The organism is Aeromonas sp. FDAARGOS 1410, from assembly GCF_019048745.1.
Lineage (GTDB): Bacteria > Pseudomonadota > Gammaproteobacteria > Enterobacterales > Aeromonadaceae > Aeromonas > Aeromonas jandaei.
Genome location: NZ_CP077401.1, coordinates 2,396,041 through 2,453,711, shown reverse-complemented (window position 1 = coordinate 2,453,711; position 57,671 = coordinate 2,396,041). Strand labels below are relative to the sequence as shown.

At 61.5% G+C, this 57,671-nt stretch carries 47 protein-coding genes and 2 pseudogenes (2 of these 49 only partly in view); 14 read left to right on the top strand and 35 right to left on the bottom strand.

Annotated elements, in window-relative coordinates; translation table 11 throughout:
• Together I6L40_RS11475 and metE are read right to left on the bottom strand one after the other, a co-directional pair.
• A protein-coding gene (locus I6L40_RS11475; RefSeq protein WP_071914301.1) for an ABC transporter substrate-binding protein crosses the window boundary here: on the bottom strand, positions 1-161 show its 5' end (the start). Its footprint begins 589 nt before the window's first position; the window shows 161 of its 750 coding nt (coding positions 1-161); the start codon lies at positions 159-161; the stop codon falls past the left edge of the window.
• Positions 162-337: 176 nt separating this feature from the next.
• Positions 338-2,602 carry a 5-methyltetrahydropteroyltriglutamate--homocysteine S-methyltransferase gene (gene metE / locus I6L40_RS11470; RefSeq protein ID WP_216994278.1) on the bottom strand — a complete coding sequence of 755 codons (2,265 nt, stop codon included), beginning with the start codon at positions 2,600-2,602 and terminating at the stop codon, positions 338-340.
• 305 nt (positions 2,603-2,907) lie between these two features.
• Here metE and I6L40_RS11465 point away from each other — a divergent pair, with 305 nt between their 5' ends.
• Positions 2,908-3,816, top strand: coding sequence for a LysR substrate-binding domain-containing protein (locus I6L40_RS11465; RefSeq protein WP_216994277.1), 909 nt, complete (start codon positions 2,908-2,910; stop codon positions 3,814-3,816).
• 6 nt (positions 3,817-3,822) lie between these two features.
• Here the strand turns inward: I6L40_RS11465 and I6L40_RS11460 are convergent, their stop codons facing one another.
• A complete protein-coding gene (locus I6L40_RS11460) occupies positions 3,823-4,758 on the bottom strand; it encodes a LysR substrate-binding domain-containing protein (RefSeq protein WP_216994276.1) in 936 nt (311 codons plus the stop codon).
• A 192-nt stretch (positions 4,759-4,950) separates the two neighbouring features.
• Here I6L40_RS11460 and I6L40_RS11455 point away from each other — a divergent pair, with 192 nt between their 5' ends.
• Genes I6L40_RS11455 through I6L40_RS11445 form a run of 3 tightly spaced genes read left to right on the top strand, consistent with a single transcriptional unit; the run spans position 4,951 to position 7,870 of the window.
• Positions 4,951-5,688, top strand: coding sequence for an isochorismatase family protein (locus tag I6L40_RS11455; protein WP_041210334.1), 738 nt, complete (start codon positions 4,951-4,953; stop codon positions 5,686-5,688).
• A gap of 59 nt (positions 5,689-5,747) precedes the next feature.
• Positions 5,748-6,647, top strand: coding sequence for a pirin family protein (locus I6L40_RS11450; RefSeq protein WP_216994275.1), 900 nt, complete (start codon positions 5,748-5,750; stop codon positions 6,645-6,647).
• The gene (locus tag I6L40_RS11445) at positions 6,644-7,870 is read left to right on the top strand and encodes a CynX/NimT family MFS transporter (RefSeq protein ID WP_143241840.1); all 1,227 of its coding nucleotides are present in this window, start codon (positions 6,644-6,646) and stop codon (positions 7,868-7,870) included. The genes I6L40_RS11450 and I6L40_RS11445 overlap by 4 nt, the downstream gene beginning before the upstream one ends.
• Before the next feature lie 28 nt (positions 7,871-7,898).
• Here the strand turns inward: I6L40_RS11445 and I6L40_RS11440 are convergent, their stop codons facing one another.
• Positions 7,899-8,783 (bottom strand): LysR family transcriptional regulator, encoded by an 885-nt coding sequence (locus I6L40_RS11440; RefSeq protein ID WP_071914311.1) that lies wholly within the window; start codon positions 8,781-8,783, stop codon positions 7,899-7,901.
• A 101-nt stretch (positions 8,784-8,884) separates the two neighbouring features.
• Between I6L40_RS11440 and I6L40_RS11435 the strand changes: the two genes are divergently transcribed.
• The 3 genes from I6L40_RS11435 (at position 8,885) to I6L40_RS11425 (ending at position 12,327) form a co-directional block, all read left to right on the top strand.
• Positions 8,885-9,523 carry an NAD(P)-dependent oxidoreductase gene (locus I6L40_RS11435; RefSeq protein WP_071914313.1) on the top strand — a complete coding sequence of 213 codons (639 nt, stop codon included), beginning with the start codon at positions 8,885-8,887 and terminating at the stop codon, positions 9,521-9,523.
• Positions 9,524-9,980: 457 nt separating this feature from the next.
• Positions 9,981-11,024: an isopenicillin N synthase family oxygenase gene (locus tag I6L40_RS11430; RefSeq protein ID WP_071914315.1), complete on the top strand. Its 1,044-nt coding sequence runs from the start codon at positions 9,981-9,983 to the stop codon at positions 11,022-11,024.
• Between the two features lie 139 nt (positions 11,025-11,163).
• Positions 11,164-12,327, top strand: coding sequence for a PLP-dependent aspartate aminotransferase family protein (locus tag I6L40_RS11425; RefSeq protein ID WP_071914317.1), 1,164 nt, complete (start codon positions 11,164-11,166; stop codon positions 12,325-12,327).
• Between the two features lie 112 nt (positions 12,328-12,439).
• On the opposite strand, the gene I6L40_RS11420 is transcribed toward I6L40_RS11425, so the two are convergent.
• The 3 genes from I6L40_RS11420 to I6L40_RS11410 form a co-directional block, all read right to left on the bottom strand.
• Positions 12,440-14,104, bottom strand: a complete 1,665-nt coding sequence (locus I6L40_RS11420; RefSeq protein WP_216994274.1) for an AMP-binding protein — start codon at positions 14,102-14,104, stop codon at positions 12,440-12,442.
• Between the two features lie 97 nt (positions 14,105-14,201).
• The gene (locus I6L40_RS11415) at positions 14,202-14,480 is read right to left on the bottom strand and encodes a YfcL family protein (RefSeq protein WP_041210342.1); all 279 of its coding nucleotides are present in this window, start codon (positions 14,478-14,480) and stop codon (positions 14,202-14,204) included.
• Positions 14,481-14,579: 99 nt separating this feature from the next.
• Positions 14,580-15,695 carry an ATP-NAD kinase family protein gene (locus tag I6L40_RS11410; RefSeq protein WP_071914321.1) on the bottom strand — a complete coding sequence of 372 codons (1,116 nt, stop codon included), beginning with the start codon at positions 15,693-15,695 and terminating at the stop codon, positions 14,580-14,582.
• A 108-nt stretch (positions 15,696-15,803) separates the two neighbouring features.
• Here I6L40_RS11410 and I6L40_RS11405 point away from each other — a divergent pair, with 108 nt between their 5' ends.
• A complete protein-coding gene (locus tag I6L40_RS11405; RefSeq protein ID WP_041210344.1) occupies positions 15,804-16,538 on the top strand; it encodes a TerC family protein in 735 nt (244 codons plus the stop codon).
• A gap of 78 nt (positions 16,539-16,616) precedes the next feature.
• Here the strand turns inward: I6L40_RS11405 and I6L40_RS11400 are convergent, their stop codons facing one another.
• The 13 genes and pseudogenes from I6L40_RS11400 to pspA all read right to left on the bottom strand — a co-directional run bounded on the left by I6L40_RS11400 (position 16,617) and on the right by pspA (position 26,599).
• The gene (locus tag I6L40_RS11400; protein WP_071914323.1) at positions 16,617-17,105 is read right to left on the bottom strand and encodes an OmpA family protein; all 489 of its coding nucleotides are present in this window, start codon (positions 17,103-17,105) and stop codon (positions 16,617-16,619) included.
• A 26-nt stretch (positions 17,106-17,131) separates the two neighbouring features.
• Positions 17,132-18,373, bottom strand: coding sequence for a diguanylate cyclase (locus tag I6L40_RS11395; protein WP_071914325.1), 1,242 nt, complete (start codon positions 18,371-18,373; stop codon positions 17,132-17,134).
• Positions 18,370-18,930, bottom strand: coding sequence for a YfiR family protein (locus I6L40_RS11390; protein WP_042032034.1), 561 nt, complete (start codon positions 18,928-18,930; stop codon positions 18,370-18,372). Before I6L40_RS11390 ends, I6L40_RS11395 begins: the two co-directional genes overlap by 4 nt.
• Positions 18,931-19,112: 182 nt before the next feature.
• The gene (gene tyrR, locus I6L40_RS11385) at positions 19,113-20,660 is read right to left on the bottom strand and encodes a transcriptional regulator TyrR (protein ID WP_041210348.1); all 1,548 of its coding nucleotides are present in this window, start codon (positions 20,658-20,660) and stop codon (positions 19,113-19,115) included.
• A 134-nt stretch (positions 20,661-20,794) separates the two neighbouring features.
• A pseudogene (locus tag I6L40_RS11380) lies at positions 20,795-20,884 on the bottom strand (4a-hydroxytetrahydrobiopterin dehydratase); the annotation flags it as partial.
• A 31-nt stretch (positions 20,885-20,915) separates the two neighbouring features.
• Positions 20,916-21,005, bottom strand: a pseudogene (locus I6L40_RS11375) (4a-hydroxytetrahydrobiopterin dehydratase); the annotation flags it as partial.
• A 31-nt stretch (positions 21,006-21,036) separates the two neighbouring features.
• Positions 21,037-21,375, bottom strand: a complete 339-nt coding sequence (locus tag I6L40_RS11370) for a 4a-hydroxytetrahydrobiopterin dehydratase (protein ID WP_071914331.1) — start codon at positions 21,373-21,375, stop codon at positions 21,037-21,039.
• Between the two features lie 53 nt (positions 21,376-21,428).
• On the bottom strand, positions 21,429-22,223 hold the full coding sequence (gene phhA / locus I6L40_RS11365) for a phenylalanine 4-monooxygenase (protein WP_071914333.1): 795 nt from the start codon (positions 22,221-22,223) through the stop codon (positions 21,429-21,431).
• A 394-nt stretch (positions 22,224-22,617) separates the two neighbouring features.
• A complete protein-coding gene (locus I6L40_RS11360; RefSeq protein ID WP_043850257.1) occupies positions 22,618-23,652 on the bottom strand; it encodes a YcjF family protein in 1,035 nt (344 codons plus the stop codon).
• Positions 23,653-23,705: 53 nt separating this feature from the next.
• Positions 23,706-25,112 (bottom strand): YcjX family protein, encoded by a 1,407-nt coding sequence (locus tag I6L40_RS11355; RefSeq protein WP_071914336.1) that lies wholly within the window; start codon positions 25,110-25,112, stop codon positions 23,706-23,708.
• Positions 25,113-25,283: 171 nt separating this feature from the next.
• On the bottom strand, positions 25,284-25,688 hold the full coding sequence (gene pspC, locus I6L40_RS11350) for an envelope stress response membrane protein PspC (RefSeq protein ID WP_041210357.1): 405 nt from the start codon (positions 25,686-25,688) through the stop codon (positions 25,284-25,286).
• Entirely contained in the window at positions 25,685-25,921 is a 237-nt protein-coding gene (gene pspB / locus I6L40_RS11345) for an envelope stress response membrane protein PspB (RefSeq protein ID WP_041210358.1), read from the bottom strand. The genes pspC and pspB overlap by 4 nt, the downstream gene beginning before the upstream one ends.
• A gap of 3 nt (positions 25,922-25,924) precedes the next feature.
• Positions 25,925-26,599, bottom strand: coding sequence for a phage shock protein PspA (gene pspA, locus I6L40_RS11340; RefSeq protein WP_071914337.1), 675 nt, complete (start codon positions 26,597-26,599; stop codon positions 25,925-25,927).
• A gap of 196 nt (positions 26,600-26,795) precedes the next feature.
• On the opposite strand from pspA, the gene pspF reads away from it, so the two are divergent.
• The 6 genes from pspF to I6L40_RS11310 all read left to right on the top strand — a co-directional run bounded on the left by pspF (position 26,796) and on the right by I6L40_RS11310 (position 33,222).
• The gene (gene pspF / locus I6L40_RS11335; RefSeq protein ID WP_043850261.1) at positions 26,796-27,836 is read left to right on the top strand and encodes a phage shock protein operon transcriptional activator; all 1,041 of its coding nucleotides are present in this window, start codon (positions 26,796-26,798) and stop codon (positions 27,834-27,836) included.
• Positions 27,837-27,919: 83 nt separating this feature from the next.
• Positions 27,920-29,515, top strand: coding sequence for an ABC transporter substrate-binding protein SapA (gene sapA, locus I6L40_RS11330; RefSeq protein WP_071914339.1), 1,596 nt, complete (start codon positions 27,920-27,922; stop codon positions 29,513-29,515).
• 2 nt (positions 29,516-29,517) lie between these two features.
• Positions 29,518-30,477 (top strand): ABC transporter permease subunit, encoded by a 960-nt coding sequence (locus tag I6L40_RS11325; RefSeq protein ID WP_216994273.1) that lies wholly within the window; start codon positions 29,518-29,520, stop codon positions 30,475-30,477.
• 35 nt (positions 30,478-30,512) lie between these two features.
• Entirely contained in the window at positions 30,513-31,406 is an 894-nt protein-coding gene (locus I6L40_RS11320; RefSeq protein ID WP_033114661.1) for an ABC transporter permease subunit, read from the top strand.
• Positions 31,406-32,404: an oligopeptide/dipeptide ABC transporter ATP-binding protein gene (locus I6L40_RS11315; RefSeq protein ID WP_041210364.1), complete on the top strand. Its 999-nt coding sequence runs from the start codon at positions 31,406-31,408 to the stop codon at positions 32,402-32,404. The genes I6L40_RS11320 and I6L40_RS11315 overlap by 1 nt, the downstream gene beginning before the upstream one ends.
• The gene (locus I6L40_RS11310) at positions 32,404-33,222 is read left to right on the top strand and encodes an ATP-binding cassette domain-containing protein (protein WP_216995427.1); all 819 of its coding nucleotides are present in this window, start codon (positions 32,404-32,406) and stop codon (positions 33,220-33,222) included. Before I6L40_RS11315 ends, I6L40_RS11310 begins: the two co-directional genes overlap by 1 nt.
• 105 nt (positions 33,223-33,327) lie before the next feature.
• Here the strand turns inward: I6L40_RS11310 and htpG are convergent, their stop codons facing one another.
• The 15 genes from htpG to tssK form a co-directional block, all read right to left on the bottom strand.
• Positions 33,328-35,241 (bottom strand): molecular chaperone HtpG, encoded by a 1,914-nt coding sequence (gene htpG / locus I6L40_RS11305; RefSeq protein WP_156852979.1) that lies wholly within the window; start codon positions 35,239-35,241, stop codon positions 33,328-33,330.
• A gap of 165 nt (positions 35,242-35,406) precedes the next feature.
• Positions 35,407-36,009 carry a recombination mediator RecR gene (gene recR, locus I6L40_RS11300; protein ID WP_005346280.1) on the bottom strand — a complete coding sequence of 201 codons (603 nt, stop codon included), beginning with the start codon at positions 36,007-36,009 and terminating at the stop codon, positions 35,407-35,409.
• A gap of 874 nt (positions 36,010-36,883) precedes the next feature.
• On the bottom strand, positions 36,884-37,765 hold the full coding sequence (locus tag I6L40_RS11295) for a hypothetical protein (RefSeq protein ID WP_254204022.1): 882 nt from the start codon (positions 37,763-37,765) through the stop codon (positions 36,884-36,886).
• Positions 37,766-38,035: 270 nt separating this feature from the next.
• Positions 38,036-41,473, bottom strand: coding sequence for a toxin VasX (locus I6L40_RS11290; protein ID WP_338429233.1), 3,438 nt, complete (start codon positions 41,471-41,473; stop codon positions 38,036-38,038).
• Positions 41,470-42,327, bottom strand: coding sequence for a DUF4123 domain-containing protein (locus tag I6L40_RS11285; RefSeq protein WP_203975944.1), 858 nt, complete (start codon positions 42,325-42,327; stop codon positions 41,470-41,472). Before I6L40_RS11285 ends, I6L40_RS11290 begins: the two co-directional genes overlap by 4 nt.
• Positions 42,327-44,369 (bottom strand): type VI secretion system tip protein VgrG, encoded by a 2,043-nt coding sequence (locus I6L40_RS11280; RefSeq protein ID WP_216994270.1) that lies wholly within the window; start codon positions 44,367-44,369, stop codon positions 42,327-42,329. Before I6L40_RS11280 ends, I6L40_RS11285 begins: the two co-directional genes overlap by 1 nt.
• A 10-nt stretch (positions 44,370-44,379) precedes the next feature.
• Entirely contained in the window at positions 44,380-44,667 is a 288-nt protein-coding gene (locus I6L40_RS11275; RefSeq protein ID WP_033114654.1) for a type VI secretion system PAAR protein, read from the bottom strand.
• Positions 44,668-44,969: 302 nt separating this feature from the next.
• Positions 44,970-46,400 (bottom strand): VasL domain-containing protein, encoded by a 1,431-nt coding sequence (locus I6L40_RS11270; RefSeq protein WP_216994269.1) that lies wholly within the window; start codon positions 46,398-46,400, stop codon positions 44,970-44,972.
• Between the two features lie 46 nt (positions 46,401-46,446).
• Positions 46,447-49,944 (bottom strand): type VI secretion system membrane subunit TssM, encoded by a 3,498-nt coding sequence (tssM, locus tag I6L40_RS11265; protein WP_216995426.1) that lies wholly within the window; start codon positions 49,942-49,944, stop codon positions 46,447-46,449.
• Positions 49,945-49,986: 42 nt separating this feature from the next.
• Positions 49,987-51,429 carry a type VI secretion system protein TssA gene (tssA, locus tag I6L40_RS11260; RefSeq protein WP_216994268.1) on the bottom strand — a complete coding sequence of 481 codons (1,443 nt, stop codon included), beginning with the start codon at positions 51,427-51,429 and terminating at the stop codon, positions 49,987-49,989.
• A 9-nt stretch (positions 51,430-51,438) separates the two neighbouring features.
• Complete coding sequence (gene vasI / locus I6L40_RS11255) at positions 51,439-52,044, bottom strand: type VI secretion system-associated protein VasI (RefSeq protein ID WP_201966808.1); 606 nt, start codon at positions 52,042-52,044, stop codon at positions 51,439-51,441.
• A complete protein-coding gene (locus I6L40_RS11250) occupies positions 52,044-53,582 on the bottom strand; it encodes a sigma-54-dependent Fis family transcriptional regulator (RefSeq protein WP_041210855.1) in 1,539 nt (512 codons plus the stop codon). The genes vasI and I6L40_RS11250 overlap by 1 nt, the downstream gene beginning before the upstream one ends.
• Before the next feature lie 2 nt (positions 53,583-53,584).
• The gene (tssH, locus tag I6L40_RS11245) at positions 53,585-56,227 is read right to left on the bottom strand and encodes a type VI secretion system ATPase TssH (RefSeq protein ID WP_216994267.1); all 2,643 of its coding nucleotides are present in this window, start codon (positions 56,225-56,227) and stop codon (positions 53,585-53,587) included.
• A gap of 19 nt (positions 56,228-56,246) precedes the next feature.
• Entirely contained in the window at positions 56,247-57,026 is a 780-nt protein-coding gene (icmH, locus tag I6L40_RS11240) for a type IVB secretion system protein IcmH/DotU (protein WP_216994266.1), read from the bottom strand.
• Between the two features lie 23 nt (positions 57,027-57,049).
• Positions 57,050-57,671 carry the end of a type VI secretion system baseplate subunit TssK gene (gene tssK / locus I6L40_RS11235; protein ID WP_041210857.1) on the bottom strand. It continues 713 nt past the right edge of the window, so only the last 622 of its 1,335 coding nucleotides appear in the window; its start codon lies beyond the right edge, outside the window — the gene reads right to left on this strand; its stop codon occupies positions 57,050-57,052.

Genomic DNA, 57,671 nt, shown 5'->3' with positions numbered 1-57,671 from the left:
ACATCGATCATCAGCCCGCGCATATTCCCCTGTTCGTCACGCCACGAATATGGGGCAAAGTCGTCAAAATAGACCATCTTCAACTCGGCCGCTGGCACCGCCCAGACACTCTGCCACATCAGCAATCCCCACAGGATTGCGATCCTAATACCAACACCCATGGCCGCGACTCCATCCACTCCTGCCAACTCTGAGCCTAGTGCAAAGCGGGCTGCAGCAAGGTTCAGGATCCTGTGGAAAAAGTGGCCAACGAAAAATGAGAGGGGAAGCAGTGGCTTCCCCTCTCTCGTTCGTTTTTCAGCACGCCACCTTACCGATAGCGGTCACGGCTTGCCGGTTACGCCAGCTCGGCACGCAGTGCCTTGGTGGCATCGACCATCACCTTGAGGGCGGCTTCCGTCTCTTCCCAGCCGCGGGTCTTGAGGCCGCAATCCGGGTTGACCCAGAGCCGCTCGGCCGGGATCTGTTTGGCGGCCTTGCGCAGCAACCCCTCAATCCAGCTCTGGCTCGGCACATTTGGCGAGTGGATGTCGTAGACGCCCGGGCCAATCTCGTTGGGGTAGTTGAAGCGTTCGAACGCTTCGAGCAGCTGCATCTGGCTGCGGCTGGTCTCGATGGTGATCACATCCGCATCCAACGCCGCCACCGCCTCGATGATGAGGTTGAAATCGCTGTAGCACATGTGGGTGTGGATCTGGGTGCTGTCCGCCACCGGGCTCGCGCTCAGACGGAAGGCGCGCACCGCCCAGTCGAGATAAGCCTGATGATCCTGCTTACGCAGGGGCAAACCTTCGCGGATCGCCGGTTCGTCGATCTGGATGATCTTGATGCCAGCGGCTTCCAGATCTGCCACCTCATCGCGAATGGCCAGCCCGATTTGCAGGGCGGATTGCTCGCGGCTCACGTCTTCGCGCGGGAAGGACCAGCAGAGGATGGTCACAGGACCGGTCAGCATGCCCTTGACCGGCTTGTCGGTCAGGCTCTGGGCAAATCGGGTCCATTCGAGCGTCATGGGGGTCGGGCGGTCGATGTCGCGGGTGATCACCGGCGGCTTGACGCAGCGGGAGCCATAGCTCTGTACCCAGCCGAAACGGGTGATGGCAAAGCCATCCAGCAGTTCACCGAAATACTCCACCATGTCATTGCGCTCGGCCTCGCCATGTACCAGCACGTCCAGCCCGATGGCCTCCTGACGCGCGATGGCATCGCGGATCTCCGCCTTAATGCCCGCCTCGTAGGCGCTGTCATCGATGCGACCGGCGCGCCAATCCTGCCGCAATACCCGGATCTGCGAGGTCTGCGGGAAGGAGCCGATGGTGGTGGTGGGCAGCAGCGGCAGCTTGAGATCCGAGCGCTGCAGCTCGGCCCTGACCGGATAGGGGTTGTGGCGATCAAAATCGCTGTTGGTGAGGCTGGCGAGCCGTGACTGCACCGCCTTCTTGTGCACCCGGCTGTCAGACTCCCGATCCACGATGGGCTGGCTGTAGGCGGTGATTTTGTCGAGCTCTCCCCCATCCAGATACTCTCTGAGCAGTCCCAGCTCGAAGCATTTTTGCAGGGCGAAAGCGAACCAGCTGCGGGTCTGGGGATCCAGCTCCTGCTCCAGGGTCAAGTCCACCGGGCTATGCAGCAAGGAACAGGATGAGGCCACCCAGAGCCGCTCGCCGAGTCTGGCTTTCAGTGCCTTCAGAGTCGGCGCCAGCTTGGACAGATTGGCACGCCAGACGTTGCGGCCGTTGATCACCCCGGCGGAGATGACCCACTGGGCGGGCAGATGCGGCACCAGGGTCTCCAGCTGCTCGGGGGCAGCCACCAGATCCAGATGCAGGCCATCTATCTTGAGGCTGGTGATAATGTCGCGCTGATGGGCCACCGAGCCGAAATAGGTGGTGAGCAGCAGCTTGCAGGGGCCCGCGAGGCGCTCGTAGGCGTTGAGGTAGGCGAGGCGCCACTCGTCCGGCAAGTCCAGCGTCAGCGCCGGCTCATCGATCTGTACCCACTCCACCCCTTGGGCGGCCAACTTGGCCAGGATCTCCTGATAGACAATCAGCAGGCGATCGAGCAGTTCAAGGCGAGAGAAGCCACTCTCTTTCTCCTTGCCAAGCCAGAGGTAAGAGACCGGCCCCAGCAGCACCGCCTTGACCGGCAGCCCCAGCGCTTTGGCCTCTTCTACCTCGTCAAACAGCTGGCTCCAGCCCAGTTTGAAGCGCTGATCACGGCTGAATTCCGGCACCAGATAGTGATAGTTGGTGTTGAACCATTTGGTCATCTCGGCGGCGGCCGCCGCCGGGCCGGTCGGCGCACGGCCGCGGGCCACCCGGAACAGGGTGTCGAGATCGGTCTCGCCATGACGGTGACGGGCAGGCACCGCATCCACCAGCAGGCTGGTGCCGAGCACCTGATCGTACCAGGCAAAGTCGCCCACCGGCAGCAGATTGACCCCGGCGCCGTGCTGGGCCTGCCAGTGGCGCTCACGCAGCGTCTTGCCCACGGCAACGAGTTCGGCCTGAGTGGTCTCGCCACGCCAGTAGGATTCGAGGGCAAATTTCAGCTCGCGCTTGGCGCCGATACGGGGGAAGCCCAGGGTGTGTGCTCGTGTCATAGGTTCATTTCCTTATGCTCATTCATCTGATGGGAAACTGGATGATTTAGCCATCCAGATGTTTACACATCCAAAATGACAAGATAAGGTGACGCTGGCTATTGAATCCTCTTCAAGTGGCTCTCAAATAATCCTCAACTGACCGCCGAACAGGTTCACCGCGAGGATACAGAGGCCGATTTTGCATGTGCAAAGAAGTGCAGGAGCAAGCAAGAAGGCAGGATAAAGAGGCGCAGGAGGCTAAAGGCCAAGCCACCGCCTACAGCATTATCAGCGCCAGACGCAATCTCACAAGGAGCCATCTTATGGCAGTGCCAAGCAATGCAGGGATAGAGATCAAACACTTGAAAACATTGACCGCGCTGGCCGAACAGGGCTCGCTGGCCGGTGCGGCGCTGACCCTCAACCTCACCCAGTCCGCCCTCTCCCACCAGCTCAAAGAGCTGGAGACCCGTCTCAATCTGGAGCTTTACCTGCGCAAGAGCCGCCCGCTGGTGCTGACCGCAGCGGGCAGCCAGCTGCTCGCCCTCGCCCGTCAGGTGTTGCCCGCCCTGGCCCAGACCGAGAAGCAGCTGCAGGCCCTACAGAGCGGCGATGCGGGCAGGCTGCATCTGGCGCTCGATTGCCACAGCTGCATCCAGTGGCTGCTGCCGCTGTTGCCGGAATTTCGCCGCCAGTGGCCCGGCGTGGATCTGGAGGTGGAGTCGGTGCCGGGTTTTGATGCCATCAATGCCCTGCTCGGCGGTCAACTCGATCTGCTGCTCACCTCCGATGTGCAGGCCCGCGGCGATCTCCACTTCGAGCCGCTGTTTTCCTTCGATCTGACTCTGGTGATGGCGCCGGATCACCCCCTCTGCCACCAGAGCCGCATCGAGCCGGGCGATCTGGTGCCGGAGGTGCTGCTGGTCTACCCGGTGGAGCGCAGCCGCATAGATATCTTCAGCCGCTTTTTGCAACCCGCCGGGGTGGAGCCCGCCCGCTGCAAGCCGGTGGACAACACCTCGGTGATGCTGCAGATGGCCGCAGCAGGACTCGGGGTCGCCGCCCTGCCGCGCTGGGCCAGCGACGAGTTTGTCAGACAGGGGATGCTCTGCGCCCGCCCCCTCGGGAGCGGTATTCGTCGCCATATGTATGGTGCAGTGCGGGCCGCCGATCGGGATCAAGCCTGCCTGCAGAGCCTGTTCGAGCGCATTCGCACCAAGATGGAGGGATAGCCCTCCTCAGCGTGGCTGACCGACCTCAGCCAGCAGTGCAGGCAACTTTGCCTTGATAAAATCGATGAGGGCTCTGACCGCAGGTGACAGGCCGCGCCGCGCTGGGTAGAGCATCACCAGCTTGCCATCTTTGGGACGCCACTCGGGCAACAGTTGTTGCAGCCGCCCATCCGCCAACTCATTCACGCAGGCGTAAAGTGGCAAGCCCACCATTCCTAGCCCCGCCAGCGCCGCCTGCTTGAGGGTTTGCATATTGTCGCTGCGCAACAGCACATTGACCGCCACCTCCTCACTCTCCCCACTATCGTGCCGCAGCCGCAGCAGGTCAGCCTGACGCTCCAGCGAGCTGAAGAGCAGGGCATCCTCTCCCTCCAGCTGGCGCGGATGCATCAATGCACCGTGGCACGAGAGCCACGTCGGGGTCGCCAACACGCCCCACTGCACCGTGCAGAGCGGTACCTGCACCAGACTGGAGGGGGGCTGCTCGAAGGCCACCCCGCGGATCACCACATCCAGCCCCTCCTCCAGCAGATCCACCTGCCGATTGCTGGCTTGCACGGCGAGCCTCACCTTGGGGTATTGCGCCATGAAAGCGGGCAGCAAGCGGGCAAGCAGCGCATCGGCGATGGTAATGGGTACGCTGATCCGTACCAGACCGCTCGGCTCCTGCTGCCGTTGCCGCACAGCCGCCTCTCCGGCCTGCGCCTCGGCCAGCATCGCCTGACAGTGGCGATAGAGCACCTCACCGGCATCGGTCAGGCTGAGCTGACGCGAGGTACGTTGCAGCAGCCGGGTATCCAGCCGCTCCTCCAGCAGCCTGATCCGGCGCGAGATCCGCGACTTGGGTACGCCAAGTGCCCGCGCGGCAGCGGTGAATCCCTGCCGCTGCACCACATGGGTGAAGAGATAGAGATCATTCAAATCAAGTTCCAGTGGTGTCATCGGGCTGCCTTGGTCAGGGTGAGGTGCATTTACATCGTTCCATTGATAGAACGATAAGAGCCTATTTCACCAGATTGTCGCCATTTTTGCAGCCATCATAATGACCCTGTCCCCATCAGACGGTTGCTGCGCGGGCAATCCGCCCCACCAACAAGGGCCGTTTGACTGTTCCGATATCACAAGGAGTTCACCATGAAACTGCGACAAATCTGCTCTGCCACCCTGCTCGGTCTGGCGACCCTGACCGCCACGCTGGCCACCACAGCGACACCGGCCATGGCCGCCGAGGCTGCCAGCCATCCGACCGTATCACCGAACCGCTATCTGGAGATGCTCTCCCGAGACAATGCGGTACTGCTGCTGGTCGACCATCAGGTCGGCTTGCTGAGCGGCGTGCGCGACACCACGGTGGGCGAGCTCAAGCACAACGTGGTGGCGCTGGCCAACGCCGCCCGCGCCCTCGGCGTGCCGGTGATCGTGACCGCCACCATGCCCGATGGGATGTGGGGCCCCACCATGCCTGAACTGACCAGTGCCCTGCCGGATGTGAAGGTGATCAACCGCACCGTCATCAACGCCTGGGACGATCCTGCCGTGCGCGCCGCCATTGAGAAGACCGGCCGCAAACAGCTGATCATCGCCGGGGTATCCCTCGAGATCTGCGCCAGCTTCCCGGCCCTCTCTGCCAAGGCTGCCGGCTATGATGCCCGGGTGGTACTCGACGCCTCCGGCACCTTCAACGAAGCCAAGCGCACCACTGGGCTGCAACGCTTGCTGGGGGCCGGTATCCCGGTCACCGACTACGCCTCCGCCGCGGTCGAGATGCTGCGTAGCAACGTCGACCCCAAGGCGCACGATGTCTACAGCGCCCTCGACATGCCTTTCGCCACCCTGGTGTGGCAGATGCAAGAGGGTGCCAAGAAGTCGTAACTCGCCTCGCCTTCGGTCAGATGACCGAAGGCTTCTTTTGTCTTCAAGAGGTTATATCGATGACCAGACGCCTGACTCTCTCCGACCCCGTCAAGGGCCAACCGCTGCGCATTGGCAGCGGCTTTGCAGCCAGCCATTTTGGCGAACACTTTTTCAACGGTCTGATAGACCCCGTGGTGATGGTGGATCACTTCCAGATGACCGCCCCCACCTTCGAGCCCCACCCCCACGCCGGGATCTCTGCCGTCACCTATCTGTTCGAGGATTCGACGAGCCCCCACGTCAACTACGACTCCCTCGGCAATCAGGGCCCCATCGAACCGGGAGCGCTCCACTGGCTGGCGGCCGGGCGCGGGGCCGTGCATACCGAGCAGCCGGAGGGGGCATCGCCCTATGTCCACGCCCTGCAGATCTTCGTCAACCTGCCTGCCCGTCAAAAGATGATGTCGCCTTTTGCCGTCCACGCAGCCGCTGCCACCATCCCCGAATTTCATGGCGAAGGGGTGCGAGTACGGGTGGTCGCAGGCCACAGCAACGACATAACGGCACCACACTCGGCAGAACTGCCCCAACCCTTTACCCTGCTCGATGGCAATAGCGAGGCAGGTAGCCGCTTCACCCATCTGCTGGCGGCTGGCTGGAATGCCATGATCTATCCCCTGACCGGATCGCTGACCCTGCAGGCTGAGGGAGAGCGGCACCTCATCCCGGCAAGTCACGGGATGGGGATAAGCCTCCCTGCCGACGGCGGCGAGGCGGTGGCTCTGCAGCTTGAAGCCACCGAGCGCTGTCACTTCGTGCAGCTCTCAGGCCAGGCGCTCAATGAACCCCTGGTCAAACATGGCCCCTTCGTGATGAACAGCCACGACGCCATTGCGGATCGGCTGCATGCCTATCAGCGCGGCGAATTTGGCCAGCTCAACGATGAGTGGCTGCACAACGGCCAATTTCAGCCATGAACACGCTCGCTGGCCACCAGCCACAAAGCACGCGCTGGCCTCTGGTCTTCCTCGCCATTTTCGCCGGTGCTAGCGGCGCCCTCTGCCTTGGCAAAGTGCCCGCCGTGCTCGGCATACTGCGCAGCGAGCTGGGGCTGACACTGGTTGAAGCCAGCTATCTCGCCTCGGCTTTCAATACGCTGGCGATCCTCTGCAGCCTCTTTCTCGGCCTGTTGCTGACTCGCTGGAGTGGGCGGCAAACCGGGGTTGTCGGGCTGCTGGTTATCGTGGCAGGCGGGGCGTTGGCACTGCCCGCCACCGGGCTGGCCATGATGCTGCTGTCGCGCATTGTCGAGGGGATTGGCTTTTTGCTGGTCTCGGTGGCCATGCCCGCCTTTATCGTGGCGGTGACCCGGGAGGAGGATAAGCGACTGGCCCTGAGTCTGTGGGCGGTCAACCTGCCCCTCGGTGCGGCGGCGGGTATGCTGCTCACCCCCTGGCTCACGGCGCAAGGTGGCTGGCGACTGGCCTGGCTGATCCTGATGGCTCTGCAACTCTCGGCCCTGCTGCTTCTGCTCGCCAGTCGCTCGGCAGATAAACTGCGGGTCTGGGCACCCCAACACTCGATCAACTCGGGCCACCCGCTGCGCCAACTCACGGTGCTCCGGCAGAAGGCTCTCTGGCGCTACGGGTTGGCGTTCACGCTCTACAGCCTGATGCTATGGGCGCTCTTTGTCTGGCTGCCAACCATGTTGCAAGGCACTCCCGGGATTGGCCAAAGCCAGATCGCCCTGCTCTCGGCGCTGGCGGTGGTCGCCAATATTCCCGGCAACCTGATGGGGGCATGGCTGCTGCGCCGGGGCGTGGCGCGAGATCGGCTCATCTGCTGGGCACTGAGTCTGATGGCGCTGTGCGGCATGCTCGCCTTCTGGCCCGGCCTGTCGCCGTGGTGGGCCTATGGATTGTGCCTCGTCCTCTCCCTGTCGGGTGGTATGGCGCCGCCGGCTATCCTCTCGTCAGCACAGGGAGTGAGTCAGGGGCCGGTACAACTGGCCATCGTGCAGGGATTTTTTGTCCAGCTCGCCAACCTCGGTCAGCTGCTTGGCCCCCTGTTGCTGGCGGCCCTGATGACGGACAACGGCCAATGGGGGAGCGCTCGCTGGCTCTTTCTGGGCGGCTTGCTGCTGGCAATCGGACTCTATCTGTGGCGCCGCCCGTTCGTTGGCGGGCAAGAGCCCAACTGACAGCCAGGCCAAGCCGCATTGATATGTGTCAGGAGGCGCCTGCGAAGTAGCTGCGCAGCGCCTCCACCACCCGCCGCACCTTCTCCGGGATCTCCCGCTGCGGCGTGATGGCGTGGATCTCCATCGGCGCAACCCGAAAACCGGGCAGCAGTTCGAGCAGACGCCCCTGCGCCAGATCCTCGCCAATTTCTCCCTCCGGTTGTAGCGAGATCCCCTGCCCCGCCAGCGCAAACTGGCGCAGGGGCAACACGTTGTTGCAGAGCACCTTGGCCTTGAACCTCACCCTGTGCTCACCCCCCTTCTCGTCAAGCAGCAGCAAACCGTTGCCCAGCATGTCGCCGCAGAGCCAGTCGTGGGTGGCCAGATCGGCGGGCGTGCGCGGCGTTCCCTTGCGCGCCAGATAGGCGGGAGCGGCGCAGAGCAGCATCCGGGTTTGTCCCAGTTTGCGGGCCACCAGGGTCGAATCTGGCAAGGTGCCGACCCGCAATGCCACGTCGATCCGCTCGGCTATCAGATCCCGTTTCTCGTCGTCGGCGATGATCTGGATAGTGAGGCCGGGGTGGGCCTGCAACAGCGGGGACAATGCCAGGGCCAGCGGCTGGCCCGCCATCCCCACCGGGGCGGTGATCCGCACTTCACCGAGCAGGGCGTCGCGCACCTCCGAGAGGCGCAGTTCGGTCTCGCTCAGGGTCTGCTGCAACGCTCGGCACCCTTGCCACACCACCTCTCCCGCCTCGGTCAAACTAAGGCGACGGGTGGAGCGATGGAGCAGGGGCAGCCCGAGCAGGCTCTCCAGCTGGCTGATATGCTGACTGACGGCAGAGGGGGTCATGCCGAGGGATTTGGCCGCCCCTGTCATGCTGCCCGCCTCCACCACGGCGGCGAAGATGGCGTAACGTCTGAGCTGCTCCATTATTAAATCCAGCTTACAAGTTAATGCATTTTATAGGCGATTATTAAATCATAACTGGCGGCGTAGGATAGCCCCATTCCAACAGTGAAGGAGAGTTCCCCATGAAGATTGCCCTGATCGGTGCCAGTGGTTTTGTCGGTTCAGCCATCCTGAGCGAGGCTATCAACCGTGGCCATCACGTCACCGCCATCGTCCGCGATGTCAGCAAGGTGGCCGCCCATCCGCAGGTCACCGCCGTGGCGGTGGATGCCCAAAACCCGCAGGCATTGGCCGAGGTGCTCAAGGGGCACGATCGGGTGATCAGCGCCTACAACCCGGGCTGGACCACACCGGATATCTACGACCAGTACCTCAAGGGTGCCAACGCGATTGTCGCAGCAGCCAAAGCGGCCAACAGCTGGCTGCTGGTAGTAGGTGGCGCCGGCAGTCTGGAGGTCGCCCCCGGCGTACAACTGGTGGATACCCCGGAGTTTCCGGCCGAGTGGAAACAGGGGGCGCTGGCGGCCCGCGACGGTCTCACCGCCCTGCGTCGTGAAACCGCCCTCGACTGGCGCTTTGTCTCTCCTCCGGTGTTCCTGGAGCCGGGTGAGAAGCGCGGCGGCTATCGGATTGGTGGCGATCAGGTGCTCTTTAGTGGCGAACAGCCTGCCGGGATCACCGCCGGAGATCTGGCCGATGGCGTGCTGAACGAGGTGGAAAAACCGGCTCACCTGCGCCAGCGCTTTACCCTGGGTTACTGAGAGCCAGCAACCGGTTAAGGCCAGAATGCGCGGTCACTCGCCTGAGCACCCGGTCAGGTGAACACCCGCGCAAACAGAAGGGAGGCATCCGCCTCCCTTCTGTTTTGGCCATTTTCTGTTTTGGTCATTATCGCCGCTGGTAGCTTGCCTCTGGTTATCACTCTCCCCCTCATCATTTCACCTTTATTTCACCTTTACCCCGCAATGGCTGCGCAAAAACCCGTCAGCCCATCAAGCGCCGAATTCCATTTCGAATTTTGTATATAACTAAGAATAATTTGTTGTTTCCGTCTTATAACACCGAACAGTAGCATCCCCTTCATTCCAGATGGCGCCACACCGCAAGCGCATACCGCCACACTGTCGCGCCATCCCGTTTGCCGCTCATCAAGCCTGCCCGCACCAGAGGCAGCAGAAGAGATGGCGCCAGAGATAACGAAAGAGTGAGGAGGTGCACATGGAACATTCACCACTGCCGATCATCGATCTGGCTGCCCTCAACGGGGCACCCGACCTGCGTCGCCCTATGCTGGCCCGGCTGGCCGCGGCCGCCCGCGACGTCGGCTTTTTCTATCTGACAGGGCATGGCCTGAGTGACGCCGAGCAGCGAGAGACTCTGGCGCTGGCAGAGCGCTTCTTTGCCCTGCCGGAGCAGGAGAAGCTGGCAGTGCAGATGGTCAACAGCCCCCACTTTCGCGGCTACAACCGGGTCGGTGCCGAGCTGACCCGAGCGCGGCCGGATCTGCGGGAGCAGTTCGATATCATGAATGAGGCGCAAGCCCTGCCTGCGGCCCTGATCCGTGAACCCTGGCAGCGGCTGATCGGCCCCAACCAGTGGCCGACCGCCCTGCCAGAGATGAAAGCCCATCTGCTGGCGTGGCAGGATCGGCTGAGCGACATCACTCTCACCCTGCTGGCCGCTTTTGCCGAGGTGCTGGAGCAACCGGCCAACGTGTTTGACGACAGCATCCGCGGCGCCCCCTACCAGCACATGAAGCTGATTCATTACCCGGGGCAAGAGGCGGGCGGCAGCAGTCAGGGGGTCGGCGCCCACAAGGATCCCGGCTACCTGACGCTGGTGATGCAGGACAATCATTCGGGGCTTGAGGTCGAGACGGCCAACGGCTGGATCTCCGCGCCCCCCCTGCCGGGTGCGCTGGTGGTCAATATCGGCGAGCTGCTTGAGCTGGCCTCCAACGGCTATCTCAAGGCGACCCTGCATCGGGTGGTAAGCCCGCCGCCCGGCGTCTCGCGCCTCTCCTGCGCCTTCTTTATGGCGGCGCGGCTCGATGCCAGCGTGCCACTACTCAGCCTCTCCCCCGAGCTGGCCGCGCAGGCGAAAGGGCCGGAGAGTGACCCGACCAACCCGCTCTTCTATCAGGTTGGGGAGAACGTGTTGAAAGGGCGGCTGCGCTCCCACCCGGATGTGGCGGCGCGTCACTATGGGCCGGTGGAACCAGCGCGCCTCCCACGCACAGAGAGCGAAGCGGTACCGGCCTAAGCAGCGCAAAGATCCCTAGGCGGGTATATGCATGAGCCACAAGCAGCATGGATATACCCGCCCAGACAAAACACAACATGTAACGAACAACAAAACACAACCAGTCATGGCCAGAGCCTGGCCATCACGGAGCAACACGATGAAATTCAAGACCATGAGCGTACACAGCGGCCAGCGGATCGACCCCCAGACCGGCGCCCTCACCACCCCGCTCTACCAGAGCAGCACCTTCAGCTACTTCAACGCCCAGGCGGGCAAGGAGCGCTTTGCAGGTCAAGCCCCCGGCTTTATCTACAGCCGCTTTGGCAACCCCACCACCGCCGAGCTGGAGCAGAAGCTGGCAGCCCTCGAAGGTGCAGATGAGGCGCTGGTGGTGGCGAGCGGTATGGCGGCAGTGAGCGCCATCATGTATGCGCTGGCCGACAGCGGCGATGAGGTGGCCTATATCGGCCCACTCTACGGCGGCACCGATGCCTTCCTCAAGCAGACTTTCAGCCGCGCCGGTATCAAGGTCACCGCCTACGAGAGCGATCGGGATCTGCTGGCCAACATCCGCCCTGCCACCAAGGTGGTACTGTTCGAAACCCTGACCAACCCCACCCTCAAGGTGGTGGATCCGCGGCTGGTGGTGGAAGCGGCCCGCAAGGTGGGCGCCATCACAGTGTGTGACAACACCTTCCTCACCCCCTACCTGCTGCGCCCGCTGGAGCTCGGGGTCGACGTGGTGATGCACAGCGGCACCAAATATCTGGGCGGCCACGGCGACATCATCGCCGGGGTGGTGGCGGGCTCTCACGCCCTGATGAAGTCCATCCGCACCGTGGCCCTCAAGCATATCGGCTCCCCCATCGGCCCGCAGGAGGCCTACCTGCTGCAGCGCGGGGTCAAGACCCTGCCGCTGCGGATGGATGCCCACCTGCACAATGCCCAGAAAGTGGCCGAGTTTCTGGCCGCCCATCCGGCGGTGAAGAGGGTGATCTACCCGGGGCTTGCCAACCATCCGGGCCATGATGCCCTCGGCGCCTTCGCCAGCGGCTTTGGCGGCATGGTGAGCATTGAACTTGAAGGAGGGTTTGCACGCTGCGCCACCCTGCTCGACAACCTGCAACTGTTCGTGCAGGCGGTGAGCCTGGGCGATCTCGAGAGTCTTGCCTGCCATCCGGCCAGTACCACTCACGCCGCCATGGACGAGGCAAGTCGCCTCGCCGCCGGGGTCAATGACGACCTCATCCGCTTCAGTATCGGGGTGGAAGATGCAGACGATCTGATCGCCGATCTGGCTGCCGCACTGGCGCAGATCTAACCGGGCGCGCTTTTTACTCGCCGACAAAACAGCGGCGAGTGAATAACCCCCAGACACAACAACGGCCCATCAAGGGCCGTTGTTGTTTGTCGCGATGTGGAAAATGGGGGATTTACTCCTCCCACACCACCACTTGCGATGAAGGCCAGCGCTCCCCAACATGGGCATATTTTTGCTCCAGCAGGTGGCGCTTGATCTTCATGGTGGGAGTCAGCACGCCATTCTCGATATTCCAGGGAGTTTTCACCACCAGAATGCCGTGGATCTTGGCGTGGGACTCCAGCTGGTCGTTGACCCGCACCCGCGCAGCCTCCAGTCTGGCCACGACCTCATCCCGATTTCCTTTGGCTGCGCTCTCGGCCAGCTGCACCAGCGCGACAGGCTGGGGCATGCCATAACCAATCACGCAGAGCTGCTCGATAATGGGCTCCTGCCCCAGCATCCCTTCGATGGGCACCGGCGCCACATACTTGCCCTTGGCGGTCTTGAACACATCCTTCATCCGACCGGTGATGGTGAGATAACCCTCCTTGTCCAGCTTGCCCATGTCGCCGGTGTGGAGCCACCCCTCGGCATCGATGGCCTCGGCACTGTGCTCGGGATCCTTGTAATAACCCACCATCATCCCTTCACAGCGACAGAGGATCTCTCCCTCGTCGGAGATCTTGATGGTCACCCCGGGCCCCGCCTTGCCGACGGTACCGATCTTGTCGGCGCGAAACGGGTAGTTGATGGTCGAAAACGCGTGGTTCTCGGTCATGCCCCACGCTTCGGTCACCTTGAGACCGATGCTCAGATACCACTCAAGCAGCGCAGGGGAGACCGGCGCAGAACCGCAGCCCAACACCCGTGCCTGATCCAGCCCCAGCCCCTTTTTCAGCTTGCTCTTGATAAGGCTGGAGACCAGCGGGATCTTGAGCAGCAGTTCGAGTTTCTTCTGGGGCAGCTTCTCGTGGATCTTGATGCGGAACATGGCCCACAGCCGCGGTACCGAGATAAATACGGTAGGGCGGCAGCGCTTGACGTCTTCAACGAAGGTGTCGAGGGATTCGGGGAAGGCGATGGTGGCGCCGCCAAACAGGCTGCCGCCGTAGATGTAGACCCGCTCGGTGATGTGGGCCAGCGGCAGGTAAGAGAAACCGCGATCAGCCTGGGTCAGGTTCACCGTCTCCACCAACTTCTCGCACGACCACGCATAACGCTCGACGGTCAGCATGGCCCCTTTCGGCTTGCCGGTACTGCCGGAGGTATAGACCAGGCTCAGCAGGGAATCAGGCTCCTGCACCGGGCTGTCGGGGATGGGCTCGTGTGTTTCCAGCAGATCATCCCACTGGTAGCTGGCCGGCATGGTGTCGTAGGGAAAGGCGATACGCAGCAGATCGGCAGGCACCCCCGCCTCCTGACTCTTCCAGTCATCGAGCTTGCCAACGAAGATCGCCTTGGCCTCGCTGTGGCGCAGTACATATTCGATGGTATCGACGTTGGCGGTCGGGTAGATGGGCACGCTCACGTACTGCCCCATCTGCATCGCCAGATCGGCGATAAACCACTGGGCGCAGTTTTTGGAAAGCAGCGCCACTTTATCGCCGGCAACCAGCCCCAGATGACGCAGGGCCGTCACCATGCGCCGCGCTTCATCGGCCACTTCACCCCAGGTGAAATCGATATATTCGCGGTTGATGGTTTGACGCAGATAGGTTCGATCAGGACACTGCCGCTCCCAGTGATAGAGCATCTCGAGCGGCAGTTTTTTGGCAATACGTGAGGCTGAAGCCATAGTTTAATCCCTGAAACAAAAGGCGAAACTTATTATTAACCTTTCACTAACTTCAGGGAAGAATAAACTCAAACTTCAGTTTGAAATGTGTATCCGATCAAGCTTCTGCCTGTTGCTGCAAACGAATCCACATCGCTTGCACCAGCTGCTCGTCCTGCTCGGAGAGCTCGCCTTGCAAAATCGCCTCGTTGAGGCTGCGCAACACATAGCTTTTGACATCCCGCACCAGGGTCTTGCCCTCCAGCTCGGCACGGGCGACCGCCAGCGAAATATGGCCTCGCAGGTAACCACCTGCAAAGAGCTCATCTTCGCTCGCGGTAGCAACCATGCCGTCGATCAGTCCCAACAACTTGTGCTCAAAATCGTGAATCGTCATGTAACGCAGCCTCATTTGCGGCAAATAATTCGGGGGTATGGAACCGCAATCCGGTTGATTGCAGCTCTCTGGCGCCAGGCCAGCAGCTTCCATAGCGTCCTATTCCGGGCTGGCCACCGGGTAGATGACCTGATCCTTGTATCCCGTGGTTATGCGCAGATAACCACTCAACGCCCGGTTCAATTCAGGCTCATCGGTATCGACCAGGAGTGGTCTCCCCTGCAGGGAAGCCAGCTTGCTCTTGGTTGCCAGCACCTGGATGTTCTCCAGCCCGACACACCGAATCACCTCGGGACTCAATTGCTGATTTCCGCGCCCGAACAGATGTCCCTGTCCGCCAATCAGGGTAATGATCAGCCGGCAGCGACGGCCACGGATCCGGGTCAGGATCTCGGCGGCGCTGAGATCCTGCCCGATAAGCCTGCCATTTTCCACCAGATCCACACCAAGCAGCGTATTTTCCAGACCGAGCTCAGCCATGCAGGCTGCCACCGTGCTGCCAGAGCCCATCAGATAGAGGGTATCTGGCTCCATCTGCTCGACCACACCGGCTGCCAGATCCGCCAGCACCAGCTCTTCGGACTCCCGCCCCCCCTGCTTGACCGCCTGCACGTACCGCAGATCGCCGGGCACCAGCAGCTGGCCATAGTGACGAGCCCGCACCTTGCCTGCGCGAAACGCCTCTTCGTCGATATCGCGCACCTCGGCATCGATAAGGCTGAGCAGTTCACCGGCGATCATCCGCGCCGCCACCCGCCCGCTGGCGGCGGGCGTCACCCCGTAGACGCCGGAGTGGATCTTGCAGCCAGCCGGGATCCCAAGCACATGGCAGGACTCCCCCACCGCGGCGCAGATGTCTCGCGCCGTGCCATCGCCACCGGCAAACAGCAGCAGATCGACCCCGGCTTCGCGCATCAACCCGGCGGCGTGGCGGGTATCATCGGCCGAGGTGCTCTCCCCGGCCGGTTGATAGATGACCCGACAGGGCAACCCCAGCTCGCGGGCCACCGCCTCCCCCATCTCTCCCGCTACTGTCAGCAGTTCAAACGGGACGCTCAGCTCGCACAGTGGCAACAAGGCTTGCCGCGCCCGCTCCTGCGCCTTGGGCACAGCGCCTCGGGCCAGCGCCTCGGCAACCACGCCGTCACTGCCCTTGAGCCCCACTGCGCCGCCAATCCCGGCGACCGGATTAATGATGAACCCTAATCGAAACATGCCTGCCTCCCTTGCGATGGCCACCATTTTTATCTTTTCCCCCCTCTGGGACAAGCGGTTCCCCCCTGCTAAAATGTTCCGCTTCTTTTTTTCAACCAAGGTTCAATCATGCTGGAATGGGTTCTGGATCCCTCTGCCTGGGTAGCGCTCGCCACCCTGACCCTGCTCGAAATCGTGCTGGGCATCGATAACATCATCTTTATCTCCATTCTGGTCGGCCGTCTGCCCGAGGCGCAGCGCCAGCGCGCCCGCATTCTGGGTCTGGCCCTCGCCATGGGTACCCGCATCCTGCTGCTGCTCTCGCTGGCCTGGGTCATGCGTCTCACGGCTCCGCTCTTTACCGTGCTGGGCGAGGCCATCTCGGGCCGCGATCTCATCCTGCTGCTGGGGGGCCTGTTCCTCATCGGCAAGAGCGTGCTGGAAATCCACGCCACCCTGGAAGGGGCGGCAGAGCCGGAAAAGGTGGCTGGTGCGGCCTCCGGTTTTATCAGCACCCTGATCCAGATCGCCATTCTCGACATCGTCTTTAGTCTGGATTCGGTGATCACCGCCGTCGGCATGGCCGATCACGTTCCTGTCATGGTGCTGGCCATCATGATCGCCGTCTTCATCATGATGTTTGCCGCCAAGGCGATCGGCGATTTCGTCGATAACCACCCTACCATCAAGATGCTGGCCCTCTCCTTCCTCACCCTGGTCGGCTTCGCCCTGATGGCGGAGGGGATGGATCTGCACATTCCGAAGGGTTACATCTACTTCGCCATGGCCTTCTCGCTGGTGGTGGAGATGATCAACATCCGCCTGCGCAAGCACACCGATGCCAACGAGCAGAGCGAATCATAAGCTCGCCGGCCGGATCAAAAAGAGCGCCTCTTTGGCGCTCTTTTGCTATGCACACGGCACGCTTGGCAGGACAGTCGCTTACTGGTTGGCGATAACGATGGCCACCCGGCGATTTTCGGCCCGTCCGGCGGCACTCTTGTTGTCCGCTACCGGCGCAGTTTCGCCGCGACCACGGACCTCCAGGTTGGCAGGCTTCATACCGACCGAGATGAGCACATCCGCCACCGACTGGGCCCGCTTCAGGGAGAGTTGCTGGTTGTAGCTGCTCTCGCCGGTGTTGTCGGTGTGACCGTCAACCCGCGCCTTGTCGAGCCCTACCCCAAGCAGGGCTTTGCCCAGCTTTTCCACGGTCTGACGGGTTTGGGGATTGAGCTCCCCGACGTTGTTGGCAAACAACACCCGGTTGGCCAGATCCAGCGTCCAACCCTCGTCTGTCAGATAAAAACCTTGCTCCTTCAATACCGCCAGCTGCTCAGGGGTGAGCCCCTTCGGGGCACTCTGACAACCTGCCAGCAGAGAGAAGATCAACCCCAGCAGCAAGGTCTTGAGGGAGAGGGATATTTTCATTGTTATGTCTCCTTAACGACATCAATTCACGCCGGTTCGGTGGCATCCACCTCCTCGCGGCGCGCACGTTTTGCCAAATACATGGCTTTGTCTGCCAGCTCGCACAGCTCGCTGGCACTGACCCCGGATTGATGAATGGCATAACCGATGCTGATCCCAGCCACCAGTTGCTGCCCATCCCGCAATACCACGGTTTCACTCATCGCCTGCTGAATGCGGTTGATCACCTCCTCCACATCCTGTTCAAGATGCACAGGGCTCAGCAAGATGGCGAACTCATCCCCCCCCAGACGGCACACCAGATCCTGCGGCCGCAGCTGATGCTCCACCCGCCTTGCCAGGGTGATCAGCACATCGTCACCGGCGTTGTGGCCCAGGGTATCGTTAATCTGTTTGAAGCGATCGCAATCGAGGTAAAGCAGCGCAAAATCCCCCTCACCCTGTTCAGCCTCGGTGATCGCCTGTGCCAGTCTAGCGTCAAACAAGACCCTGTTGGGCAGTCCAGTCAACACATCGTGGGTGGCCTGATGAAGCAGACTGGCATTTTCCCGTGCCTGATGGGCTTGCCACGCCTGCAACTCGTCAAGCAGGGAGTTGAAGTCATCCCCCAGCTCGTTGAGCTCGACAATACCGGCGGGCGGTGCCCGCATCCCCAGAGTTCGCTGGCGGCGCACCGAGTGGGCCACCCGGGCCAGCTCTCGCAGGGGGCCAATGATGGAGACCTGCATCCGCCCCGCCACGTAAAGGGCCCCCATGGCGCTCAAGAGCAGGCAGATCAGCATCACCAGCAGCACCGCAATCAGGAAGATCAGCAGCGACTCGCCATGGCCGATCAGCTCGACCTCGCCGATCTTTTCACTGCCACGCAGCATGGGCTCACGCACCGGCCCGGGCAGGATCAACTGGGCAAGATAACCCTCCAGCTCGGCGATCGGGGTGTTCATGGTGCGCGACCAGCTGGTCAGCAACTTGCCATCGGGCAGATAGATGCGCGCCTCGGCAACCTCCTCGCGCTCGGCAATGGCCCGCAGCGCCTCACCCGCCGCCTCTTCGTCCTGAAACACCACCGCCGCTTCCGTGGTATAGCTGATGGCGCGTGCCACCAGCTCCAGATTGTGGTCGGCGTAAAAACGCATCACCAGCAGGGCGGTCAGGGTCAGCAGGATCCCCGCCACGCAAGCCGAGGTAAAGGCGGTCACCAGATGGGTGCGCCCCAGACTCTGACGCAGGGTCAGCCGCGCGTCATGGCGATCGGACGATGGCGTCATGGCACACCCCGATCAGCCATGGCCAGCTTGAGCACGGCCGGGTGCACCCGCACACCGCTGAGCGCCAGCGCATCCAGATTCACTTTGAAACGCAGCCGCCCGCTACGGCTGTCCGGCTGCAGACAGAAGACGGGACTGCTGCTGCACTCCGGGTTCTGCTCACTGATGCTGAGAACGGGATGCCCCTTCAAACGGGAAAAGAGCGCCAGCCGGGTTGACTCGTCCATCACCCCCAGATAGAGCACATGGCACTGGCCGGCAATGGCCGGATCCGTCACCTCATAGCGATTGACCTGCACCGGCCGGCCGTTGCCCTGCCGAGTAATGGTGGAGAGCACACCGGCATATTCAGTGGGCGCGGCGATGCACAGATGCAGCACCGGCGGCTCCTTTGGCCAGCGGGTGTAGCTCAGAATATCGAGCACCAGCTCCTTGACCGCATTGGCCCGGCTCTCTGCAGTGGTCTGCGCGTCGGCAAGCGCGGCACGGGAGCAAGCCAGCCCGGGCAATAGCACCAGCAACGCAACGACGAGTCGAAATGAGAAGTGTGACGACATGATCAGGGGATAGGCGCCTCTACAACACCGCAGCAGCGCGGTTCGGGTACATGAACTCAGATAGTAAGTGGCCGGACAACAGCCTGACAAGCCTTGACGTGAGACTCAGCTGACAGAGCTGTAAATAAAAACAGAGAGCCCGTTTTGCAACGGGCTCTCTGTTCACCTCAACGGACAGGGTATCACTTTTTGCTGATCCCGTACTCCCGCAATTTGTTGGCGATGGCGGTGTGCGACACACCCAGTCGTTTGGCGAGCTGGCGAGTCGAGGGAAACGCCGGATAGAGCCGTGCCAGCAGCTGGCTCTCGAAGCGCTTCACCGCATCGTCGAGGTTGCCCTCGAACCACTCGTCAATAAGTGGTGCCGTATCGGCCGCTACCGGCAGATCGATCTGCTCGGGGCCAAGCTCGTCCCCCTCCAGCAGTGTCATGGCGCGATAGAGGCAGTTGCGCAGCTGGCGCACGTTGCCCGGCCAACGATAAGCAGTCAGATAGTCTGCCATGTTGCGGGTAAAGCGCGGGCGTGGACGCTGCAATTCGCTGGCAAAGCGCGAGACAAACTGCTGGGCCAGCACCATGACATCCGCCTTGCGCTCGCGCAGCGGCGGCAGCGCCAGACTCAGCACGTTGAGGCGATAGTAGAGATCCTCGCGGAATGAGCCATCGTTGACCAGATCGAGCAGCTGTTTCTGGGTAGTGCAGATAAAGCGCACATTGACCTTCACCTCCTGCTCGTCACCGACCCGGCGGAACACGCCATCCTGCAGCACCCGCAAGAACTTGGTCTGCAGATGGGGCGACATGTCGCCGATCTCGTCCAGCATCAGGGTGCCGCCGCTCGCCAGCTCCAGCACGCCGCGCTTGCCCTCGGTATTGTTGCCAAAGGCGCCGGGGGCATAGCCGAACAGCTCGCTCTCGGCCACGTTATCCGGCATGGCGGCGCAGTTGAGGGCCATGAAGGGGTGGCTGGATCGCAGGCTGGCAGCGTGACAGGCGCGGGCCAGCAGCTCCTTGCCGGTACCGGTCTCGCCGACGATGAGCAGCGGCGCGTCCTGCATCGCCAGTTTGCGCGCCTGCGCCAGCACCTCTTTCATCTTGGGGCTCTCGCCCTGCAGATGCTCGAACCCCTCCGCCTCCACCGCGTGGAGCGCGCTGAAGTGCAGACCGACCCGACGGGCCGATTTGAGCACCACCACGGCCCCCGCCAGCGCTTGTTTACCCTTCTGTTCATCGACAAAGAGCGGCAGCAGATCCGCCAGATACTCTTCGCCATTGAAGCTGAGTTTGCAGGTTTGCGGCCGGATGTCGCTCGCTTCCAGCCAGCGGCTGAAGGAGAAGCCCTTGACCAGCGAGCCGAGCGCCACGCCGCGCACCTCCTCCACCGGCAAGCCGAGGGTGGTGAGGGCCGACTGGTTGGCTTGGGTCACCTTGCCCTTGGCATCGAGCGAGAAGACCAGATCCGGCAGCGCCTTGAGCAGCGCCTCAATCTCGTGGTGCTCCCGCTCGGAGGGCATGTAGGGGATGGTCTTGACGTCATAGACGCCGGGAATGCGGCGGATCTCCGGCATCAGATGCTGAAAATCGCTGAACTCCAGCTCGGGAAAGTTGAGATAGATGATGCCTGAGGTATCGATTTCGATGCCGCGCAGATCGATATTGTGCTCCACCAGGCGGTCGAGCAGTTCCCGGGTCAGGCCCAGGCGGTCTTCACAGCTGACTTCAAGACGCATTCGGGACACACTTCCTAGCTAACTCTATGAATGAGCGGATAATACAGACTCGATCCCCCCAGTGCGAGCGCTAGCCCACAAAAATGCGGGCCTGCCCCGCTTTCGCCGGGCAGGCCCGAGTCAGTTGTTGCCGCTTATTTGAGTAGCTGGTCGGTTCGCGCCGCCATGATGAAGTCGTTGCGGTGCAGCCCACCGATCTTGTGGGTCCACCAGCTGACCGTTACCATATCGCCCACTCGGTGAGTGATGGCGTCTTCACTTCAGCAGCTCATCCGTGCGTGCCGCCATGATGAAGTCGTTGCGGTGCAGCCCGCCAATCTTGTGGGTCCACCAGCTGACCGTTACCATATCGCCCACTCGGTGAGTGATGGCGTCTTCACTTCAACAGCTCATCCGTGCGTGCCGCCATGATGAAGTCATTGCGATGCAGCCCACCGATCTTGTGAGTCCACCAGCTGACGGTTACCTTGCCCCACTCGGTCAAAATGGCCGGATGGTGGAACTCCGCCTCCGCCAGCTCCCCCAGGCGATTGGTAAACGCCAGCGCCTCCTTGAAGTCGCGAAAGGCAAATTCGCGCCGCAGCTGCAACGCCCCCGCCACCACCAGCGGCTGCCAGTCGGGAATAAGCTGCATCAACTCGCGCAGCTCCTCATCGCTCACTCTGGGGGCATCGGCGCGGCACGCTTCACACTGCTGGCTGGCCAGTTCGGACATGGGTCTCTCCTCTGTTTTGAATGTGCAATATCTGATGTGAAATAACGGATAAATCAACTCGCCTGCTTGCCTGCAACCGGCTCAAAGCGCGGCACATGCAGGCCAAGCTGGCGCGCCTGCGCCACCCCGTTCATGATCTCCACCTCACCCAGCCGGTAGAGGGCATCGAGCTCGGGCAGCACAAAGTAGGTGGGCTGCATGATGTCGATGCGATAGGGGGTGCGCAGCACCTCCAGCAGATCGAAGGGTTGCAGCAGCGGCTTGCCGGAAAGGGCATAGGCCGTCTCGCCGATGGAGGAGAGAATGCCACCGCCGTATATACGCAGCCCGTCCGCCGTGGCCAGGAGGCCAAACTCCACGGTGAACCAGTAGAGGCGGGCCAGAAAGACCCGCTCCTCCTTGCTCGCCTGCTGGCCAAGCTGGCCATAGAGGTGGGTAAAGTGGGCAAAGGCGGGGTTGGTCAGCATGGCGCAGTGCCCGAAGATCTCGTGAAAGATATCGGGCTCCTGCAGGTAGTCGAGCTCGTCCCGGCGCCGGATAAAGGTCGCCACCGGAAACTGGCGATTGGCCAGCAGGGCAAAGAAGCGGTCAAATGAGATAAGCGCCGGCACTGCCGCCACCGACCAGCCGGTGGTCGCCAGCAATACCTCGTTGAGCTCCGCCAGCTGGGGGATGCGATCTCGCGGCAACGTCAGTCTTTCAAGGCCCGCCAGATACTCGTCACACGCCTTGCCTTCAAGCGCCGCCAGCTGGCGTTCGATCAGGATCTGCCAGGTGCCGTGCTCTTCGGCCGAGTAGTGGATCATCCCCCGGGCATCCGGCTGGTGAGCGGTATAAAGGGTTGCCATAAGTGGTTCCATCCTCTGCGCCGGTTGGGGCGCCTTGCCATTGGGTCACAGGATCACTGTAACGAACCGGCAACAAAAAAAGCAGCCGACCCTGTGGTCGGCTGCTGGCGAGAGATGTAAATAAAATGTGACATTCAAGCCTGATGGCGAGCTGACTCATTCAGAGTGAGCCAAACCCTTGTTGCCCCTTGTACACCCAATACCTGAAGGTGACGGGATAAAAGCGGAGCAGCTCCGTTGCCCGCGTTATACCGTGATAGCCCATCCGCCCGGCGCAGATTGTTGCAAAAAACGCCGAAAAAAGTGGATGCGTGTTTCACCAGCAAAACAATGTAGATCCTCGGCATGCCTGGCCCCCATCAGGATGCGCCAACTGCCGAGCTCCGATCCGGGGTTAGCTCGTCCCCTTGAGATAACCGGCCAGCTGACCCACCAGCCGCTTGCGCAGCTCGCCCAATTTCGGCTTCTCGTCCGCACACCAGGGCAGCGGGCGGCACGCCTCTATGGTGCGCAGGCCAAGGCGAGCGGTGAGCAGGCCCGCCCCCACCCCTTGCGCCGCGCGGGCAGAGAGCTTGGCGGTAAGCTCGGCCCCCAGCAAGTCCATCCCCACCTCGGTCACCAGCTCGGTGGCACCGGCGTAAAGCATGTTGCGAAACACCTGACGGATGAGGCGTATGCGGCTCCAGTAGCCAAGTTCGATGGCGTAGACATCGGCGATATCCTCGATCATCCGCAGGTTGCGCCACAGCATCAGCATCATGTCGACGGTGGCGAGCGGGCTCAACGCCACCAGCACGGCGGCCTCCCCCGACCATTTGGCCACCCGCGCCTGCGCCAGCTTGTCGCGCTCGCCGAGTACCAGCTGGCTGTAGAGGGTCAGCACCTCCCGATCGCTGTGGCTCTCGTCGAGCTGGGCCAGCCAGGTCTGATACCCCTCGCGCCCCTTGTCGCCACTTTTGACCGCTAACCCTTCGCAGAAGGCCTGCCCCTGCCCGACCCCCTGATGGGCCAGCAGATCTTCTGCCCGCGAGCGCACATCCTGACGCCGCTTGAGGGTGCGCAGCCGCAGCCACTCGCGCCCCACCACGCTGGCGGTCCCCGCCGCCACCAGCGCAGAGGCCGCCAGCCAGGCGCTACCCCAGAGCGGAGTCGTGAGGAATTGATCGTAAAGAAAGGCGCCATACTGGCCCAACGAGAGCAGACCGACCGCCCCCAGCCCCCACGCCAGTAGCCGATGACGGCGACGCGGTTTGATGACGAGGGCACTCTCCACCTCGGTGAAATCGTCCAGCTCGTCGAGACGCTCGAAACTCGCCTCCTCCAGCCTCTGGGCCGGTGCGGGCGGGCGCTCGTCACTGGCCACCGTCAAGGCAGGCTCAAGGATCACCTTGCCCTGCAACGGTGGCCGCTCTTTTATCTGATCGTTCATCGCATTGTTCTCCTGTGCGCAGCCTTCGGCTCAGGTGCCAAGACCGCACACCGTTATTCGAGGTGATCCCCGAGCAGAAACTCCAGCGCCGCATCGAGCCGGATATGGGGCAGCGCCTGATGGGCGCTCATGGGCATGGGGCGAAACGCCTGAAAATCAAAACCCTGATTGTTCCACCACTGCGCGGGCGGAATATGGGGCGGCACCTCCCCCGGGAAGAGCAGCAGCGGCTCACCGCTCAGGCTAGTGCCACGGATGGCAGGGAACTCACGGCCATTGGCCACCCCCTTGCCCACCTCGGTCGCCTTGATGGCGGCGAGCGCCAGACACTCGGTGGTGATCCCCTCAAAGCGGGCCTGGCCGCGGCCGCTGCGCACCAGATGCTGGAGCAGGGAGACCATGGGCCCATGCTGCTCGGGGGTGACGTGATCGGCCTTGCTCGCCACAAACAGCAGCTTGTCGATACGGGGCGAGAAGAGTCGCCGCCACCAGTTGCTCTTGCCGTAGGCAAAGCTCTCCATGATGCGGGCGATGGCCTGCTGCATATCGCCAAAGCTGGCCGCCCCGGCGTTGAGGGGCTGCAGGCAGTCCACCAGCACGATCTGACGATCAAAGCCGGCAAAGTGCTGCTCATAAAAACCCTGCACCAGATGCTGCTTGTACTGCTCGAAGCGCTGCCTGAGGGTGGCGTAGAGGGTGCCATCGGCGGGCTCGCCGGCGGGCATATCCCACACCCAGGGGACAAATTGCAGCATGGGGGCACCGGCATACTCCCCCGGCAAGACGAAGCGGCCGGGCTGGATCAGGTGCAGTCCCAGCTCCTGTTTGCAGGCGTGCAGATAGGCGGTGTAGCGCTCGGCCAGTTCAGCCACCGGTCGCTCGGCAAAAGGTTGCGTTGCCTGCCACCCGGGGGTCAGCCAGCTGGCGGCGAGCGCCTGCAGCTCGGGGCGGCGCAGCTGATCACGCACCTGTTCGCTCCACTGCTCGTAGCTCATATCCAGCAGCGGCAAGTCGAGCAGCCACTCCCCGGGGTAATCCACCAGATCCACGTAGAGGGTCGAGATCTCCCCCAGATGCTTGCGCAGGGGGTGGCGGGTGCGATAACGAATTTCGAGGCGCACCTCGGCCACGCCGCGGGTGGGCTCGGGCCAGGCCGGCGGATCACCAAACAGGGAGTCGAGGCCGCGCTCGTAGGCAAAGGTGGGGATGTGGGCATTTTGCTGCGGCACCCGGCGCGCACCGAGAATACGCCCCTGACGCAGGGCATCCCACAACGGCAAACGGCCATCGATGGCCGCGTGTTCCAGCTGGTTGACCAGCGCCGTGATAAAGGCTGTTTTGCCGCTGCGAGAGAGGCCGGTCACCGCCAGCCGGATATGGCGATCCCGCACCCGGTTCACCACGTCGTTCGCCTTGCTCTGCAGGCGAGTCAACTTCTGTTCCAGTTTATTGAGTATCAAGGCTTGACCCGTTCTCCCTTGGTGGTTGCATCCGGCGTGATTGGCCGTGCGACAAGGCAAACTGGCTATCCGCATCGGGATGGTCAATCAGCCTGAGTAGCGTCGATGATGGGGCATCACTGAAGGCTCCACCATCGACATTGAGTGCTTGGCAGGCACTTTCGGCAAGCACTACAGCTTGCGAAATTCCCGCTGCAGGGTGAACTCGCGGGAGGTCACCAGCTTCTCGATACGCTGAACTCTGGGCTCCAGTGCATCCAGTTCCTGCGCGACACGGCTCAGCGCCTGTTGGGGGGTGACCCCCGCCTGCCAGCTGCGCGCCTTCATCCGCACCTCGGCAAAATCGGCATCCTCGTGGGAATAGAGGGTGACCGGCTTTTTGTCGAGCAAAAACCAGGCGGCAATGTAAGCGGTGAAGGTGATGAACCCAGCGAAGATAAGGCCGCTGATGGCGAGCAGCCGCACGATCCAGGTCTCTACCCCGAAATACTCTGCCAAACCGGCGCAAACTCCGGCAATCTTGCCCTGCCGGGGATCGCGATAGAGGTTGCGCCCCTCACGATTGACACTGCTCATACCTTGTTCCTCCAACCGGGCACTTCCGCATCCAGAATCGATTCCAGCGCACCGACTCGCTCCTGCATCTTTTCGGTGCGAGCCAGCAACCCTTGCAGCTGTTCCCGCTCGCTATCGGCAAGACCAGCGCCGATTCGCCCCTTGGCCCGGTAGTGCAGCACCAGCCAGATGGGTGCCACCACCACCATGAAGACCACCATGGGAACCATCAATACACCCAGCAGACTCTCCATCGCTTACTCCCCCTGCTGGCCGTCACGCTGACCCAGCTTTTGGCGCATCGCCTCAAGCTCGCGGCTTATCTGATCGTCCACTTCCAGCTCGGCAAACTGCTGCGCCAGCGCCTTGTCGGACTGACCCAGATCGGCGCGAGCCTCCATCTCGTCGATGCGACGCTCCATCCGCTCGAACTTGCTCACCACCGCCTGACTGTCACCACGGGCAACCTGGCTCTGCACGTTGAGACGGCTGCTGGCCGCTTCGCTGCGAATGGCCATCGCTTTCTGGCGGGCTCGGGCATCTTCCAGCTTGGCTTCCAGCTGGCGGATCTCTTCACCCAGCTTCTCGATGCCGCTGTCGACCGCCTGCTGCTCGCGGTAGAGGGTCTCTGACAACTCGCTCTGTTTCTTCTTCTCGATAAGGGCGGCGCGGGCCAGATCTTCACGCCCCTTGGTCAGGGCCAGTTCGGCCTTGGCCTGCCACTCGTCGACCCGCTCCTGATGGCGGGCGACCTGACGGCCAATCTCTTTCTGGCTGGCGAGGAAGCGGGCCAGATTGGAGCGCTCCTTGACCAGCTCGTCCTCCATCTCCTGGATGATCAGGCGCACCATCTTCTGGGGATCTTCTGCCTTGTCGAGCAGGGCCGTCAGGTTGGAATTGATGATGTCGGCCAGACGGGAAAAAATACTCATGATTGCACTCCTGTTAATGGCATGGCGTTGTTTCTCCATTGACAATGGCAACTTGTGTGCCAATCTGGAGCGAAATTTAACTTGTTGATTTATATGGGGCTGCTTTGCCCCGTTTCAATAGATGCCATGCAGGTGGTGATAAAAATCACCAACTTTTGGTAAGATTGACCAGCTTTAACAACCGACAGGGATCACTATGACCACGGCCACGGAAAGCCTGCTGGGGGAATCCAACGCATTCCTCGAGATCATCGAGCAGGCCTCACGGCTCGCCCCGCTGCGCAAACCCGTGCTGATCATCGGTGAGCGGGGAACGGGCAAGGAGCTCATCGCCCACCGCCTACATTATCTCTCGGCGCGCTGGGATCAAAGCTTTGTCACCATCAACTGCGCCACCTTGAGCGAGAGTCTGCTGGAGACCGAGCTGTTCGGTCACGAGGCGGGCTCCTTTACCGGCGCAGCCAAGCGCCATCAAGGCCGCTTCGAGCGGGCCGATGGCGGCACCCTGTTCCTTGACGAGCTGGCCACCACCAGCGCCCGGGTACAGGAGAAGCTGCTGCGGGTCATCGAGTATGGCGAGTTCGAGCGAGTGGGCGGGGCCAAGCCCCTCAAGGTGGATGTGCGTCTGGTCTGCGCGACCAACGAAGATCTCCCGGCACTGGCCGACAAGGGGCTGTTTCGCCACGATCTGCTGGACCGACTCGCGTTTGATGTGATTACCCTCCCCCCCTTGCGGGAGCGGCGGGAAGATATCCTGATGCTGGCGGAGCACTTCGCCCACAGCATGACCCGGGAGCTGGGCTATCCGCTCTTTGCCGGTTTCTCGCGTAAAGCAACCCAGCTGCTGCTCGATTACCCCTGGCCTGGCAACGTGCGGGAGCTGAAAAACGTGGTGGAGCGCAGCATCTACCGCCAGGGCAACCCCCAGTTGCCGCTGGCCGAGCTGGTGATCAATCCGTTTGATTCCCCCTGGCGGCCCGTAGCCGCTCGCAGTCAGGAGAGTAAAAGCGAGCCGCAAGGTGCGACAACCGGGGCGTTGCCGCTCGATCTCAAGCAGGCTGTGGCGGAGTTCGAGATTAATTTACTCAAGCAGGCGATGCAGCAATCCCAGTATAATCAGCGCAAAGCCGCCCAACTGCTGGCCTTAAGCTATCACCAGTTTCGTGGCATGCTACGCAAGTATCAGTTGCAGGATGGCGACAACGATACGGAACAAGACCAGAAAGAGTCCGACTGACACCGGCACCAACAAAGCCAGCACAGTGCTGGCGCATTCATATAAAAACAGATGCGTATCAAAAACATGGTTCAACAATGAGAATGCTCACACCCTTGCTGCTCGGTCTGCTGGTTCTGCTCACCGGCTGCAACAAGCAATCCGAAGCTTCCAAGACCGGACTCATCTACTGCGCTGAGGGCTCTCCCCTCTCCTTCAACCCCCATGTCTCCAACACCGGGGTTACGCTGGATGCCAGCGCTCGTCCGCTCTACGACCGCCTGCTGGAGGTCAACCCCAATACTCTGGCACTGGAGCCGGCGCTCGCCACCAACTGGCATGTGAGCGAGGATGGCCTCACCTATACCCTGACCCTGCGCAAGGGGGTGAGTTTCCACCACACCCCCTGGTTCAAGCCAAGCCGCACCCTCAATGCCGATGACGTGGTCTTTACCTACGCCCGTCAACTCGACGAGCACCACCCCTATCACAACGTCTCCGGCGGCGACTACCCCTTCTTCTACAGCTTGGGGCAGGATCAGCTCATCAAGCGGGTCTACAAGAAGGGGCCGCAGCAGGTGGTGTTCGAGTTGAACCAGCCCAACGCCTCCTTCCTCGCGACCCTGGCCAGCGACTATGCGGTGATCCTCTCCGCCGAATACGCCGAGCAGATGCTCAAGGCGGGAACCCCGGCGCTGCTCGATACCCGCCCCATCGGCACCGGCCCGTTCAGCTTCAAGGAGTATCGCCACAACGAGTTCATCCGCTATCTGCGCCATCCCGGCTACTGGAACGGCCCTGCCCGGATCGAGCAACTGGTCTATGACATCACCCCGCGCTCGTCCAAGCGGCTGGCCAAACTGCTGACCGGCGAGTGCGACGTGATGAGCACGCCAGCCGCCAGCCAGCTCTCGGTGATCAAGCAACATCCCGACCTCAGCCTTTCGGTACAGTCGGGGATGAACGTGGCATTTTTGGCCCTCAATACCCGCAAGCCGCCGTTCAACAACGTCAAGGTGCGTCAGGCCATTGCCAGCACCATCAATATCGACAACCTGTTGCAAGCGGTCTATTTCGATACCGGTCTACCGGCCAACAGCCTGCTGCCACCGCTCTCGTGGGGCTATAACCCCAGCCTGCCGATGCGCAAGCCAGATCTGGCGCTGGCCCGCAAGCTGCTCAAGGAAGCAGGGCTCGAGAAGGGATTCGAGATGCAGGTGCTGGTGCAACCGGACGCCCGCCCCTACAACCCGGATGCGCTCAAGACCGCCCAGCTGATGCGAAGCGATCTGGCCAAGGTGGGCATCAAGCTCAAGATCGTCCAGCAGGCGTGGCCCGTCATCGAGAAACGCCTGGCCGCCGGTCAGTACGACAGCCTGCTCTCTGGCTGGATTGCCGACAACGCCGACCCGGACAACTTCTTCCGCCAGCTGCTGAGCTGCTCGGCGGTCGAGCGCGGCAACAACTACAGCCGCTGGTGCAGCCCGGCCTTCGATCAGCTGCTGGACGATGCGGTCACCACGCCCCAGCTGGCCTTCCGGCTGCGCAACTACTACTACGCCCAGACCCTGCTCAACGAGCAGCTGCCCCTCATTCCGCTGGCCCATGCCCTGCGCACCCAGGTCAGCCGCAGTGACATCGAGGGGCTGATCCTGATGCCCTTTGGCGGCACCTCCTTCAATCAGGCTCATCGGGAGTAAGCATGCTTTTATACACCTTGCGTCGCATCAACCTGCTGCTCATTACCCTGCTGGCCCTGACCTTTGTCGCCTACCTGCTGGACTATCGCCTGCTCGGCCATCAGCTGAGCTTCTGGAGCGGCTACCCCGACTTCCTGCGCCATATTCTGGCCGGGGATCTCGGCCTCTCCAGCGTCTCCGGCCTGCCGGTGCTGGACGAAATTCGCCACTACTTCCCGGCGACCCTGATCCTCTGTCTGGCCGCTTTCACCATCTCGCTGCTGGTGGGGATCCCGCTCGGTACCCTGGCCGCCCTGTCACAGGGCAAGCCGCTGGATCTCTCCATCATGACCGCCGGCCTTATCGGCTATGCGGTGCCGGTGTTCTGGCTGGCGTTGCTGGTGGTGATGCTCTTTTCACTGGATCTCGGCTGGCTGCCAGCATCGGGCCAGATCAGCCTGCTCTATGATGTGCCACCCATCACCGGCATCGCCGTCATCGACGTGTTGCTGAGTCAGGAGCCCTGGCGTCAGGCGGCGCTGCACGATGCTCTGCGCCACCTTATCCTCCCCTCGCTGGTGCTGGCGGTGGTGCCGACGACCGAGGTGATCCGCCATGTGCGCAGCTCGCTCATCGACGTGATGAAACAGAACTACATCAGGGCAGCGGCCAGCCGTGGCCTCTCCAAGTGGCAGATTGTCTGGCGCCATGGTCTGAAAAACGCCCTGCCTCCGGTACTGCCATTGCTCGGTCTGCAGCTAGGCAGTGTGCTCACCTCCGCCATGATCACCGAGGTGGTGTTCGAGTGGCATGGCATCGGCCGCTGGCTGGTCAGCAGCATCGCCCTGCAGGATTACGCTGCCATTCGCGGCGCGACCCTGGTCATCGCCAGTTTCGTCATCCTGATCAGTGTCAGCACCGAGCTGCTCACCACCCTTATCTATCCGGCACGGCGCAAAGAGCTCTATGCCAAACAAGATTGAACGCGCTCATGGCGTGACCAGGAGCCAGGTACCCTATGCAAGATAAATCGAACATCTATCCCGAGCTCAAGATCCTCTCGCCGCTGGAGCAGACGTGGGCCTCCTACAGCCGCAATCCGCTTGCCATGGCAGGCCTGTGGGGCTTTTTGCTGCTGCTGATCATCACCCTGTTCGGCCCGTTGGTGGTGCCCTACGGCATCGATGAGCAGCATGCCGAGCATCTGCTGCTAGCCCCCTCCTGGGCCAACAACGGCAATATCGACTTCTTCCTCGGCACCGACGATCTGGGACGGGATATCCTCTCCCGGCTGGTGGTCGGCGCGCGGCTCACCTTCGGCTGCGCCCTCATCGTGGTGGTGATCGCCATGGTGGTCGGTTCTGCCATCGGCATCCTCGGCGGCATGAGCAAGGGGCTCAAATCGAGCGTATTGCACCATCTGCTCGATACCCTGCTCTCCATCCCCTCCCTGCTGATGGCCATCATCATGGTTGCCATCATGGGGCCGGGCCTTGGCAACACCCTGATCGCCATCACCCTCGCGCTGATCCCGCCGTTTATCCGGGCTACCTACAACGCAGTGCATGCCGAGATGCAGAAGGAGTACATCATCGCCAGCCGGCTCGATGGTTCGCCCCCCTTGCGGATCATGCGGCTGGCCATTTTGCCCAATATCGTCGAGACCCTGGTGGCCCAGACCACCCGTACCCTCTCGGCCGCCATCCTCGATATCTCCGCGGTCGGTTTTCTCGGCCTTGGCGCCCAGACGCCCCAGTCGGAGTGGGGCGCCATGCTGGCTGACTCGAGCGATCTTATCTATCTCGCCCCCTGGACCGTCACCCTGCCCGGCATCGCCATTCTGTTCAGCGTGCTGGTGACCAACCTGGTTGGTGAGGGCATCCGCGAAGCGCTCAAAGAGGGGAATGACTGATGCCGTTGCTAGATATACGCAATCTCACCATCGAGATCGACACGCCGCAGGGCAAGGTGAAGGCGGTAGACAAGGTGAGCCTCACCCTCAACGAGGGGGAGATCCGCGGACTGGTCGGCGAATCCGGCTCGGGCAAGAGCCTGATCGCCAAAGTGATCGTCGGCATCGAAAAGGATAACTGGACGGTACGCGCCGACCGGATGCGCTTCAACGACATGGATCTGCTGACCATGGCGCCCCGCGAGCGACGCCGCATCATGGGCCGCGAGATCGCCATGATCTTCCAGGATCCCATCAGCTGTCTCGACCCCTCCGAGGAGATTGGCACCCAGCTGGAAGAGGCGATCCCGACCGATTCGTTCGAGGGACAGTTCTGGCAGCGCTTCCAGTGGCGCAAGAAGCGGGCGATTGCCCTGCTGCACCGGGTCGGGGTCAAGGATCATCGCAAGGTGATGCGCGCCTATCCCCATGAGCTGTCGGATGGCATGTGCCAGAAGGTGATGATCGCCATGGCGATTGCCAACCAGCCGCGCCTGCTGGTTGCCGACGAACCCACCAGTGCCATGGAGTCCACCACCCACTCCCAGATCCTGCGGCTGCTGGACAAGATGAACAAGCTGGGCAACACCACCATCCTGATCATCAGCAACGACATCGCCGCCATCGCCAACCTGACCGATACCATCAACGTGATGTACTGCGGCCAGATGGTGGAAGTAGGTACCCGCGAGCAGATCCTCGAGACGCCGCATCACCCCTATACCGATGCGCTGCTCAAGTCGATCCCCGATTTTGACAAGCTGGTGCGCCACAAGTCGCGCCTCGAAACCCTGCCCGGCGTCATCCCGCCGCTGCAGCATCTGCCTATCGGCTGCCGGCTCGGCCCGCGCTGCCCCTATGCCCAGAAGCAGTGCGTGCAGACCCCGGTGATGAACAAGGTGAAGGGACACCAGTTCAGCTGCCACTTCCCGCTGAACATGGAGGAGCCGAAAAAATGATGACCAGCAACGCCCCCGCCAGAGAGGCGCATGTAATTGAGCCCTCCCTGCTGCAAGTGAGGGGCCTGAGCAAAACCTACCAGAACCGTACCGGCCTGTTCCGTCGTCAGGCCGTGGAGGCGATCAAGCCCCTATCGTTTGACCTTGAAGTGGGCCAGACCCTGGCCATCGTCGGTGAAGCGGGCTCCGGCAAGAGCACCCTGGCCCGCATTCTGGCCGGCATGATTGAGCCCACCAGCGGCGACATCGCCATCGACGGTCAGCTGATGGTGCATGGCGATTACCAGACTCGCTGCAAGCTGCTGCGGATGATCTTTCAGGATCCCAATACCTCGCTGAACCGCAAGATCCGGGTCGGCCAGATCCTTGAGACGCCGCTACGCCTCAACACCGAAATGACCGAGGAGGAGCGCCGCGAGAAGGTGGTGCAGACCCTGCGCATGGTGGGCATGCTGCCCGATCACGCCCTCTTCTACCCGCAGATGCTCTCCTCCGGTCAGCAGCAGCGGGTCGCACTGGCCCGGGCGCTTATTCTCAACCCCAAAATCGTGGTGGCCGACGAAGCACTCACCACCCTGGATATCTCGGTACGCTCCCAGATCATCAACCTGCTGCTGGAGATGCAGGAGACCATGGGGCTGAGCTATGTGCTGGTAGCCAACGATCTAGGTATCGTCAGCCATATCAGCGACGAGGTGCTGGTAGTGCATGAAGGGCGCGTGGTGGAGCGTGGCAAGACCCTCAAGGTGTTTGCCGACCCCCAGCACGAGGTGACCCGCCGCCTCATTCAGAACTACAACAACGAATATCGCAAATAGAGAGGCGCTGGCCGCCTCCCCTGCCGTTGTGTTTCACCGTTATCACACGGCAGGATCAAAAAAGCCCACTGAATGCAGTGGGCTTTTTGTTATCGGTGTGGCAGCTTAGGCTTGCAGCAACAGGCGGTTGATGCGGGAGACGAAGCTCGCCGGATCGTTGAGCCCGCCCTGTTCGGCCAGCTGGGCCTGTTCGTGCAGCAGGGTGACCCACTCGCCGAACAGAGCTTCATCCTGAATGGTGTCGAGCTTCTTCACCAGCGCATGGTCGGGGTTGAGCTCCAGAATGTACTTCTGCTCCGGTACCGGCTGACCGGCGGCGCGCATCAGCTTGATCATCTGGGTGCTCATGCCGTAGGCGTCGGTCACGATGCAGGAGGGGGAGTCGGTCAGACGATGGGTGACACGCACCTCTTTAACCGCTTCGCCGAGGCTCTTCTTGACCCGCTCAACCAGACCTGCATTGGCTTTTTCGGCCTCTTCCTGCGCCTGCTTGGATGCTTCATCTTCCAGATCGCCGAGATCCAGTTCGCCACGGGTGACGGAGATGAGCTGCTTGCCGTCGAACTCGGTCAGGTGGCTCATCAGCCACTCGTCCACCCGCTCCCACATCAGCAGCACTTCGACACCCTTCTTGCGGAAGATCTCGAGGTGCGGGCTGTTCTTGGCAGCGGCATAAGAGTCGGCGGTGATGTAGTAAATCTTCTGCTGACCTTCCTTCATGCGGCCAACGTAATCCTCGAGAGAGACGGTCTGGGCTTCGCCCTCGCCAGCAGTGCTGGCAAAGCGCAGCAGCTTGGCGATCTCTTCGCGGTTGGCGTAATCCTCGGCCGGGCCCTCTTTGAGCACGTTACCGAACTCGCTCCAGAACTTGGCATACTTCTCGGCATCGTCTTTCGCCAGCTTGGAGAGCATGGTCAGCACGCGCTTGGAGCAAGCCTTGCGCAGAGAGGCGGTCACCTTGTTGTCCTGCAGGATTTCACGGCTGACGTTGAGCGGCAGATCGTTGGAGTCCAGCACCCCTTTGACGAAGCGCAGGTAGGTCGGCATAAACTGCTCGGCATCGTCCATGATGAAGACGCGCTGCACGTAGAGCTTCAGACCGTGCTTCTGCTCGCGGTTGTAGAGGTCGAACGGTGCGCGGGCCGGTACGTAGAGCAGGCTGGTGTACTCCTGAGCCCCTTCCACCCGGTTGTGACCCCAGAGCAGCGGATCTTCAAAGTCGTGAGCAACGTGCTTGTAGAACTCCTGATACTCCTCGTCCTTGATATCTTTCGGGTTGCGGGTCCACAGTGCAGTCGCGCGGTTGACCTGCTCCCACTCGCCCGGAGTGCCGACGATGGTCTCACCATCCTCTTCACGATCCGGGGTGCCCTCTTTGTACATTTCCACCGGCACGCTGATGTGGTCGGAGTATTTGCTCACCACGGAGCGCAGACGCCAGTCGTCGAGGAACTCGTCCTCTTCGGCGCGCAGATGCAGGATAACGTCGGTACCGCGACCGGCTTTGGTCACGTCAGCCACGGTGAAGGAGCCTTCCCCTTCCGATTCCCACTGCACGCCCTGCTCCGGAGCAGTACCGGCGGCGCGGGAAACCACGGTCACCTTATCGGCAACGATAAAGGCGGAGTAGAAACCGACCCCGAACTGGCCGATCAGCTGGGAGTCACGTCCCTGATCGCCGGAGAGGTTTTTGAAGAATTCTGCAGTGCCGGACTTGGCGATGGTACCCAGGTGCTCGATCACCTGATCACGGGTCATACCGATCCCGTTATCGGAGATGGTCAGGGTACGCTTCTCTTTGTCCACCACCAGGCGCACACGCAACTGGCCGTCGTTTTCGAACAAAGAGGCATCGGAAAGCGCCTTGAAGCGCAGCTTGTCCGCCGCATCGGATGCGTTGGAGATCAGCTCGCGCAGGAATACTTCTTTGTTGGAGTAGAGGCTGTGAGCCATCAGGCTCAGCAGTTGTTTGACTTCAGTTTGAAAGCCGTGGGTTTCGGCATGAACACTTTGGGTCATGGACCAATCCTCAGAAACATCGGGTTGAACATACGCCCAACCTAGATGGGGACAGGGATCCAAATATCAAGGGGTCGAATGTGCAATCCTGCTCATTCGCCCCCTTTTTCCATTCAATTGCCGATTTTCTGCTCAGGCCGTAATGGCACAATCCTATCCAGCCCCTTATTTGAGGCGCTGACGCCCCATCAGGGAGTGGGAGAGCGTGGTGCCATCCACCAGCTCCAGCTCGCCCCCCACCGGCACCCCGTGGGCGATGCGGCTCACCTCCACCCCTGCAGCACGGGCCATATCAGCGATATACCAGGCGGTGGCATCCCCCTCGATGGTGGGGTTGGTGGCGAGGATCAGTTCGCTGATCGCCTCATCTTTCAGGCGACGCTCCAGAATATCGAGCCCCAGCTCCTCGGGGCCGATACCATCGAGCGGCGACAGATGGCCCATCAGCACAAAGTAACGACCGGAAAACTGTCCGGTCTGCTCGATGGCGGCCACGTCCGCCGGGCTCTCCACCACGCAGAGCAGGCCGTTCTCTTCCCGCTTGGGATTGGCGCAGATATCGCAGCGATCGTTCTCGGTAAAGGTGCGGCAGTGGCTGCAATGGCCAATCTCGGTCAGGGCGCGGGAGAGCAGCTGGGCCAGCCGCAAGCCACCGCTGCGTTCGCGCTCAAGCAGGGTAAAGGCCATCCGCTGTGCCGATTTGGGCCCCACCCCCGGCAGTACCTGCAGGGCTTTCATCATCTCGTCGAGCAGGGGACTGAATTTCATAACACACCTCACACTGGCCAACCCGCACCACTCTCTGGATAACCGCGAGTCAGCTGAACTGGATAACGCAACTGGCGCAGGACTATACCCGAGCCAGCGCCAGCGCGCTATCCGGATTCCCCGAAGATATGGTCGAGCGCTGATGCATAGCTACTGACACTAGTGGATATGTGAAATCGGGGAATTAAATGCCTTGCACTTTAAAGATCAGGATATAAACCGTCAGCAACCAGAAATCATTAGCTAAGCCCAGGCTCACCGCTCATTTTGACTCGCTAAAAAGTCGGTGAGGTTACCACGGCGCAGGTAGTGCGCCTCAATTGCCGCATTCTGCCAGCGAAGCGCTTCGCTGGCTTGGGCCCACAGCTCAGGAGAAAGCGGGGCGCTCCAAGCTTCGACTTGCTCCGGCATAGGCCGACCATGTAGCGATTTTTGATAGCTCTGCGCCCTAAAAAGGCAGATTCCTGCAGGTGACAATATGAAAAAGAGGCTCAGATAGGAGACAGAAAAATCAGCCAGACTCAGCGCAAACCGACGCGTTCAGGCTGTTTTGCAACAGTCTTCAAGCAGGGCCCGCCGCGATGTCGCAAAAGTGGCCTTGCTCTCGGATCCCAACCAAGCCCTGCCTAACATTCCGGGCTTTCATCCATATAACGGCGAATAGCCTCCCAAAATAACAGAGCCTGTGACATTACCCCCGTGGGGGGAGGGACGTTAAAGTCACACTCGTTCCCCCTCAGGGTCTAGAGTTGCCAAATAGAAATCAATGCTGCACATCACGTTGTTGCCCCAGTAGACCGCTATGAAGACCCCAGTTTTGGAGAATTGGTACTCTCATGGCCACAAGCCTGATCACAGGCATCAGCTTGTAACCTCAGGTTGTCAACGCCTGAGCGGCCTGTGGGGTTATCTCTTCCCCCAGCAACTCACGCACGTCACCCACGGTGAAGATGTTCCGGCCCTGGGCATATTGCTCCGCCAGCAACTGGTTGCAACGGATCAACCGCTCGCTAGGTTTGGCCCACTGCTCGGGTGGCAATTGCTCGCTCCAGGCTGCCAGCTCGGGATGGGCGGCGAAATAACGCTCAGCAAAGCGCTGCTGCAAGCGGCTCTGGATATTGATGCGCAGTATGCCAAAACGGGTACCATTCAGTTCCCACCAAAGCCTGCGCAGGGGGGAGAAGGCGCAGCGGGGTATCTTGCGTTCCCTGCAGAACTCCTCAATCATGCCGTCAAAGGTGACCGGGGCCGGCTCGTCGATGGCCTCTGACCCCTCTTCCATATAACGGCGGATCATCTCCCACTCGCCGGCCCCCACCTCTTTGCTGAGGGTGCCGACGTTCATGCCGGACCAGAAGTGGCCGGGTCGCTCGTCCGAATTGATACCGAAAAATAGGCTCGCCATGGTCATGACACCACTCACCGAGACGGCTGAGCCCTCTCCCACCATGGCGCACATCTCTTCCCAAGGGAAAATCCGGACTTCGGTGCGTTTGGTGCGCTTGTCCCAACGCGACAGCATCACTTCGCGGCGCTGGCGATGAAAGCGAAATGGCAACACCCGGCGTAACTGCTGCTGATGCTCCCACAACATTTTTACCGTGATAAGTAAAGCAAGACCGGGCCCCATCCCCAATCCCAGAACAGCGCCCAGCAGATTCATCCAGCTAAACTCCATCACCCATTGGTTGTGCCCTACCCAGACCTCCTGATAGTTGCCAGCCCAGACGCCAGCCCAGCCCTGCCCATTGCTCAAGCCAGATCCGGGCGGTCCCCAAAAGAATGCAGCAAAAACGACCAATCCCATGACCCAAAACATATACAGGACTTGTGTTTGAAAGAGAGAGCCACCCGCCCCCCCCAGTTCGATATAGTGAGGATACTTTTTGGTCAACCAATCGGTGCGGCGCACCGGCGGCACATTGGTCATCACCGGCAGGGGGCTGAATACGGTGCGGGCGCCGAGGCGCTCCTGGCGGTGCTGGCCGGCAAAAAACGGCAATGTTGAGTGTTTCATAGATCCTCGTTATCGGTTCAGCAGGGGTTGCAACTGGGCCACTATCTTGCCACGGGACAGGGGGAAGTTGTCATCCTCGTCGAGTGCTTCTACCTGGCTCCAGCCCGGCTCATCACCGGCCAGCGTGGCCTCTTCGAACCCCTGAAGCTGCTGCAGATTGAGGGAGAAGCGCAGCCCCCCCTGTTCCTCAAACAACTGGTTGCCCTCCGCCGTGGTGACAGAGAGCACCAGATGCAGCCACTCCATACGATGTCTGCTGACATCATCCTGGGGCCAGTCGAAGTCGAGGCGGGTATACAACCCCTCCTGTGCCACAGGTGCGGTCTGGCGAAAGTGGTCGGTGAAATCGACCAACTTGCCCTCGCTCTTCACCAGGACGGCAAGTTTAACCTGCTCGGGGGCTGTCATGGGTAGCAGGATGCGCAGCTGGGTCAACACCCGTTGCTGTTCCGACACTTCTATGATGTTACCCACCATCAAGCGCTGCTGCGTCTTGGTCTCGGTGTTGTACTTAATCCTCAGGCGCGGGGTCTGCATCACCTCCTGCCACTTGCGCAGTTGCATATCGAACTCCCACTCCTGATTGGCGTGCAGAAATGGCAGCATGCCGCGCTTGCCCCAGCGGGACTCGCTGACCCAGCGCATCAGCGGGGTCGAGCTGAGGAAGTTGTAGGCCAACTCGCCGCCGAAAATCAGGGCGCTGGCCAACCACATATAGGGGTTGAAGCGCACCGCAAAGCGCAGCGTAACAGCTGCGGCCCGCTGCCAGCTGATCTCCCCGGCGATGGCAGCCATGGTCATGCGGGTACCAGCCACTGCTATTTTGCCGCTGGCATAGGCTTGCAGGCTATCACCACTCAAAGTGATGGCCGAGGCGACCATAAGCTCCCACTCTCCCCTACGCCAGTGGCGAGCTATCTGTGCACCTTGCTTATAGCCGTCAGCCAATGCAGAAACAGTACCCAAGCCTGCAACCGCCATCGTCCCCATCGTTACGACTCGACCGGCCGCCTTTAGGTGGCTCTCAACGCCCTCCTTGAGCCAACGGCAATAGGCGGCGGTGCGCACCACCTCAACGCTGAGCGCCAATGCTGCCCCAGCCAGCCCCGCGCTAGCAGAGAATAGATCAAAGGTCTGCGCCATAGTGATCTTGCTCTTATGCGACAGATCCGCCGATGTTTTGGCAAAGTTGAACCAGTTGGCCACCAGCACTACCAGACCCAGGCTGCCGCTAAGGGTTGCGCCGCCCAAAGCGGGTCTGGCCGCATTGCCAAACAGCACCTGATTACGCAAGGCAGCGCGGCTCAAACGCAAATGCTCATCTATCTCGGTCAGGGTCGCACCGCTGGCCTTGATCACGATATGGGATACGGGGTGTGGCTCACCGGGGCGGGCAATCGGCTGGCAATCTGCAAAGACCTGCTGGTTCAGCGCCTTACTTTCACGCTGCACCGCGGCCCACTCGGCATTGGCACTAGCTCTAATCTTGCTGTCGGTGGCGGTTCTCTTGCTCGCCTTGTTGTATGCACTGGTGGCAGACTCAGCTCGTTTGCGCAGCGTCTCCAGCGTGCCCAAGGTTTTTTGCTGCCACTGGCTGTAACCAGCGTCGCTCTGAGTGCCGATATCCAGGGTGACGGCCGCATTCTTCGCCTGACCCAGCAGCATGGCAATGGTGCCAGGTCTGGCATGGCGCAGCAGGCTATCTGCCTGACCCTGGGCCGCATGTATCCGTTCGGCCATTTTTTGCAGCTCGGGGATAGCCAGACGGCCGAGTTCCGACGCCAGCCTGTTCATGGAGCCTTGCAACTGCACAGGGACGCTGTCTATGAGCTTGAGATGCATGCCAGCCATCTGCGCCTGAAACTCCTTGAGGCCAGCCAAACCATCGATCAGCGCACTGGTGCTATCCTTGACCCCCAGCGCGTTGTTGATGTCCCCTGCAAGCCCATCATAGTCTTCAACGGTGGCGATATTGTCGGCGTTGGAGACCCAGAGATGGGTGTTCTGCTCACCAAGGGTGGCGAAAAAAGCACTGACTTTCTGCCTGTGTTCCGGATCGTCTCCCAGGCCGAGCAACCAGTGATACTCCAGATCCAGCCGACGTTTGAACTGCTCCTGCACCTCTTTGTCATAGACGGGAATGGCCGTGTAGGCCGCTGGCAACATGGCAACCCTGTCAACTTCGAGCTGGAAGCAGCTTTCCCGCCAATGGGTGACCTTGGCCTGAGCCGGCCCGTACCAGGCGCGCATGGCCTCCTCATCAATACGCTCCAGGATTCCTCGCGCTACCCGCATGCCCATCCAGCTTTCGCCGTAGAGCAGGTCTTTCTTCTGCTCACCAGCGCGGTCAAACATCGCCTTTAACTCTTGGCTGGAAACGCCTGCTTCCTTTGCCATCACGTCGTTCTTGGCCAGCTCGGAACGATAGGCTTCGAACGTCTTTTTATCGCCAAACGGCGAGGCAGTGGGGCGATTCATCTTCTCCAATGCGGCTTCATAGTCTTGCTTGACCTTCCAATAGTCGCGATAACGATTCTCCAATGCCTTGGGATGGCCCTTGCTGTACTCGGCCAACTTTTGATTGTCCGCCGATTGCATCAACAAGAGGTCGTCGCTCATCTCAATCAGTTGGAGCAACTGAGCGGCGGCAAAGTAATCGGCACGGTTGTAGCCTTCTGCCATCCATTGTTCTTCTTGCTCCACCATCGCCTGATAGGCACTGGCCAGCTCTGTCATCAGGCCGATCGGATCCTCCAGCAGCAGGATAGCGGCCTCCCCCTGGTAAGCAGGCAGTATTTTGCTGGTCAATACGCTAGCACTTTGCGTTTTTGGCGTTTGGGTCAACCAACACCATTGCTCGGTTTTGGCATGCGTGCTTTGCTGCGGGTGTACCTCTGCAAGATGCTTCTCAAGCTGCTCAGGCGGCAATAAATGTCGAGACCCATTCTGACAATCAAAACCGCCCAACTGGCAGGTTTGCATCATCTTTTGACGCAGCTTGGGGGAGCGCAGCAGCTGGCCTTGCAGCTTGGGTGAGATCTTGGTGCGACTGTAAAGCACCTGCACAGAACCGGAGCGACTGACCACTATGGTGGAGTCCGATTCCTGATAAACAAACGCCTCCTTGCCTGAGGCGGATGCCAGTCCTTTCTGCTCCAGCTTGGCAACGCCCCCGTTCTCAGCCAATTGATAGGCATGGATGATATCGGGGCGCTTGCTGTGGATCACATAGAGATAGCTCGTCTCGTCAATCAATCGGATCCCAACAGGGCGGTACTTGATGTTGGCAGCATGACTGCTGGCTATGGCCGGATGGGTCGTTTTCTGTTCAACCAACGCATAACGAACCGGCAATAGTTGAATCTTGTTTTTCTTCAATGGGCAAGCTTTAGTGCTTCCCTGAGCATTGGCACTGCTTGCTGCTGCAGCGTCTTGATTAGCACTCATATCTCAGTTCCCATTCTGTGTTGTGTTTCGGCGAGCTCGGCGGCTTGCTCAATTCTCTGCGAGGGGGTGAGTGAAGACGTACGCATGATTAATGCCGTGATGGCGGGATAAGCGTCACTCTCCTTCCAGGCAGTGCCGAGGTAACCCAGTACATTGAAGAAAAACAGCAGGTCCCTTGGGCTTTCGAACCCATTGCCATAACCCCATTCAGCCCACTTTGAGACCCATTGAGGAGCATTAACCTGTTCACCCAGACGTTCGGGGAACCATTTCTCCATATGGAGCCAAATATCATTTAGGGTGTTCAACCAGGTTACCTCTCCAAGACGTGTCCACTGGGCGTCACTCAGACGTAGCAACTTGCCAGCTGGCAGTTCCGACGTGGAAACCTTTTTGTTCCACCATTCGGCAGGGGAGTTTGGGCACAGCAACTTGTGCACAGGGATCCATACCTGCTCAATAGCCTGCCAAAGCCAAGGCTCGTCATCGATCAGTAAGCGAAACATGCCATCGGGTTGAGCCATCTTGAGCAAAATGCAACTACCGTAGGGACTTTCAACCTCGATCAATTGGCGTAGCCGCTCCGCGAGTGGTAATAACGGAAGCCGAGAGGAAAGGAGATATCCCCACTCATCTTCTCCATTGGCATACCAATCGAGCAGTGCTGGTGATGCCTCTACTAAACAGGGAGAGACCTCCCGCAGACTATCCCATGGAGCGTAGAGATAAAGCGGCTGGTAAACGGGGCTATCGGTTACCTCAAACAACTGCCGTTCAAGCTCGGGGATCTGCCCGCCATCGAGCAGCAGATAGAGTTGCTCTCCTTTGGACAAATCAAACTCGGGCAAAACCATTACTGGCTCTCCCCCTTGGCCAACTGTTCACAAATCTCACAGACCGGCTCTGCCGATTTGAGCGTGGCAATCTGGCGCACCGGATCCATAGGCACAGGGGGGGCAACAACCTCAACCGCACCGGGCTGGATCGGCATCTGCCCAGCCCAACCGGAGCCAGAGCCCGGGCTACCGCCGGAGTTCATCTTGATGGAGCCACCGCTTAGCGTGACGCCACCGGCGTCGAGCTTCACAAAGCTGCCGCCCACCTTGAGGGTCAACTCGGCGCCGGCCTCCATCACGATCTTCATGCCCGCCTTGTGATGCACCTCCTGACCAGCATCAACCAGCAGGGATTGACCCAGCTTCTGGTGCATGGAGGTATCCACCGTCAGCGAGTAGTCCGCTTTGATCTGGTCGCGCTTTTCGCCTTCTACCGTCAGGTGGTCATTGGCCTTGATGCGGGTCACGCGCTCATTGTCGATATCCGTGTGCTGGTCGTGCTTGATATGCCAAGCCGCATCGTTTTCGATCAGCACATTCAGGTCTTTCTGACCGTGGATGTAAATCTCTTCCTGTCCCGCCTGGTCTTCAAAGCGCAGCTCGTTGAAGCCCTCCCCCTTGTGGGTTTCGGTGCGCAGCACGGTGCGGGTCTTGTTGGCGGGCAGCTCGTAAGGTGGCCGGTTGGTGGCGTGGTAGGTGCGACCGGTCACGATAGGCTGGTCGGGGTCTCCTTCCAGAAACGAGACGATGACCTCGTGGCCGATGCGCGGGATGGCCATCATGCCGTATTGACCGCCCGCCCAGCCCTGGCTCACTCGCACCCAGCAGGAGCTCTGGTCGTTGGAGCTGCCATATCTGTCCCACGGGAATTGCAGCTTCACCCGGCCATGCTCGTCGCAGTAAATCTCTTCCCCCTCGGGACCCACCACGATGGCGATTTGCGGGCCATCCACCATGGGTTTGTGAGGTGCTTCCGGGCTGCCGATGCGGGCCCGCCAAGTGGTGCTCGCCTTCACCACGCCAAATTCGTTGTGGTAGACGGTCGGGCCGCTGCCACCCTCTTCCTCCAGCGCCTGCGGTTGTTCACCGGTGTGGCGGATATGGACGATTTGCCAGTCGGTGTTGAGGCTGCCGTTGGGGTGTTCGGTCAATGAAAAGTGCTGGCCCGGTAGCAATGCGGCGCTGTTGGATTTGCCACTGCCGCTGACTGCGTCATTGCGCAGGGCATCGAGCCGGTGCTGGGCAAAGGCCTTGCCGCTGCCATCCTGCTTGTAGCGGCCCGGGTAGTCGAAGTGCTGGTAGGTATCCCGTTGATGCTCAAGTTCGCTACCCTGCTTCTTGTGGGAGAGACCATAGGCTGGCGTCTTGAAGCTGTAGTCTTTGAGCTCCACATCCGAAGGGCGCACCGCCTCGCGGTAGTGGAACTGGCGCACATAGGGCCCTTGTTCCAGCGAGCGGTTGCCGAGGTTGAAGAAGAGCTCGGGGCCAACGGTCAGGGCTGCCGCGTCGTCGGCAAAGACGATGCGGTGTTTGCCTGCTTCAAATTCGTGGAAGTAGAACAAGCCCTCTTCGGCTGCGAGACGATTCACGAAATCGAGGTCGGTCTCACGATACTGAACGCAGTATTCGCGCTGGGCATGCTCGTTCTTGAGCGCAAAGGCGTAGTCGGTAATGCCGTGTTCTTGCAGCAGGATGCTGAGGATTTCGTCGGGCTTCTGCGCCTGGAATATGCGAGAGTTCTGGCGCAGCCCCAGTCGCCACAGGGCAGGTTTCACCTCAATGCGGTAACGGGTGCGGCGAAAGCCGCTGTCCCCTTGGGCAAACTCGCTCACTACCCCGCACACCCGGCGCTGCAGCTCGCCGTTGTACCACACCATCAGCTCGCAGGGCTGGTCCAGCACGGCGCCAAAGTCGACATCGGGCTGGCTGCTGGCCAGCTCAAGGCGCAGGTTGAACGGCCGGTTCAGCCCCTCGTCCAGCTGGAAACTCGCCACCACGAAGGTGCTCTCGGGCAGCGCCCCCACCTTGACGGTAAATTGCAATCCGGTGCTTTGTGCCATGATCTGCTCCTTATCCTGCCTGTCCGCTGCCGGATCCAATCACGACGCCACCACAATCAACCGCAGTACCGGTGACGGCGATGGGTTTGCCGTTGACCAGCACCGAGCCGACCCCACCTGCAATAGCGCGGGGATGAGGCGGGTTGTTGGGCTTGTCATGAGGCTCCAGCGGATCGCCCTGACGGGCTACCGGTTTGCCATCGAGGAACACATCGGGACTGGCCGCGCTGACCGGCGAGGGGTGAAAACCGTCGTGGTCGGTGCCAATGTCACCGAGCAGTGCGATAGTCGGGCACATAGTGATTCTCCATATGAGCGGGGATAACGGGTCTGCGCCCTATCCCCACGCCCCTCACACAACAGCAACAGGCTGCAGCGGCAAGCACGGGGCAAAACAGGCTGCGTCGTGGCAGCACAGAGTGTGCCACTCCAAACATTCAATATTTTTTAAATAAAATCAGTGCATTACACACCAACGGCCGATACGGCAAGCGATTGGGCTGCAAGGTATTGCGCAGAAATGGCAACCTGACTACAAAAGGTTGCCTTTCTGGTATATCTCACTTTTTTATGCGCAAGTTCTTGCTCTCAGCAACACTATCAGCTACCAAGATCACCCTGCTGCAGCTGATAAAGGCGGATATTGAGCGCTTTCAGATCGCTCTCCAGCCCCTTCAATTCGGCGGCGGTGATGGGCTCCTGCGAAGCCTTCTTCGCCTCCAGCTCGCTCAGACGCAGACTGAACGGCGTCTCCTGCATCAGGTTTTTCTGCACCTCATAGAGCTGGGATTTGAGATAGGAGATGGTCACCGTCTTGCGTTGACGCTCCAGCTCCTGCAGCTGGTCGATCAGCGCATCGACACCGGCACGGGCATCAAGGTAGGTGGGAATGGTGTTGTTATTGCTCCCCTGCCCCACCAGCGCGTTTTGCCACTGCTTGTCCAGCGCCTTGACCGCCAGCGAATCGGGATAGAGCATCTGCAACGAGTTGCGCAGCCCTTCGCCATAGCGATACCAGTAGAGCGGCGAGGTCTGCTCCAGCCGGTCCAGCTGGGCCTGATAGCGCGCCACCAGCTCGCTTTCCATCCCTTGCACCGCCTGCTCCCCCAGCACGATGCGCGCCTGACGGATATCGTCATAGCTGAGCACGCGCGGCAACTCGGCGGCCGGCTGTTGCAGGCGCTGCATCGCAATCACCTTCTCCTGCTGCTGGTGCTGCCAGCCCAGCCATGCCATGACCGGCAGAGCGCAGCTGAGCAGGCCACAGCCAAACCAGAACCAGGCCGGACGCTGTTTGCGATGCTGCTCGATCTTGAGCACAGTCGGCTTGACCTGCCCCTTCTCGCGCCCCACCAGAATGCTGCCCTGCGGCAGAGCGGGGGCAACCGATGCCATCGGCGTTCCGTGCTCGTGGTCCATGTCCGATTTGAAGAAGACCATCGGCGGGATCTGCATATCCTCCTTGAGACCCGGCTCATCGGAGACGATGACGATCTCGGTCTCGTCAAAGAGGTGGGTATAGCCCTCGATAAAGTGGATCAGGTTTTCAACCCGGGGAATGCGGCTCAGACCCGAGTTATGCAGCTTTTCGCTGATAAGCTGCAGCGCCCGCTCGCAGCGGTAGATCAGTCGCTTGTCCTCATGGCTGATCTGGTACTGGCGAATCACATCGCTGATGCGGGCGATAAACCAGTCCAGCATCTCGATGCGAGCCCGCTCCTGATGCACCGGTGGCCAGAAGCTATCCCACTGGGTGACGATGAGGTTGGCAAGAAACTCGCACCCTTCGGTAAAACCGCTCAGCCCCTGAAGGCGGGAACGGGCCAGGGTGAAGTAGATGGCGGTCTGCAGATCGACGCCATGTTTTTCGAAGATCTGGCTGGCGAGATGGTGGATCAGCGCCCAGTCCACTTCGGGACGTGAGGCGTGACTGAGCTTGTTGATCTCGGCGCGCAGCGCTTCGTACTCCGGCAACATTCTGGGATCGCGCCCCACTTTGAGCGCCTGCTGGCCTTGTTGATTCTGTGACATATCGGCTTCCAACGGATGAAGGGGGCACAGGGTGCCCCCGACCTAATCAATAGAGGGATTCGGGCAATCTGAACTGGCTGAACAGGCCGCCGGTAAAGGGGTTCTGGGCGCTGTCGGTATAGACCCGATAGGTCATGGCCCCCTGATCCACCGGGAAGCGCACATCGAAGGTGGCGTCACTCACCTGGGTCAACTCGCCCTTGTCCATCAGACGGAACATGGCCCAGGGCCCGACGAAGCCTTCACTGCGCGGCGATCGCTCGCGAGCAGCCGGCACCAGCGTGATCTTGCTCTCGGCTCCGTCGCGCATGGTGTTGGGCCACACCAGCGGCACCTTGGTGCGACGACCGTGGGCATACTCCAGCAACTGGCCATCGAGATTCAGCACGCTGCGCCGCTTGTTGGCGGTCAGCTCGATGGGCTCGAGGGCAAACTGCACCTCGAGATTGCCTTGCGGGCTGAAGAAGATCTGGCGGATGCGCGCCGCGCGATCCAGCTGCTTGACCAGCTCGGCCTGAATGGGTGAGCTCAGTTCACCCTCCATCAACCCGCCCTCGACCATCGGCTTGAGGTTGACCTGATAGAAGCTGTCCAGCGTGCCGCCCGGGGCAAAGAAGCGCTCCATCTCGGAGAGCGGCACATCCTTGGCTGAGCTCGGGTTGAACGGATAGCGATCCGCCAACTGGCTGTTGAACGGGGTCAGCACCTTCTCCTGCCACTCCTGATTGAGGGAGGACATGGCCAAGTCGATCACCAGACGGGAAGTCTGCTCGGAGAGCTGGCCAACCCAGCGGTTGAGCGGCTCGGGCAGACCACGAGCATACTGCTCGAGGGCAAATACGGGGTCGGCGTACTTGTTGGTCAGGCGCAGTTGCACCGCCTTCAAGGCCGATTGACCCGGCTCGGTCGCGTTGACGATGAGCTCCAGATAGTGCTGCAGATCAACCAGCTTCTGGTTCACCTCGGAGATGAGGGGCCCCTGTTCACCACGGCCGCTGAGCGCCGCGTTGGTCGTCATGAAGGGACGCCCGATCCGTGCCGTAATGGCCTGACCCGGATCCCCCTCCACATCGGAGATCTTGCGAATGCGGGTGTTGTCATCCAGCGAGGCGAGTACCCGCTGGAACGGCTGATCGTTGCCGGTGATGGCCGAGAGCACATCGAGTGCCTGCTCCGGGCTCTCCAGGGGCTGCACATCCAGATTGGTCAGCAGCTTCTGCCACTGGTTGACGTAGTCGGTGACATAACGATCATTGACCTGACGGGTGATCTCCTTGCGATCGGCCTCGCTCAACTGACTCAGCTTGCGCTGGCCAAGAACCCAGGCATCCATGGCGGTCAGATCGAGCAGCGCCTTGTCCTGCTTGAGGAAGAAGTCGCTGAAACCGGGCCAGGTCAGCAGGCGTGGCACCTGACCGGCGCTCTCGTTGCGCAGGGTAAACACGGTGTCGAAGGTGGGGCCCACCTCGTCACGCACGTTGAGATCCGGCGGCAGCACATCGCCCGCTTTCACCACCAGATTCTGGTAGACCCGCTGATACATGGGCAGTTTGCCCAGTTCGCGCTGGGCGCCGTAGACCGGCTCCTTGAAGGGCGCAAAGGCGGTAATGGCGGCCTGATCACGGGCGGCGCGAGCGGCATGCCAGTCGGTATGATCGAGGGCATAGTTCAGGTGACCCATCAACTGCTCCTGCAACGCCCCCTGCCCCGGTAACGCCTTCTGCCAACGGCTGGCCATGTACTGGGCCACCAGCTCCTTGTTGCGACCGGAGGCATCATCCAGCATCCGCATCACCCGCAGGATGGCGAGCTTCTCCTCGCTACCCGCCGGCGCCCGGTCGAGATCTTCCAGCAGACCCTGCATCTGGGCTGGCAGGAAACGCTGACTCAGCAGTTGCAGGTAAGAGCCTTCCACATAGGGGCCGATCTCGTCCCCCTGATAGAGGCCAAGATCGGCCACCACCGGCATCCGCTCACGGTAGTTGCCAAAGGAGAAGGTCGCCTCGCGAATAAGGTTGAGACGCGGCAGCTGGCTCACGCCAAACGCCTCTTCATCGGCCACCTCGTTGGTGGCCATAAAAGCCTGCGCCTTGGTCAGCACGTTACGACCGGCCTCCTCGTTGACCCGGTAGAAGTAGTGCCAGCCACCGATGAGGGCTGCCGAGAAGAGCGACAAGCAGCTGAGGCCGACGGCCATGCGACGGCGGCGATAGAGGGTATGCAGCCGGTTCTCGCCCGCCAGATGGGCCTCGGGGAAGATGATTGAGGAGAAGAGCTTGCGCACGAAATAGGTGTTGGACTCCCCGCGCAGCGCAGAGTGAATGGGCTCTGGCAGGTTGTAACGGCGAGAGGCCGCCTGGGCAAACGCATCGAACGGCACCCCCTGCTGATAGACGGAGCTGACATAGACACCGCGCACCAGCAGCGGCTTGCTCTCCTCGATGGCCAGGGTCTCGGCAAGCAGCTCGGTCACATACTCCTTGAGGCCCGCCAGCTGGCGAACAAAAGAGAAGAGCGCACTGCGGCGGCTGGCATCCAGCCCGGCCAGCATCAGTGCCGGCAGGTTGCGGTTGAGGTTGTCGACCCACTCGTCCCAGAAGAGGGAGAGATCATCCTGCCACCCCTTGCCCTGACGCTCGTCCGGCTTGAAGGTCACCCCCAGCACCGCCTCGCGGGCCTCTTTGTCGAGCTGCTCATAAACCACGTCAAACCCGCGCAGCAGGTCGAGCTTGGTAAAAGTGACATAGAGCGGCAAGCGGGTATTCATGGTGGCCGATAGCTCCTGCAGACGGGAGCGCATCAGCTGGGCATAGGCCTTGCGTTCGGCCACGCTGGCATGGGATAGCCAGGCCAGATCCACCGTCAGCACCAGTCCGTTGAGAGGCTGGCGACGACGATGTTCATTGAGCCAGCCAAGCAGGTGCAGCCAGAGCCGCTCATGCTTGCGCGCCAGCGGCTCCTGCTCGCCATCGGGTTGGGACAGGAGCTCGCCAGCGGGATCCAGCATCACCGCCTGCTCTCCCAGCCAGCAATCAACCAGCTGATCCTGCGCCACTTCACGAAGTTCGGTGTCGAGTCTCGGGTTGAGCTTGTTGGCCGGGTTGGCGCGGTGGATCAGGCTGCTCTTGCCGCTGCCGGGCAGACCCAGCACCAGATACCAGGGCATGGCATAGAGCGCCCCCTTGCCCAGATGCTCGCCAAGGGTCGCCAGCCAGCGGTCGAGAAAGAGCGCCTGGCGATCGAGGATCCCCTTGACCGGATCCTGCTCCAGTACCAGCTCATGGTTCCGTTCGGCCTTGAGTTGCTGCATTTTGCGCCAGACGCGCCAGGAGACAACCCCCAGCAGCAGCCAGAGCCAGAGCAGGGTGAACACCACCCGCCCCCACAGCGGCTCGAAGGGACGAGCGTCGCGGATCTCGATGCGGGGGCCCAGCCACCACACCAGGATCAGGGCGACAACCCAGAGCACCGCACCGAGCAGAGGCCAGGAGGGTTTCAGTTTCGGCAGCTGTTGCTGCAGAAAGGTAAAGATGGTTTTGAACATAAGATTGTGATTCAACTCCGACTCAATGACTCATTTCGACACTCATTGCGCCAAGGCGGTCGCATGACGTTCCAGACGGCTCACCAGCCCCGGTTCCCATTGCGACAGTCCCAGACGGGTGGCTTCTTGCCACAAGTGCTGGTAGTGCTGGCGAGCCAGCGAATTCATGCCTTCCTGTTCCAATAACTCCGCCTGCACCAGTTGTGCATGGAAGCGGGCTCTGGGCTCTTTCAGTTGCGCCATCCGCTCATCGAGCAAGGCGAGCGCCGCAGCCACCCCCTGCTCGCCATGGCGCAGAGCCACCTCTTCGGCCAGAGAGCAACCCCCTTGCCCGTCACTGCTCCCCCCCTTGGCTGGTTGCAACCAGCGGCTGCACTCGGCCGACAGAAAGGGGGTGCCGTCGCTGAAGGTGAGCTCCCGCAGCGCCGGCAGACGCTGCAAGAAGGTCTCCAGCTCCTGCATGATGGCCTGCGCCACCGTGGCAAAGCCGAGCTTCTGCGCCACCATGGCCGAGAGCATGTGCCCCTCGAACCAGTAGGGCGCCAGCGTCAGACTCTGTTCGATCCGCTGCCAGAGCCCCTGATCGGCGGCATTCATCGCAGCGCGATACTCATCCACCATGTCAACCGACATGGGCGCAAGCTGGGTCTTGTTGCCCTGCGCCGTCATGGGAGGGGTCGTGATACCGGCCCAGATGGCGTGGCGACGCAGGCGATAGCCCACTGCGGCCTCCGGCTGACGCTCAATGAGGAGCTCCGCCACCTTGAGCTGGGTCTGGCGCCAGGCCCGATCGTTGGAGCTGTCGATCTCCACCGCCGGACGCTGGCTCGCACTCCCCTGCGCAGCACTCGAGGTAGTGACGGGAATGCCGGACATAGCGGCACCTGGCGCCACGGTCGCACTGCTTTGCGGCGTACCAGCCTCATCGGCCTGCGCCTGTGCCACCTGCTGGCGCTGGGCCCGTTTCAGTCCCATCACCAGCGGGTCGAGCAACTCGCCCTTGTCCGGGCAAAGCGCCAGCCACGCCGCCTCCAGCTGTTCGGCGCGAGCCAGCAAACCGGCCAGCTCCGCCGCCGAGGCGCTCTCCGATACCCGTGGCAATACCCCTTCAAAACGCTTGACGACCTGCACCATCAATCGCTGTTTCTGGGTGGCGTTGCCGGGCCAGGCGAGCGACCAGTAGTCGCGGATCCAGCACTCCAGCAGCAGGATTGCCGTTCCCATGGGGGTCGCCTTGGCCGGATGCTGCAGGCAGCGCAGCAACTGGGCTAGCACCCGCATATCTTTGGTTTTGCTCTCCAGCAGCACGAGGCACGCCTCGGCTACCGCATTGAGATCGACCTGGCTGTGGGCCAGCGAGCCCAGCTTGACCAGCTCGGTCTCGACATAATCCCAGCGCGGCTCGTCAGCAGGCACGGCCCCCTTCACCAGCTCGGCAGAGAGAGGGGTCAGCAGGCGTGTACACCAGGGGTGTTGATAGCTCACTGCGCCCCCTTACCAGCGGCACTGCTGGCGCACGGGCTGCAGTGCCTCCTTGAGACCGCTGAGATCCACCCGCAGGATGGCGCCATTGTCGGCCTGCACCTGCAGTTCACGAGCCCCTAGCCAGCGCTTGAGCTCCTCGATGGCGGGCAAGCCACGGCCATACTCGAGCAGCAGCCCCTGATCCCGGACAAACCAGCTCTGCGACTGGCGACTTGGCTCACCATCCAGCGCTATCTGCACCCGCTCACCCACCCAGGGGTTATCGAGCCGCAGCCGGATATGGGTGATGCTGTTGACGCAACCGATGGCCAGGGTGGCACCGCGCAGGGCAGGACGGGTCAGGGTGACGCTGCCACCCGCTTCATCCAGCAGTGGCAGAAAAGGGGGGCTGTCAGGCTGACGCCCCTGCTCCTGGGTCAGGATCGCCTGCCAGGCAGGGGAGCGGGAGACCGCCCCCTCTTCACTCCCGACCGCATCTTTCCCGATGGCGTCATAGCAGGCCAGACGCACCAAGGGCGACGGTTCGCGCCGGCACGCCTGCAATTGGGCCAACTCCGGGGATGGCTGCGCCGCACTGCTGGCCAGCAGCAACGGCACCAATGCGAGCAGACTCATCAGCTCACCTCCAGTTTCTGGCACTTGTGATCCAGGGTGCGCTTGGGAATATTGAGGCTTTCTGCCACCAGCATCCGGTTGCCCTGGAAGTAACGCAGGCGCGCCTCGATCACCGAGGCTTCGTACTGCTGCATGGCGCGGCGCAGATCGCGGATGTGGTTGTAGTCATCCAGTGCGCCGGGCAGCTCGACGCAAACCCGCTCGCGCAGCTCTGGCGGCAGAGCCTCCAGCCCCACCTCCTCGCCATGGCTGGTATGGGCACAGGCGACCTCCAGCAGGTTGCGCAGCTCGCGCACATTGCCCGGGAAGTCATAGGTCTGCAGCTGCTTCAAAAACTTGCGCTGCAACCCTGCCAGCGCCTTGCCATCCTGAGCGGCAAACTGGGCCATGAAGTGCTGGCAGAGCAACGGCACATCTTCCATGTGTTCGCGCAACGGAGCGATCAGCAGCAGACACTGGCAAAGGCGGTGGTAGAGGTCGGCGCGGAACTGCCCCTCCTCCACATGGCGAGTGAGCGGTTGATGGGTGGCGGCGATGAGACGAAAGTCAGACTGACGCTCCTGCTCGGCGCCAAGTGGCCGGTAGCTGCGGGTTTCCAGTACCCTGAGCAGCTTGGCCTGCATGGCGGCAGGCATGTCACCCACTTCATCCAGAAAGAGGGTGCCGCCATTGGCCTGTTCGACCAGCCCGCTCTTGTTGCTGAGCGCGCCGGAGAAGGCCCCCTTCTGATAACCAAACAGTTCGCTCTCGATGAGGTTCTCCGGAATGGCGGCACAGTTGATGGCCACAAAGGGCTTGTGAGCCCGGTCGGAGCACTGGTGCACCAGCCGCGCGACCACCTCCTTGCCACTGCCGGTCTCCCCCTGAATGAGGACGGTCAGCTTGTGGCGCCCCGCCTGAGCGATCTGCTCGCGCAGACCGCAGATCACCGCCGACTGGCCGATCAACTGCTCGCCCAGCAGTTTCTCGTGCTGGCGCAGACGATCCTCTTCACCTTTTATCTGGCGCAGAGAGTCGCGCAGCACACTCTGATCCCGGCGGCTACGCCCCAGATCGCGAATAAGGGTGAGCTGGTTGCAAAAGACCTGCGCCAGACTGGCAAGCTCGGGCCCCTCGGCCCACTCCTGCAACACCTCGCCCCGATCGAGCAGGGCCAGCACGGCAAACGGCTTGCCCTTGCCATCCATCAACGGGAACGCATGCAGCCCGCACTGCTGGCCCAGATTGGCCAGCAGTGCGCGAAAACCGGCGTGCTCGATGCGGGCACCGCCATAGAGGGAGTCCCAGGTGCGGGACTGCGCCTTGTGCAGCACATAGGCGAGCGGATGGGAGAAATCATCCACCGCCAGCCCCAGCGCCACCTCCTGCCCCTTGACCCAGCCTTTGCATTCGAGCTGGCGACCGCTCACATCCAGCATGCCAAGCAGGATCCCTTTTGGCTGAAAGCTGGCATGGAGGGTCGAGCTCCACCAGTGGCAAAGGTGGGCTTCGTCGCGCTGCTCGGTGAGCGCGAGGGCGAATGCGAGGGCTTGTTCCATGGTCAGCCCTCCACCTCGGCCACGAACTGGTGATCGACCACAGAGAAGCGAACCCGGTTGATGGGCTCACCGGCCGAGAGACGCTGCAGCAGTTGCAGGGAGACCGGCGGCAGCAGGGCACCGTCGATGACGGATTCGAGCATGCGTGCACCGTTCTCGCTGCGGTTGGCCCGCAGCAGGATCTCTTCGGCCACCTCGCCATCGAGCTCCACCTCGGTGCCGAAACGCTCCTTGAGCAGCTTGACCAGCCGGTTGAGCTTGCCCCCCACGATCTGCACCAGGGTGTCGTGACCGAGCGGCAGATAGGGGATCACCTCCATCCGCGCCAGCAGGGCCGGCTTGAAGAAGGCAGCGAGCTCCGGATAGAGGGCATCCAGCAGCACGTCTGGCTGCTCGGCGTGCTCGACGATGGTCTGGAAACCGAGGTTGGAGGTGAGGAAGAAGACCACGTTCTTGCAGTCGATGATCCGCCCTTCCCCATCAGCCAGCTCGCCCTTGTCGAACGCCTGATAGAAGAGGTTGAGCACATCCGGGTGCGCTTTTTCCACCTCATCCAGCAGCACCACCGAGTAGGGTTTCTGGCGAATGGCTTCGGTCAGCACGCCGCCCTCGCCAAAGCCGACATAGCCGGGAGGCGAGCCGATCAGACGGGAAACCGTGTGTTTCTCCTGATACTCGGACATGTTGATGGTGGTCAGATACTGGCGGCCGCCAAACATCAGCTCGGCAATCTGCAGCACGGTTTCGGTCTTGCCGACCCCACTCGGGCCTACTAGCAGGAAGGCCCCCAGCGGACGGCCGGGACGACGCAGATCGGCGCGCGCGGTCAGCAGGTGCTTGTGCAGGTGGGCCACCGCCACATCCTGCCCCTTGATGAGATCGCCAAGGTACTCCGGCAGACGGGTCACCACATCGAGCTCCCCCTGGGAGATACGATTGAGCGGCACTCCGGTCCACTCGGCGATGACGGCGGCAATCTGGGTTTTGTCGACATGAGCGGAGACCAGCACCTCTCCCTGCTGCAGGTCGGCCAGCTCGCTCTCGAGGGTGGCCAGCTGCTCGGCAGCCGCTTGCGGATCGAGCGGGGCATCGGCGAGATCCAGCGCCTCTCTGGCCAGCATCTCATCCTGCTGATCTGCCAGGAGAGCGGCACGCAGCTCGATAATCCGGTGAACCAGACCCTGCTGTTGCTGCCAACGGGATTCCTGCTCCGCCAGCGATTCGCGGCAACGCAGCTGCTCTTCCTGCAACTCGGCGAGGCGCTCTTCGTTGTCACCCAACCCGATCAGACGCTGACGCTCCAGCTGGCGGATCTCCAGCTCGCGCTGGCGCAGTTCGTTTTGCAGATGGCTGACGGCGCGCGGCGGCGTGGTGAGGTTGATGGCAACTCGGGCACAGGCGGTATCGAGCACGTCGATCGCCTTGTCCGGCAACTGACGGCCGGAGATGTAGCGGGCAGAGAGCTGGGCCGCAGCTTGCAGTGCCTCCTCGTCGATCAGTACCCCGTGGGCCTTCTCGTAGATGCTGCGCAGACCGCGCAGGATCACCGTCGCCTCATCGGCATTGGGTTCGCTCACCTTGACCAGCTGGAAGCGACGGGAGAGCGCCGCATCCTTCTCGACATACTTCTTGTACTCGCTCCAGGTGGTGGCGGCGATGGTGCGCAGCTCGCCACGGGCCAGCGCCGGCTTGATCAGGTTGGAGACATCCATGCCGCCGGCCTGGTTGCCGGCACCGATCAGGGTGTGTGCCTCGTCGATAAAGAGGATGACCGGACGCACCGACTCCTTGACCTCCTGCATCACCCCCTTGAAGCGCTTCTCGAACTCCCCCTTGACCGAGGCGCCCGCCTGCATGGCACCGAGATCGAGCGTCATCAGCTCGACCCCGCGCAGTTTTTCGGGCACCTGACCCGCCACGATGCGCAGGGCCAGCCCCTCGATCAGGGCGCTTTTGCCGACGCCTGCCTCGCCCACCACGATGGGGTTGTTTTTGCGGCGACGGGAGAGGATGTCGATCATCAGATCGATCTCGTGATCCCGGCAGAGTACGGGATCGAGCGAACCCTGACGGGCCTGTTCTGTCACATTGACAGTAAAACGGGCCAGCAGGGTAGCGTCGGTCGGCAGTGCCGCCGGTGCCGTGCTGCCATTGGCCGGATTGGTCACCGGCGTCTCGGCAGACTCCTTGACCCACTCGTCGAACTGCTGGCGCAGCAGCTCGCGATTGACATTGGCCAGCAAACGGGTCACCGAGCCCGGCAGATAGCGCTGCGGGGTCATCAACAACACCAGCAGCATGACGCCGCTGCGCAGCTGGCCGTGTTGCATCTCGGCGGAGGCGAGCAGCCAGCTGTCTTGCAGCCACTCGACCAGCAGCGGCGAAAAAGAGGGATAACCCTGGCCATAGCCGTTGTCGGCAGTGGACGGTTGCAGCAGGGTTTTGAGCTCCTCCACTTCCACGTCGGCGCGTTTGAAGATGAGACGGACATCGCTGAGCGGCGTATCCAGCATCTTGAGCAGCAGATGCTCGATGCGGATCTCGGCTCCCTGATGGTTGACACAGAGGGCCGCAGCCTCCTCCAGCATGTGACGGCAGATAGGGTTGAGTCTTTCCACCAGTACTGGCAGTTCTATACGGATCAAGGCGTGCTCTCCTTAGTACTTATTTTAATAATTCGCCCAGTTGACGCAGTACGTCCTGGGTCTGGTTATTGAGTTGGTGGTGATAGAGGCCAAAGATGATGGCCAGGATCAGCGCCCCTCCCATGAACAGGGTGCGCAGTGAGACCTGCTTGCGCAGCTGGTAGCGGGCCGCCTGCCGACCGAGGTCGAGGTGAAACACGCTGGGCGCCTCGCCGCCGGCCTCGGGGGCCAACTGCTTGTGCAGCTGGCGCACGATGCGCTCGAACTCGCCTTGTCCCTGGCTCATCACCTTGTAACGCCCCTCGAAACCGAGGCAGAGGCAGAGATAGATGAACTCCAGAATGTCGCGGTAGCGCTCCGGATCCTCCTGCAGACGGGCCAGCAGGACGAACACCTTCTCACCGCCCCAGGTCTCGTTGTGGAAACGGGTCAACAGCGAATGTTCCGACCACTCGCTCTGGCTACCCCAGTCGCGGCCCATCACGGCCTCATCGATGAAGGTGCAGAGGATGTAGCGAAACGAGAGGACGACGCCATTCTCGTAACCCTGAGCCATCAACTCCTGCTCGATGGCCTGGATCTCGGTCACCACCTGCTGATAGAGCTCGGGTACCCGATCGTAACGGGACAGCAGGCGCACCCGCTGCACCAGCCCCAGCAGGGGGGTCACCGCATCGATCATCGGGTTGATGCTCTGGCCACGCAGGCGGAACCAGTAGTCCGAATCCATGTCCAGCTGCTCGGCATGATCGAACAGCAGGTCGCTGAGTTGCTCGTTCTTGATAATGTCCGTGGTCATCTCTGCATGTTTCCTTGGTGCGATCACTGGCTACGAATGGCCCAGAGCTGCATGTCGAGCTCGGGGAAATCGCCGGCGATATGGAAGGCGAGCGTGTTGCCCACTGCCAGCATCTGCCAGGCCGGGCTCTGACGGTCGAGCTGGAAGTAGCTGTAACCGGCGTGGTAGGGCAGCTGGCGCGGCGCCACCGGCAGCGGCAGCAGCGGAATACCCGGCAGCTGCAGGCTGATGAGCTCGCGGATCTTGTCGCTGGAGGCCACCTTGGTCTGCTGCAGCAGCTGTTTGCGCAGCTGCTCCTGCGGCATGCGGGCACGCACTGCCAGCACGAAGTCGGCGCTCTGCATCAGCTCGCTCTCGCTCACCATGGCCACCATGATGCCGTACTGGTGTTTGCGCAGCTGGATGGAGACGGCACGCGGCGACAGCACGGTACTGAGTGCCTGACGCAGGGCCAGCATCACCGGTTCGAAGCTCACCTGCTGGTCGTCGTGACGATAGGCGGGGAACTCGGGCGGCAGGCGGGACTCGTCGGTAAAGGTCATCAGCTCGCCGCACAGCTGCACCAGCGCCTCATGCAGCCGCTCGGGGTGCAGGGTACCAAGGCGCGCCAGATGGGATAGCTGTGGTTGGGCACGGTTGAGCAGC

Bases quoted from the DNA above. Each gene is read 5' to 3' on its own strand.
- metE (WP_216994278.1), bottom strand. From the start codon at position 2,602: ATGACACGAGCACACACCCTGGGCTTCCCCCGTATCGGCGCCAAGCGC.
- I6L40_RS11465 (WP_216994277.1), top strand. From the start codon at position 2,908: ATGGCAGTGCCAAGCAATGCAGGGATAGAGATCAAACACTTGAAAACA.
- I6L40_RS11460 (WP_216994276.1), bottom strand. From the start codon at position 4,758: ATGACACCACTGGAACTTGATTTGAATGATCTCTATCTCTTCACCCAT.
- I6L40_RS11455 (WP_041210334.1), top strand. From the start codon at position 4,951: ATGAAACTGCGACAAATCTGCTCTGCCACCCTGCTCGGTCTGGCGACC.
- I6L40_RS11450 (WP_216994275.1), top strand. From the start codon at position 5,748: ATGACCAGACGCCTGACTCTCTCCGACCCCGTCAAGGGCCAACCGCTG.
- I6L40_RS11445 (WP_143241840.1), top strand. From the start codon at position 6,644: ATGAACACGCTCGCTGGCCACCAGCCACAAAGCACGCGCTGGCCTCTG.
- I6L40_RS11440 (WP_071914311.1), bottom strand. From the start codon at position 8,783: ATGGAGCAGCTCAGACGTTACGCCATCTTCGCCGCCGTGGTGGAGGCG.
- I6L40_RS11435 (WP_071914313.1), top strand. From the start codon at position 8,885: ATGAAGATTGCCCTGATCGGTGCCAGTGGTTTTGTCGGTTCAGCCATC.
- I6L40_RS11430 (WP_071914315.1), top strand. From the start codon at position 9,981: ATGGAACATTCACCACTGCCGATCATCGATCTGGCTGCCCTCAACGGG.
- I6L40_RS11425 (WP_071914317.1), top strand. From the start codon at position 11,164: ATGAAATTCAAGACCATGAGCGTACACAGCGGCCAGCGGATCGACCCC.
- I6L40_RS11420 (WP_216994274.1), bottom strand. From the start codon at position 14,104: ATGGCTTCAGCCTCACGTATTGCCAAAAAACTGCCGCTCGAGATGCTC.
- I6L40_RS11415 (WP_041210342.1), bottom strand. From the start codon at position 14,480: ATGACGATTCACGATTTTGAGCACAAGTTGTTGGGACTGATCGACGGC.
- I6L40_RS11410 (WP_071914321.1), bottom strand. From the start codon at position 15,695: ATGTTTCGATTAGGGTTCATCATTAATCCGGTCGCCGGGATTGGCGGC.
- I6L40_RS11405 (WP_041210344.1), top strand. From the start codon at position 15,804: ATGCTGGAATGGGTTCTGGATCCCTCTGCCTGGGTAGCGCTCGCCACC.
- I6L40_RS11400 (WP_071914323.1), bottom strand. From the start codon at position 17,105: ATGAAAATATCCCTCTCCCTCAAGACCTTGCTGCTGGGGTTGATCTTC.
- I6L40_RS11395 (WP_071914325.1), bottom strand. From the start codon at position 18,373: ATGACGCCATCGTCCGATCGCCATGACGCGCGGCTGACCCTGCGTCAG.
- I6L40_RS11390 (WP_042032034.1), bottom strand. From the start codon at position 18,930: ATGTCGTCACACTTCTCATTTCGACTCGTCGTTGCGTTGCTGGTGCTA.
- tyrR (WP_041210348.1), bottom strand. From the start codon at position 20,660: ATGCGTCTTGAAGTCAGCTGTGAAGACCGCCTGGGCCTGACCCGGGAA.
- I6L40_RS11370 (WP_071914331.1), bottom strand. From the start codon at position 21,375: ATGTCCGAACTGGCCAGCCAGCAGTGTGAAGCGTGCCGCGCCGATGCC.
- phhA (WP_071914333.1), bottom strand. From the start codon at position 22,223: ATGGCAACCCTTTATACCGCTCACCAGCCGGATGCCCGGGGGATGATC.
- I6L40_RS11360 (WP_043850257.1), bottom strand. From the start codon at position 23,652: ATGAACGATCAGATAAAAGAGCGGCCACCGTTGCAGGGCAAGGTGATC.
- pspC (WP_041210357.1), bottom strand. From the start codon at position 25,688: ATGAGCAGTGTCAATCGTGAGGGGCGCAACCTCTATCGCGATCCCCGG.
- pspB (WP_041210358.1), bottom strand. From the start codon at position 25,921: ATGGAGAGTCTGCTGGGTGTATTGATGGTTCCCATGGTGGTCTTCATG.
- pspA (WP_071914337.1), bottom strand. From the start codon at position 26,599: ATGAGTATTTTTTCCCGTCTGGCCGACATCATCAATTCCAACCTGACG.
- pspF (WP_043850261.1), top strand. From the start codon at position 26,796: ATGACCACGGCCACGGAAAGCCTGCTGGGGGAATCCAACGCATTCCTC.
- sapA (WP_071914339.1), top strand. From the start codon at position 27,920: ATGCTCACACCCTTGCTGCTCGGTCTGCTGGTTCTGCTCACCGGCTGC.
- I6L40_RS11325 (WP_216994273.1), top strand. From the start codon at position 29,518: ATGCTTTTATACACCTTGCGTCGCATCAACCTGCTGCTCATTACCCTG.
- I6L40_RS11320 (WP_033114661.1), top strand. From the start codon at position 30,513: ATGCAAGATAAATCGAACATCTATCCCGAGCTCAAGATCCTCTCGCCG.
- I6L40_RS11315 (WP_041210364.1), top strand. From the start codon at position 31,406: ATGCCGTTGCTAGATATACGCAATCTCACCATCGAGATCGACACGCCG.
- I6L40_RS11310 (WP_216995427.1), top strand. From the start codon at position 32,404: ATGACCAGCAACGCCCCCGCCAGAGAGGCGCATGTAATTGAGCCCTCC.
- htpG (WP_156852979.1), bottom strand. From the start codon at position 35,241: ATGACCCAAAGTGTTCATGCCGAAACCCACGGCTTTCAAACTGAAGTC.
- recR (WP_005346280.1), bottom strand. From the start codon at position 36,009: ATGAAATTCAGTCCCCTGCTCGACGAGATGATGAAAGCCCTGCAGGTA.
- I6L40_RS11290 (WP_338429233.1), bottom strand. From the start codon at position 41,473: ATGAGTGCTAATCAAGACGCTGCAGCAGCAAGCAGTGCCAATGCTCAG.
- I6L40_RS11285 (WP_203975944.1), bottom strand. From the start codon at position 42,327: ATGGTTTTGCCCGAGTTTGATTTGTCCAAAGGAGAGCAACTCTATCTG.
- I6L40_RS11280 (WP_216994270.1), bottom strand. From the start codon at position 44,369: ATGGCACAAAGCACCGGATTGCAATTTACCGTCAAGGTGGGGGCGCTG.
- I6L40_RS11275 (WP_033114654.1), bottom strand. From the start codon at position 44,667: ATGTGCCCGACTATCGCACTGCTCGGTGACATTGGCACCGACCACGAC.
- I6L40_RS11270 (WP_216994269.1), bottom strand. From the start codon at position 46,400: ATGTCACAGAATCAACAAGGCCAGCAGGCGCTCAAAGTGGGGCGCGAT.
- tssM (WP_216995426.1), bottom strand. From the start codon at position 49,944: ATGTTCAAAACCATCTTTACCTTTCTGCAGCAACAGCTGCCGAAACTG.
- vasI (WP_201966808.1), bottom strand. From the start codon at position 52,044: ATGAGTCTGCTCGCATTGGTGCCGTTGCTGCTGGCCAGCAGTGCGGCG.
- I6L40_RS11250 (WP_041210855.1), bottom strand. From the start codon at position 53,582: ATGGAACAAGCCCTCGCATTCGCCCTCGCGCTCACCGAGCAGCGCGAC.
- icmH (WP_216994266.1), bottom strand. From the start codon at position 57,026: ATGACCACGGACATTATCAAGAACGAGCAACTCAGCGACCTGCTGTTC.